A 52,312-nucleotide genomic window follows, 5' to 3' on the forward strand; every position below is an offset into this window, starting at 1 on the left:
AAGGTCGTCGGTTCAAATCCGGCCCCCGCAACCACTTTCCTTTAAGTGTTTATTTTCAAATACACTTTTCGATTGAAATCCGCTTTTCTCGATCATCATTTGAAAATGACACTTGCTCGAAAGTTGTACCGAGGCCGCCTAGCGGCAAACAGGGTCCAGTTGCATAAAGCCCCGATTTTTCGGGGTTTTTTGTTATTTGGCAACAGAATCACTGGGCTATTTAGCCCTTTTTTTATGTCTTGGGGGTGGGCTTGTCCACATTAGAGCAACAGTTAACAGAGATGCTTTCGGCACCGGTAGAAGCGTTGGGCTTTGAGCTTGTAGGCATCGAATTCATTCGTGCGCGCCAATCGACGCTCCGCATCTATATTGATAGTGATAACGGCATCAATGTTGATGATTGCGCTGATGTCAGCCACCAGGTCAGCGCTGTATTGGACGTCGAAGATCCAATCACGGTCGCTTACAACTTGGAAGTCTCCTCTCCTGGCCTTGATCGCCCGATGTTCACCGCAGAGCACTATACGCGTTTCCTCGGTGAAGAAGTCAGCCTGGTCCTGCGCATGGCGGTACAGAACCGTCGCAAGTGGCAGGGTATTATCAAGTCTGTCGAAGGCGAGATGATCACGGTTACTGTGGAAGGGAAAGATGAAGTGTTCGCGCTGAGCAACATCCAGAAAGCGAACCTGGTACCCCACTTTTAAAGTTTGGAAGAGGCAACTAGGATGAACAAAGAGATTCTGGCTGTTGTTGAAGCAGTTTCCAATGAAAAATCCCTTCCGCGCGAGAAGATTTTCGAAGCGCTGGAAACTGCATTAGCCACCGCAACCAAGAAAAAATACGAGCAGGAAATCGACGTGCGCGTCAGCATTGACCGCAGAACCGGCGATTTCGATACCTTCCGCCGTTGGGTCGCCGTAGACGAAGTGACGCAGCCAACGCGTGAAATCACGCTGGAAGCCGCTCAGTTTGAAGATCCGAGCATCGAGCTCGGCGGCTACGTCGAAGATCAGATCGAATCCGTGACCTTCGACCGCATCACCACCCAAACCGCCAAGCAGGTTATCGTGCAGAAAGTGCGCGAGGCCGAGCGTGCGATGGTGGTCGACGCTTTCCGTGAACACGAAGGTGAGATCGTCACCGGCGTGGTGAAGAAAGTGAACCGTGACAGCATCGCGCTGGATCTGGGCAACAACGCCGAAGCGGTGATTGGCCGTGAAGACATGCTGCCGCGCGAAAACTTCCGTCCGGGCGACCGCATTCGTGGCGTACTGTACGCCGTGCGTCCTGAAGCCCGCGGCGCGCAGCTGTTCGTCAGCCGTTCCAGCCCGGAAATGCTGAAAGAACTGTTCCGCATCGAAGTGCCGGAAATCGGCGAAGAAGTGATTGAAATTAAAGCGGCAGCCCGCGATCCTGGCTCCCGTGCGAAAATTGCAGTGAAAACCAACGACAAGCGCATCGACCCGGTCGGCGCCTGCGTAGGTATGCGCGGTGCGCGCGTTCAGGCCGTGTCGAGCGAGCTCGGCGGCGAACGCATCGACATCATTCTGTGGGATGATAACCCAGCGCAATTCGTCATCAACGCCATGGCGCCGGCCGACGTCGCGTCGATCGTGGTAGATGAAGATAACTGCACCATGGATATCGCCGTTGAAGCCAGCAACCTGGCACAGGCGATCGGCCGTAACGGCCAAAACGTGCGTTTGGCTTCCCAGTTGCTGAAACAACACCGCGGCGACGATCGTTGGGAACTGAACGTGATGACGGCGGACGACCTGCAGGCCAAGCACCAGGCCGAGGCTCATGCCGCTATTGATACCTTCACCAAGTATCTTGATATCGACGAAGATTTCGCCACCGTACTGGTTGAAGAAGGCTTCTCCACGCTGGAAGAGCTGGCCTACGTGCCGATCAAAGAGCTGTTGGAAATCGACGGTCTGGATGAAGATACGGTTGAAGCATTGCGCGAACGCGCCAAAGCTGCATTGACCACGCTGGCCCTGGCACAAGAAGAAAGCCTGGGCGACAACAAACCGGCCGACGATTTGCTCAACCTGCCGGGTCTTGAGCGCAGCATGGCCTTTAAACTGGCCGCGCGTGGGGTTTGTACGCTGGAAGATCTTGCCGAGCAGGGTGTTGACGATCTGGCTGATATTGAAGGGCTTAGCGACGAGCAAGCCGGCGAGCTGATCATGGCTGCGCGCAATATCTGTTGGTTTGGCGACAACGCGTAATAACTGTAGCAGGAAGGAACAGCATGACGACAGATGTAACCGTAAAATCGCTGGCAGCAGAGATTCAGACTCCGGTTGATCGCCTGGTACAGCAGTTTGCTGATGCAGGGATCAACAAGTCCGAGTCGGACTCTGTTACCCAGCAAGAAAAAGAAACATTGCTGGCGCACCTGAACCGTGAACACGGCAGCGCGCCGGGTAAACTCACTTTGCAGCGCAAAACGCGCAGCACCTTGAATATCCCGAGCACCGGCGGTAAAAGTAAATCGGTGCAAATTGAGGTCCGCAAGAAACGCACTTATGTAAATCGCGATACGCAGGAAGCCCAGTTGGCTGAAGCGGCAGAGCAGGCACAGCGTGAAGCGGAAGAGCAGGCACGGCGCGAAGCGGAAGAGCTCGCAAAACGCGAAGCGGAAGCGAAGCGCGCAGCCGAAGAGCAAGCCAAACGTGAGGCCGCGGAGATTGCTAAGCGTAATTCAGCGGAAAAAGAAAAAGTGACCAATCAACATACCGACGAAATGACCAAGCCAGCTCAGGCGGAAAAAGCACGCCGTGAAGCCGAAGCCGCTGAACTGAAACGCAAAGCGGAAGAGGAAGTGCGCCGCAAGGTTGAAGAGGAAGCCAAGCGCGTGGCGGAAGAAGCCCGTCGCATGGCCGAAGAGAACGGCGAGAAGTGGGCCCAGGCAGACGCGGCAAGCGCCGCGGTTGAAAGCGCCGACTATCACGTGACCACCTCTCAGCACGCCCGTGCCGCAGAAGATGAAAACGACGCCAAAGTTGAAGGCGATCGTCGCAGCCGCACCCGCGGCGGCAAAGCGACCAAGCAGAAGAAAGGCAACAAGCTGTCCGAATCCAAAGCGGATCGCGAAGAAGCGCGCGCCGTTACCCGTGGCGGTAAAGGCAAACGCAAGCCTAGCGCTCTGCAGCAGGGCTTCAACAAGCCGGCGCAGGTGGTTAACCGCGACGTGGTGATCGGCGAAACCATCACCGTGGCCGAGTTGGCCAACAAGATGGCGGTAAAAGGTTCTCAGGTCATCAAAGTGATGATGAAGCTGGGCGCCATGGCCACCATCAACCAGGTTATCGACCAGGAAACCGCGCAGCTGGTTGCCGAAGAGATGGGCCACAAAGTTATCCTGCGTCGTGAAAACGAGCTGGAAGAAGCGCTGATGAGTGACCGTGATACGGGCGCTGCGGCCGAGCCGCGCGCGCCGGTCGTGACCATCATGGGCCACGTTGACCACGGTAAAACCTCTCTGCTGGACTACATTCGCTCCACCAAAGTGGCGGCGGGCGAAGCCGGCGGCATTACCCAGCACATCGGTGCCTACCACGTAGAAACCGAGAACGGCATGATCACCTTCCTGGATACCCCGGGCCACGCCGCGTTTACCTCGATGCGTGCTCGCGGTGCTCAGGCGACTGACATCGTGGTTCTGGTGGTGGCGGCTGATGACGGCGTGATGCCACAGACCATCGAAGCTATCCAGCACGCGAAAGCGGCGCAGGTGCCGTTGGTGGTTGCGGTGAACAAAATCGACAAGCCGGAAGCCGATCCGGACCGCGTTAAGCAGGAACTGTCTCAGTACGGCGTGATGCCGGAAGAGTGGGGCGGCGAAGCGCAGTTCGTCCACGTGTCCGCGAAAGCCGGTACCGGTATCGACGAGCTGCTGCAGGCTATCCTGCTGCAGGCCGAAGTTCTGGAACTGAAAGCGGTACGCAGCGGCATGGCGAGCGGCGTGGTGATCGAGTCCTTCCTGGATAAAGGCCGTGGCCCGGTTGCCACCGTGCTGGTTCAGGAAGGTACGCTGAACAAGGGCGACATCGTCCTGTGTGGCTTCGAATACGGCCGTGTGCGTGCGATGCGCGACGAGCTGGGCCGTGAAGTGACCTCCGCCGGTCCGTCTATCCCTGTGGAAATCCTGGGTCTGTCCAGCGTGCCTGCAGCGGGTGACGAAGCGACCGTGGTGCGCGACGAGAAGAAAGCGCGTGAAGTGGCGCTGTACCGTCAGGGCAAGTTCCGCGAAGTCAAACTGGCGCGTCAGCAGAAGTCCAAGCTGGAAAACATGTTCGCCAACATGACCGACGGCGAAGTGTCCGAGCTGAACATCGTACTGAAATCCGACGTACAGGGTTCTTGCGAAGCGATCAGCGACTCGCTGCTGAAACTCTCCACCGACGAAGTGAAGGTGAAGATTGTCGGCTCCGGCGTAGGTGGGATCACCGAAACCGACGCGACGCTGGCTGCGGCTTCCAACGCCATCATCCTGGGCTTCAACGTGCGTGCCGACGCTTCTGCGCGCCGCGTAATCGAAGCGGAAAGCCTGGATCTGCGTTACTACTCCGTGATCTATAACCTGATCGACGAAGTGAAGCAGGCGATGAGCGGCATGCTGGCGCCGGAATACAAGCAGCAGATCATCGGCCTGGCCGAAGTGCGCGACGTGTTCAAATCGCCTAAGTTCGGCGCTATCGCCGGCTGTATGGTTACCGAAGGGACCATCAAGCGTCACAACCCAATCCGCGTACTGCGCGACAACGTGGTTATCTATGAAGGCGAGCTGGAATCCCTGCGCCGCTTCAAAGATGACGTTAACGAAGTCCGTAACGGCATGGAATGTGGTATCGGCGTTAAGAACTATAACGACGTGCGCGTCGGCGACATGATCGAAGTGTTCGAAATCATTGAGATCCAACGCACCATCGCTTAACGATTGCACATCTGCTTATATCTGTTTACGGGGGGCCTTTGTGCCCCCCGATTTGTCTGGAGAATCCAAAATGGCAAAAGAATTCAGCCGCGGTCAACGCGTGGCGCAAGAGATGCAGAAAGAGATTGCGATCATTCTGCAGCGTGAAGTGAAAGATCCGCGCGTCGGCATGGCGACCGTTTCCGGCGTGGAAGTCTCCCGTGACCTGGCGTATGCCAAGGTTTACGTCACCTTCCTGAACGTGCTGACCGAGAACCACGATCCGGATCTGGTCACCAACGGCATCAAAGCGTTGCAGGACGCTTCCGGCTATATCCGCACCCTGCTGGGCAAAGCGATGCGCCTGCGCGTGGTGCCGGAGCTGACCTTCGCCTACGACAACTCCCTGGTGGAAGGCATGCGTATGTCCAACCTGGTGACCAACGTGGTGAAGAACGACGCCGAGCGCCGTTCCGCCTCAGGCGATGACAAGGAGGATTAATGAGTCGCCCTCGTCGCCGCGGCCGTGATATCCACGGCGTGCTGTTGCTGGACAAGCCGCAAGGGTTGTCGTCCAACGATGCGCTGCAAAAAGTAAAACGCCTGTACAACGCCAACCGAGCGGGCCATACCGGCGCGCTCGATCCGTTGGCGACCGGCATGCTGCCTATCTGCCTGGGCGAAGCGACCAAGTTTTCGCAATACCTGCTCGATTCCGACAAGCGCTATCGGGTGATCGCCAAGCTGGGGCAGCGTACCGATACCTCCGACGCCGACGGTCAGATCGTGCAGGAACGCCCGGTGAACTTCACCCAGGCGCAGCTCGACGCGGCGCTGGACACCTTCCGCGGCGACATCCAGCAGGTGCCATCGATGTATTCGGCGCTGAAATACCAGGGCAAGAAACTCTACGAGTATGCGCGCCAGGGGATTGAAGTGCCGCGAGAAGCGCGCAGCATCACGGTGTACGAGCTGCAGTTTATCCGTTGGGAAGGGGATGAGCTGGAGCTGGAGATCCACTGCTCGAAAGGCACCTACATCCGCACCATCACCGACGATCTCGGCGAGCTGCTGGGTTGCGGCGCGCACGTGATTTATCTGCGCCGCCTGCAGGTGGCGACTTATCCGATCGCGCGCATGGTGACGCTGGAGCAGCTGAATGCTTTGCTGGCGCAGGCGCAGGAACAAGCGATCGCGCCCGGCGAGCTGCTCGATCCGCTGCTGATGCCGATGGACAGCCCGGTTGAGAACTATCCGGAAGTGAATTTGCTGCCGGTGGTGGCGGGTTACGTCAAGCAGGGGCAACCGGTGCAAGTGGCCGGCGCGCCGGCTTCCGGCCTGGTGCGCATCACCGAGGGTGAAGAGCGAAAATTCATCGGCGTTGGCGACATCGCCGAGGATGGTCGCGTGGCGCCGCGCCGCCTGGTGGTCGAGCATTTCGACTGACGGCGGGGCACTGCGTCGCCTTGCGATCGCACTGCGCTAAGAGTAGAATGGCGCAGCTTATGCATTGGGTTGCTGAATTAGAGATCGGCGCCTGTTTTTATTATCTATAATCTGGAGTATTACAATGTCTCTAAGTGTTGAAGCTAAAGCTCAAATCGTAGCTGATTTCGGTCGTGGTACTAACGACAGCGGTTCTACCGAAGTTCAGGTTGCCCTGCTGACTGCGCAGATCAACCATCTGCAAGGCCACTTCTCCGAGCACAAAAAAGATCACCACAGCCGTCGTGGTCTGCTGCGTATGGTTTCTCAGCGTCGTAAACTGCTGGACTACCTGAAGCGTAAAGATGTAGCACGTTACACCAGCCTGATCGAGCGTCTGGGTCTGCGTCGCTAATCTAGCAAGTTTCAGTGGAAAGGGGCCTATTTTGGCCCCTTTCTTCTAGGAAGCATAAGCAAATCAGGTTAATGTATTACTGATGTTTCCAAACAGGTTCTTCCGTTACAGAGGTTCGCGCGGCTAATGAGAGGCTTTATCTCCCGCCTGAGATAAGGATTGTCATTAGTCGCGAGGATGTAGTGAGAAGGCAAATCGAGTCACAGGCGTGTCGAGTCGTCAATGCGATTGCGCGCCGTTAATCAAGGATATAATTTTGCTGACACCGATCATTCGCAAATTCCAGTATGGCCAGCATACCGTCACCATCGAAACCGGTATGATGGCGCGTCAGGCCACCGCCGCCGTTATGGTGAGCATGGATGACACCGCCGTATTCGTTACCGTCGTTGGCCAGAAAAAAGCCAAGCCGGGCCAGAGCTTCTTCCCGCTGACCGTTAACTACCAAGAGCGTACCTACGCCGCCGGCCGCATCCCGGGCAGCTTCTTCCGTCGCGAAGGCCGTCCGAGCGAAGGCGAGACGCTGACTTCTCGTCTGATCGACCGTCCGATCCGTCCACTGTTCCCGGACAGCTTCCTGAACGAAGTTCAGGTGATTGCGACCGTGGTTTCCGTTAACCCGCAGGTGAACCCGGACATCGTTGCGATGATCGGTGCTTCCGCGGCCCTGAGCCTGTCCGGTATTCCGTTCAACGGCCCAATCGGTGCCGCGCGCGTAGGTTACATCAACGACCAGTACGTACTGAACCCAACGACTGACGAACTGAAAGAAAGCCGTCTGGATCTGGTGGTTGCCGGTACTGCAGGCGCGGTGCTGATGGTTGAATCCGAAGCGGACGTGCTGAGCGAAGACCAGATGCTGGGCGCCGTGGTGTTCGGCCATGACCAGCAGCAAGTGGTTATCGAAAACATCAACGCGCTGGTTGCCGAAGCGGGCAAACCGAAGTGGGATTGGCAGGCGCCTGCGGTCAACGAAGCGCTGCACGCGCGCGTGGCTGAACTGGCCGAAGCTCGCCTGGGCGACGCTTACCACATCACCGAAAAACAAGAGCGTTACGCTCAGGTTGACGCGATCAAAGACAGCGTTGTTGAAACCCTGCTGGCGCAGGACGAGACGCTGGACGCGGGCGAAATCCAGGACATCCTGGGCACCGTCGAGAAAAACGTGGTGCGCAGCCGCGTACTGCGTGGCGAGCCGCGTATCGACGGCCGTGAAAAAGACATGATCCGTGGTCTGGACGTGCGCACCGGCGTACTGCCGCGCACCCACGGTTCCGCGCTGTTCACCCGTGGCGAAACTCAGGCGCTGGTTACCGCGACCCTGGGCACCGCGCGCGACGCACAGAACCTGGACGAGCTGATGGGCGAGAAGACCGACAGCTTCCTGTTCCACTACAACTTCCCTCCGTACTCCGTAGGTGAAACCGGCATGGTCGGTTCTCCTAAGCGTCGTGAAATCGGTCACGGTCGCCTGGCGAAACGCGGCGTATTGGCTATGATGCCTAAACCGGAAGATTTCCCGTACACGGTTCGCGTGGTGTCTGAAATCACCGAATCCAACGGTTCTTCTTCCATGGCTTCCGTGTGCGGCGCGTCTCTGGCGCTGATGGACGCCGGTGTGCCAATCAAGGCTGCCGTTGCGGGCATCGCGATGGGCCTGGTGAAAGAAGCCGACAACTATGTGGTTCTGTCCGACATTCTGGGTGACGAAGATCACCTGGGCGACATGGACTTCAAAGTGGCCGGTAGCCGCGACGGTATCACCGCGCTGCAGATGGACATCAAAATCGAAGGCATCACCCGCGAAATCATGCAGGTGGCTCTGAACCAGGCCAAGGGCGCGCGTCTGCACATCCTGGGCGTGATGGAACAGGCTATCAGCACTCCGCGCGGCGATATCTCCGAATTCGCACCGCGCATTCATACTATCCGCATCAACCCGGATAAAATCAAAGACGTGATCGGTAAGGGCGGTTCCGTTATCCGCGCGCTGACCGAAGAGACTGGCACTACCATCGAAATCGAAGATGATGGTACAGTTAAAATCGCTGCGACCGACGGTGAGAAAGCGAAATTCGCTATCCGTCGCATCGAAGAGATCACGGCAGAGATCGAAGTTGGCCGTATCTATCAGGGTAAAGTGACCCGTATCGTTGATTTCGGCGCATTCGTCGCTATCGGCGGTGGTAAAGAAGGCCTGGTGCACATTTCTCAGATCGCCGACAAGCGCGTTGAGAAAGTGACCGACTATCTGCAGATGGGTCAGGAAGTGCCGGTTAAGGTACTGGAAGTTGACCGTCAGGGCCGCGTGCGTCTGAGCATCAAAGAAGCGATGGCGCCGGAAGCGGGTTCACCTGCGCCTGAAGCAGAATAACTGTATAGATAGTTTTACAGCTCCCCGCCACGGGGTTGGGAGCTGTTCGTATCGCGCGGGTAGGATGCCCGCGTTTTAGCAAACGGAGGACAGGACGTTCATCCAATGTTTGTCTTCGGGAGTGGGAAATGAAGCCTTTCTTGCGCTGGTGTTACGTTGCGACAGCACTCATGCTGGCAGGATGCAGCAACCATGATTGGCGTAAAGACGAAGTTTTGGCAATCCCGTTGCAGCCAACGTTGCAGCAGGAAGTGATCCTGGCGCGCATGGAACAAATTCTTGCCAGCCGGGCACTGACGGATGACGAACGCGCACAGCTTTTATATGAGCGCGGTGTGCTGTATGATAGCCTCGGGTTACGTGCATTAGCGCGCAATGATTTCTCGCAGGCGCTGGCGATACGTCCCGACATGCCGGAAGTTTTCAACTACCTGGGCATTTACTTAACGCAGGCAGGCAATTTTGATGCTGCCTATGAAGCGTTTGATTCTGTACTAGAGCTTGATCCAACTTACAATTACGCGCGTTTAAACCGGGGCATCGCACTGTATTATGGCGGCCGCTTCCCGTTGGCGCAGGATGATCTGCAGGCGTTTTATCAAGACGACCCAAACGATCCCTTCCGTTCGTTATGGCTGTATCTGGTGGAGAGAGAAATCGATCCCAAGAAGGCCGAGGTAGCGCTTCAGCAGCGCTATGACAAAGCGGACAGAGGGCAATGGGGATGGAATATTGTCGAATTCTACCTGGGCAAGATCAGCGAAAAAACGCTGATGGAACGCCTCAAGGCAGATGCAACGGATAACACTTCGCTCGCTGAGCATCTCAGTGAAACTGACTTCTATTTGGGTAAACACTACCTGAGTCTGGGGGACAAGGACACCGCTTCGGCGCTGTTCAAACTGACGGTGTCTAACAACGTTCACAACTTCGTTGAGCACCGCTATGCATTGTTGGAATTGGCGCTTTTGGGCCAAGAGCAAGACGACCTATCGGAATCGGACCAGCAATAGCTGACGAACACCTATCAGCCTGATGGACATTGGTTTTTAACCAAAGTTATCGCCTTCACGGGCGAGGGCTTTTTTGTTCGTTTTATAATCTAATTTGAGCCGGTTCACACTTTTCAATGAAAATGACTGAAAATTTTCTCGACGAGTTATGTAGACTGGCTGCCATTATTAATGAGGCACGTGTACATGACGACTGAGTTTGAAACCTCTTTTGCTGATCTGGGGCTGTCTGCTCCAATCATTTCCGCCCTGAACGATCTGGGCTATGAAAAACCATCTCCGATCCAGGCTGAGTGTATTCCTCACCTGTTGAACGGCCGCGACGTGCTGGGCATGGCGCAGACCGGTAGTGGTAAAACTGCAGCGTTCTCGCTGCCGCTGCTGCACAACCTGCAGGCAGACCTGAAAGCACCTCAGATCCTGGTGCTGGCGCCGACTCGCGAACTGGCGGTTCAGGTTGCCGAAGCGATGACCGATTTCTCCAAACACATGAACGGCGTCAACGTGGTAGCCCTGTACGGCGGCCAGCGTTACGACGTGCAGCTGCGCGCTCTGCGCCAGGGCCCGCAAATCGTTGTGGGTACCCCAGGCCGCCTGCTGGACCACCTGAAGCGCGGCACTCTGAACCTCTCCAACCTGAGCGGTCTGGTGCTGGATGAAGCCGACGAAATGCTGCGCATGGGCTTTATCGAAGACGTAGAAACCATCATGGCTGAGATCCCGGCTGAACATCAGACCGCGCTGTTCTCCGCCACCATGCCGGAAGCGATCCGTCGCATTACCCGCCGCTTCATGAAAGAGCCGCAGGAAGTGCGCATCCAATCCAGCGTGACCACCCGTCCGGACATCAGCCAGAGCTACTGGTCGGTCTACGGCATGCGTAAAAACGAAGCGCTGGTGCGTTTCCTGGAAGCCGAAGACTTTGACGCGGCGATCATCTTCGTCCGTACCAAGAACGCGACCCTGGAAGTGGCCGAAGCGCTGGAGCGCAGCGGTTACAGCAGCGCCGCGCTGAACGGCGACATGAACCAGGCGCTGCGTGAGCAGACTCTGGAGCGTCTGAAAGACGGTCGTCTGGATATCCTGATCGCGACCGACGTTGCGGCCCGTGGCCTGGACGTTGAGCGCATCAGCCTGGTTGTCAACTACGACATCCCGATGGACTCCGAGTCTTACGTTCACCGTATCGGCCGTACCGGTCGTGCGGGCCGCGCCGGCCGCGCGCTGCTGTTCGTGGAAAACCGCGAACGCCGCCTGCTGCGCAATATCGAACGCACCATGAAGCTGACCATCCCTGAAGTGGAACTGCCGAATGCAGAACTGCTGGGCGAGCGTCGTCTGGCCAAGTTCGCCGCGAAAGTTCAGCAGCAGCTGGAAAGCAGCGATCTGGACCTGTACCGCGCACTGCTGACCAAACTGCAGCCGGAAGAAGAGCTGGATATGGAAACCCTGGCCGCAGCGCTGCTAAAAATGGCTCAGGGCGAACGTCCGCTGATCCTGCCGCCGGATCCGGTCTTCAAACCGCGTCAGCGCCGCGAGTTCAACGACCGTGACGATCGTCGCGGTGACCGTGGCGACCGTCGTGACAGCCGTGACGGCGATCGTCCGCGTCGCGAACGTCGTGACGTTGGCGAAATGCAGCTGTACCGCATCGAAGTGGGCCGTGACGATGGCGTAGAAGTGCGTCACATCGTTGGCGCTATCGCTAACGAAGGCGACATCAGCAGCCGTTACATCGGTAACATCAAGCTGTTCGCTTCCCACTCCACCATCGAACTGCCAAAAGGCATGCCGGGCGAGATCCTGAATCACTTCACTCGCACTCGCATCCTGAACAAGCCGATGAACATGCAGCTGCTGGGCGATGCACAGCCGTTCGAACGTCGCGAGCGTCGTGACGGCGGCAACGGCGGCGAGCGTCGCGGCAACGGTCGTCCGTTCAACGGCGAACGTCGTGAAGGCGGCCCGCGTCGCTCCTTCGGCGAACGTCGTGAAGGCGGTAACGGCGGCGAGCGTCGCGGCGGCAACTACAACCGCGACGGCAAGCCGGCGCCACGCCGTGATGACGGCGCACCGGCGGCACCACGTCGTCGTTTCGGCGACGCGTAATCGCTGATTCGCCGTTCGCGGTGAAGCGCTCTGAAAAACCAGCCTGCGGGCTGGTTTTTTTATGCCTGAAAGTTGCCGTCAAACGCCCCTGAATGGCGTATCATTCATAAGGTTTTTTCTTACGGATGATATGCACGGGAGATGCCATGAGTTGGCAGCAGTTTAAATCTCAATACCTGGTGCGCTTTTGGGCGCCGCTGCCGGCGGTGATCGCCGCCGGGATCCTTTCTACCTACTACTTCGGCATGACCGGCACCTTCTGGGCGGTGACCGGCGAATTCACCCGCTGGGGCGGCCATGTGCTGCAGTGGTTCGGCCTGCACCCCGAGCAGTGGGGCTATTTCAAGGTTATCGGCCTGCAGGGCACGCCGCTGGAGCGCATCGACGGGCGCATGATCATCGGCATGTTCGCCGGCTGCATCGCCGCCGCGCTGTGGGCCAACAACATCAAACTGCGTCAGCCGCAGCACCGCATTCGCATCGTGCAGGCGCTGCTGGGCGGCATCATCGCCGGCTTCGGCGCGCGCCTGGCGATGGGCTGCAACCTGGCGGCATTCTTCACCGGCATTCCGCAGTTCTCGTTGCACGCCTGGTTCTTCGCGCTGGCGACTGCCGCCGGCTCCTACTTCGGCGCCAAATTCACGCTGCTGCCGATGTTCCGCATTCCGGTCAAATTGCAAAAGGTGAAGGCCGCCGCGCCGCTGACACAGAAGCCTGAGCAGGCGCGCCGCCGCTTCCGGCTGGGCATGGCCGTCTTCGGCCTGGCGGTGGCCTGGTCGCTGTGGACGCTGTTCGATGCGCCGAAGCTTGGCATCGCCATGCTGTTCGGCATCGGCTTTGGCCTGCTGATCGAACGCGCGCAGATCTGCTTCACCTCGGCGTTCCGCGATCTGTGGATCACCGGCCGCACCCACATGGCGAAAGCCATCATCATCGGCATGGCGGTGAGCGCCATCGGCATCTTCAGCTATGTGCAGCTCGGCGTGGCGCCGAAGATCATGTGGGCCGGCCCGAATGCGGTGCTGGGTGGTTTGCTGTTCGGCTTCGGCATCGTGCTGGCCGGCGGCTGCGAGACCGGTTGGATGTACCGTGCGGTGGAAGGGCAGGTGCACTACTGGTGGGTGGGGCTGGGCAACATCATCGGCGCTACGCTGCTGGCCTATTACTGGGACGAGCTGGCGCCGGCGCTGGCGACCGATTACGACAAGATCAACCTGCTCGATACCTTCGGCCCGATCGGCGGCCTGCTGGTGACTTACCTGCTGCTGGCGCTGGCCTTCGCCGCCATGCTGTGGTGGGAGAAACGCTTTTTCCGCGCCCGGCCTGAGGCGCAGGTGGTGAATTTGAGGAGCATGCCATGAAAGAGACGACGATAGTGCCGGACTACCGGCTGGACATGCTGGGCGAACCTTGCCCGTACCCGGCGGTGGCGACGCTGGAGGCGATGCCGCAGCTGAAGCCGGGGGAGATCCTGGAGGTGATCAGCGATTGCCCGCAGTCGATCAACAACATCCCGCTTGATGCGCGTAACCACGGCTACAAGGTGCTGGATATCCAGCAGGACGGGCCGACCATCCGCTATCTGATCCAGCGTTAACGCTAAGGCGGCGGGGTTCCCACCGCCTTTTCGCTTTTTAGCCCTTCACGATGTCGCCTTTCACCCCGGCGACGATCTCGAACGAACGCAGCCGCGCCTGATGATCGAAGATCTGGCCGTTGACCATGATCTCGTCGGCATCGGTTTCACGCAGCAGCGTTTGCAGCCCGTGACGCACCGTTTTTTCATCGCCGACGATCGACATCCGCAGCGCCTGTTCGACGCCGTACTGCTCGCCGGCGGTCCACAGCGCGTGGATGTTATCCACCGGCGGCGGCAGCGGGCCGGGCGAACCGCGGCGCAGATTGATGAATTGCTGCTGCATCGAGCTGAACAGGAAGCGCGCGTCGCTATCGCTGTCGGCGGCGATCACGTTGACGCACACCATGGCGTGCGGCTGCGCCAGCTGTTTGGAGGGTTTGAAGTTCTCGCGGTACAGCTGCAGCGCCTGGAACAGCATATCCGGAGCGAAGTGCGAAGCGAAGGCGAACGGCAGGCCGAGCTGCGCCGCCAGCTGGGCGCTGTAGAGGCTGGAGCCGAGCAGCCAGAGCGGCACATGCAGCCCCTGGCCCGGCACCGCCTGCACCGGCTGGCCGGGCTGCGCGTCGCAGAAGTAGTTTTGCAGTTCCTGCACGTCGCGCGGGAAGGTATCCACGTCGCCGGACAGGTGGCGACGCAGCGCCATCATGGTGCGTTGATCGGTGCCGGGCGCGCGGCCCAGCCCCAGATCGATGCGGCCGGGGTAGAGCGACTCCAGCGTGCCGAACTGCTCGGCGATCACCAGCGGCGCATGGTTCGGCAGCATCACGCCGCCGGAGCCGAGGCGAATGCTCTGGGTGCCGGCGGCCAGATAGCCCAGCAGCACCGAGGTGGCGGCGCTGCCGATGCCGGTCATATTGTGGTGCTCGGCCAGCCAGTAACGCTGGTAGCCCCAGCGTTCGGCGTGCTGCGCCAGATCCAGCGAACAGTGGAAAGCGTCGCGCGCCTTGGCCCCTTGCGGGATTGGCGATAAATCCAGTACCGAAAGCGGTACGGCAGTGTGTTCAGTCATGACATCGTCCATCAGAGAGTGGATCGCTTAAAGGGCGATTGCAGGAGTCTGCATACTAAAAGGCCGAAAAAAAGATGCTTTTTAGTGTTAAAAGCATAATCCAATTTATAGTTATAAAAGAGGAGATATGTGCTTGTGATATCCTCATGAGTGCAATGGTGTTTTTTGGAGCAATTTGAGACATGGAAATGATGATCCCCGCCCGCCGCTTACCGTTCCGGGAGCTGACATAATGAAAAAAAAGACGCTGTTTACCCTGTTGCTGATGTTGGCGGCGATCGCATTGGCGATCCTGTTCCGCGCGCACAATCAGGATCTGTTACTGCAGGGTGAAGTGGATGCCCCCGAAGTGATCGTCGCATCCAAGGCGAAAGGCCGAGTCGTTGAACGCCTGATCGAACGCGGCGACGACGTGAAAAGCGGCCAACTGATCATCCAACTCGACAGCCCCGAAATGATGGCGCAGCTGCGTTCCGCGCAGGCGACGCGCGACGAGGCCAAAGCGCAGCTCGAGCTGTCGCTGCACGGCACCCGTGAAGAGAGCATCCGCAACCTGCGCGCCAACCTGGCGCAGGCAGAGGCGCAGTACCGCAATGCGCAAAACGACTATAACCGTAACCTGAGCGTGGCCGGCAAGGGCTATATCTCGAAGTCCGAGCTGGACGCTTCGCGCCGGTCGCGCGACACCGCCTTCCAGCAGGTGCAGGCCGCCAAGGCCAACCTGGATGAAGGCATCAACGGCGACCGCGTCGAGCAGCGGCAGCAATATGCGGCGGCGCTGCGGGCGGCGGAAGAGAACCTGCTGCAGATCCAGGCGCAGAGCGACGATCTGCAGGTGAAAGCGCCGGTGGACGGTGAAGTGGGGCCGATCCCGGCCGAAGTGGGCGAATTGCTGAACGCCGGCAGCCCGCTGGTGACGTTGATCCGGGTGCCGGACGCCTACTTCGTGTTTAACCTGCGTGAAGACATCCTGGCCCACGTGCGCAAAGGCGACAAGGTCAAGCTGCGGGTGCCGGCGCTGAAGGACAAAATGATCGACACCGAGGTGCGCTACATCGCGCCGCTGGGGGATTACGCCACCAAACGCGCCACCCGCGCCACCGGCGACTTCGACCTGAAAACCTTCGAAGTGCGCCTGTATCCGTCACAGCCGGTGGACGGCCTGCGTCCGGGGATGAGCACCTTATGGCAATGGAAAGAGTAAGGGCCGGCTGGCGCTGCTTCAGTCACGCGTTCGACAAAGAGTGTCGCGTCGCCTTTCGCAGCCCGGTGGTGCACTGGCTGAGCTGGATCTTTCCGCTGATCCTGTTTGCGCTGATCAGCAGCAACTTCTCCGAAGGCACGCTGCTCGATCTGCCGGTCTCGGTGGTGGACAGCGATCACAGCCCGCTGTCCAAATCGCTGACGCGCCGGCTGGACGCCGGTTCGCACGCCCACGTCGAGGCTTACGGCGGCGGGCTGCCGGAGTCACTTAGCCGCCTGCGCAGCGCGCAGGATTACGCGCTGCTGTATATCCCGCCGGATCTTGAGGCCAACGCGCTGTCGGGCAAACAGCCGAGCGTGGTGATGTACTACAATGCGTTGTTCTACGGCGCCGGGCTGTACTCCACTCAGGACTTCGGCGGCCTGATGAACGAAATCAACGCCAGCACCCGCAGCATCATCGCCACCGAGATGGGTAAAACCCTGCCGCCGTTGGCGGACGTGACGCTCTCCTACGGCAGCCTGTTCAACGCCAGCGGCAGCTATATCTATTACCAGCAGTTCGCCGCCACCATCCACCTGCTGCAGCTGTTCGCGGTGACCTGCATGATCTATGTGCTGGCGCGCAGCAAGTCGCTGCTGCAGGCCAAGCCGTTCAGCCTGGCGCTGCTCGGCAAGCTGGCGCCGTACACGCTGTGTTTCACCACCCTGCTGATGGTCGAGATCGCGGCGCTGGTAGGCATCTTTGACGCCCGCGTCAGCGGCAACCCGCTGTTTATGCTGATGATTGGCCTGTTCTACGTGATGGCGGCGCAGAGTATCGGCTTGCTGCTGTACACCTTTACCGGCAGCACCATCACCGCCTACAGCCTGATCGGTATTTTGGTCAGTATCGCGATGACCTTCTCCGGCATGGCGGTGCCTGAGCTGTCGATGCCGCTGCCGGCGCGCATCATTTCCAACATCGAACCGCTGACCCACGCGCTGTACGCGATGTTCGACGTGTTCCTGCGGCAGGTGCACGCCAGCGCCATCTTCAGCGTGNGCTGGCGGTCTATCCGCTGGTGGCCGCGCTGCTGGTGCGCAATCGCCTGCCGGCGCGGCTGGCAAAAGAGGGGAACGCCGGATGAAGCTCTATTGGCAAACCTTCGTTAAGGTGCTGCTCGGCATGCTGGAGCGGCCGGTGTGGCTGATGCTGATCCTGTCGCTGTGCATCATGAGCCTGGTGTACGCCAACCGCACGGTGTGGGATCTGCCGGTGGGGGTGGTCGATCAGGATCACAGCACCGCCAGCCGCCAGCTGATCCGCCAACTGGACGCCACCTCCAAGATCGCGATTGAAACCTACGACAGCCTGGAACAGGCGCAGCGCGATCTCAGCTGGCGCAAGCTGTTTGCGGTGATCATCATGCCGGTGGATCTGGAGAAGAAGATCCTCAGCGGGCAGAACATCGTGGTGCCGGTCTACGGCGACGCCACCAACCGCCTGGCTAACGGCCAGATCCAACAAGACGTGGTGGCGGCCTACCAGCAGCTGCTGACGGAGTACAACAACGGGCTGCTGCTGCGCAGCGGCTTCAGCGAACGGCAGGCGCAGATACTGCTGACGCCGATACTGGGGCAAACGCTGGACGTGTTCAACCCCGGCATCAGCTTCGCGGCGATCATCTTCCCCGGCCTGCTGGTGATGCTGTTGCAGCACTCGCTGCTGATCGCCTGTATCCGCGTCAATATCGCCATGAAGAGCATGCCCGGCGGCAAGGCGCCCCTGGCGGCGCACCTCGGCGGGCTGACGGCGCTGCTGCCGATCTGGCTGTTCCTGTCGATCGTGCTGTTCGTGCTGTGGCCGTGGGTATTGGGCTATCGGCAGACGGCGAACATCGCCGAACTGCTGCTGCTGACCTTCCCGTTCCTGCTGGCGGTATTGGGGCTGGGCAAGCTGGTGACCGAGTGCCTGCGCAGCGTCGAGATGATCTACTTGACGCTGGCGTTCATCACGACGCCGGTATTCTACCTGTCCGGCACCATCTGGCCGCTGCAGTCGATGCCGGCCTGGGTGCGCGCCATCTCGTACAGCATTCCCTCCACCTGGGGCACCAAGGCGATCGCCGGCGTCAACCAGATGGGGCTGTCGCTGAATGAAGTGTGGGGCGATGTGATGATGATGCTGGTGCTCGGCGTGGTCTACACCCTGCTGGGCTTCGGCGTCGGTTTCTTGCGCAACAGCGTGGCGCTGCGCGGGATGTTCAGGAAGCGGCGGGCGTAGGAGATAAATAAAGGCGCCATTTTCGGCGCCTTTATTATTTCGTATTATTGATATGGTTAAGGTGATTTATTTAGTGGGATGTTCACTCTTATTTTAATTTGATTTCTTATTTTGACTTTGGTAATTGTAATTGTCGACCTGCTTAGGGAGTTAATGGTTGACGTTAATTTTATCTATAACGTGTTATTTAATGGATGGAATAATATGTCAACAATAAGAATGCTTACATTTGACGAGATGAAACTGATTGGCGGTTGTGGCGATGGAAATAACGGCGGCGATCGTGATAGGCCAAGCAGAGGTGCGCCAAACTCTTGTGCCAATCAGGTTGGAATGGGCATTATCATTGGCGCATTTACCGGTTTTTCCGGCGGCCCGCCTGGGATGGTCGGCATGGCCGTTGCCGGTGGCTTAATGGGGGCGGTCTCTTGCGCAGATAACAGCCCAGCCGGGAATAATAAGAATAACGGTGGTGCCTTGGGCGGGAATAAAAACGCCAATAGCGCTAATGGGCAATGTCGCTGGTAATGAGTCAATCGCTTTTAGAGTGTCAAAAATAGAGGGTGGGTTATGGTTAACGGGCGTCTTTTAAACCCGCTTTGTAATATGATGGCGCTAACGTTGAGTATGTTACTTATCTCGTTCTCCTCATTGAGTATTGTTTCATACGGAGAACATTTGGTAGATGCGGCCATCGCGGTTTTCACGTATTTTGGTATCAGAAGCTGCTGCCTGATGTGTGTAAGTTTATTCCATTGGTTCCACGGTAGAAATGATCGCATTAATCTTGATAAATAAACAGTGCCGGCAGCGTCCGCCGCCGGCGCTTACCTCGCTAAGACACCAACTCCAGTCCCGCCACGCGGCGCCAGTAACCGTTGCAGTCGGCGTGGTCGGTCAAAGTCAGCGGCTGCTCGCCATACTCGTTGGCGCGGAAGGCGTCGATTTGCGCCAGCGTCTCGGCGCCCTGCGGCGATAGCCGCACGATGTCCACCAGCCCTTGCATGCTCGGCAGCTCGTTGCCAAGGTTGTAGCAGTAGCCGCTCATGGTCTGGATGCCGTTGAGCACGAACACCTGCTGCTGTTCCTGGGAGCGCATCATGCGACCCTGCGGATACTTGATGCAGCAGGTTTCGCACTCGTCCTTGCCGCGGTTTTCCGAGCGTGCGGTGAAGCAGCGCGCCGAATAGGCCAGCGGCAGGTGGCCGTAGCTCAGCACCTCCACTTCGAAGTCGTGGCGGAAGCCCAGTTCGTCGCACTGCGTCAGCAGGTTGGCCAGCCAGTCGCGTGACAGCTCGACCGGCATGCACCAGCGCATCATGCCCTGGCGGCGCAGCAGGCGCAGGGTATAGGCGTTGTAGCAGTTCAGCGCATGGCCGGCGACGAACGGCAGACCGCGCTCCGCCGCCATGTTGACCGCGCCCAGGTCGTTGGCTTCAAACAGAAACTCGCCGTTCTCCACATAGCGTTTCAGCTCATTCAGTTCGGACGGCGCCTGCAGCAGTGCCAACGTGGAGATCACCACCTGCTTGCCGCTGCGGGCGATTTCACGCGCCAGCGCCAGCCAATCGCCGACCTTCATCTCGCGCCGCTTGGTGCAGACGCTCTCGCCGAGGTAAATGATGTCGGCGCTGCTCTCCGCCGCCTGTTGATAGAACGCCGCGATGTCGTTTTTCGGCCAGTAGTAGAGCACCGGCCCCAGTGCGTATTTCATGTTTCCTCCGGCTACTGCCATTTGCGGTGATAGGCGCCCAGCGTGGTTTGGGTGCCTTCGGACATCGCGCCCAGCGTCTCCATCCAGGCGGCGTCGGCGCGATAGGCGGCCGGATCGGCCTGACAACGATCTATCGCCTGGCGCCAGACGCGCGCCACCTGGCTGACGTAAGCCGGGCTGCGCTGGCGGCCTTCGATCTTCACCGAGGCGATGTTGGCGGCCAGCAGCGCCGGCAGCAGCTCCAGCGTATTGAGGCTGGTGGGCTCTTCCAGCGCGTGGTAGCGCACGTCGTCCACCAGATAGCGGCCCTTGCACAGCGTCGGGTAACCGGCGTTTTCATGGTCCTGGTAGCGGTCGATCAGCACGTCGTTCAGGCGCGACTCCATGCCCTGCGGGGTTTGCTGCCAGCGCACGAAACGCGCCGGCGAACAGGCGCCGACGGTGTTCGGCGACTCGCCGGTCAGGTAGGAGGAGAGGTAGCAGCGCCCCTCGGCCATGATGCACAGGCTGCCGAAAGCGAACACTTCCAGCGGCACCGGGCTGGTGCGCGCCAGCTGTTTCACCTGGTGCATCGACAGCACGCGCGGCAGCACCACCCGGCCGACCTCGAAGTTGCGTTGGTAGAAACGGATCGCTTCCTCGTTGGTGGCGGAAGCCTGCACCGAAACGTGTCGCTCCAACTGCGGGTAGCGTTGGGCGGCATATTCCAGCATCGCCAGATCCGCCAGAATCAGGGCGTCGGCGCCCAGTTGGGCCGCCATATCCACCGCGCGCTGCCAGCGGGCGTAGCCGTCGGGATGGGCGAAGGTGTTGATGGCGATATGCAGTTTGCGGCCGTGGCGATGCACGTAATCGACCGCTTCCTGCAGCTTTTTCTCGGTGAAGTTGAGGCCGGCGAAGTGGCGCGCGTTGGTATCGTCTTTCAGACCGATGTAAACGGCGTCGGCGCCGTTATCCACCGCGGCCTTCAGGGCCGGCAGGTTGCCGGCGGGACAAAGCAGCTCCATAGATTTATCCTGGCTTAGCCGTACGCCCGGCCGGGCGCACGCTGTCTTTAAAGGTTGCCGGCGGCGGTGTTCCGCCGGCAAACGCGAATCGGGGAGGCCATTTTAGGCAAAGGGGCGCACACAGGTTTTGATTTGGGGCAGCTTATGGCGTATTGATAAACATGGCGGTGAAATGCACTATTTGTTGATATAGACCGCTGAAGCCGCGCGCCAGTGTGGCAAAATAGCGGTAGTCCGTATTGAAAGGAGTGGATGACCGTGTTGGAACAACTACGAGCACGCCTTGTGCGCCAGGGGCCGTCGCTGCTGCGCATCCCGCTGAAATTCACGCCGTTCGCCCTGCAGCGCCAGTTGCTGCAACAGGTGCTGAGCTGGCAGTTCCGCCAGGCGTTGGCGGATGGCGAGCTGGAATTTCTCGAATCGCGCTGGTTGAAGATCGAAGTTCGCGATCTGGCGCTACACTGGTTTATGACGGTAGAAAACGACAAACTGGTGGTCAGCCAGCACGCCGAAGCGGACGTCAGCTTCAGCGGCGACGCCAACGATCTGATCCTGATCGCGGCGCGCAAGCAAGATCCGGATACGCTGTTCTTTCAGCGTCGGCTGCAGATTGAAGGGGATACCGAATTGGGCCTGTATGTGAAAAATTTGATGGACGCCATCGAGCTGGAAAGCATGCCTGCGCCGCTGCGCATGGGGCTGCTGCAGTTGGCTGATTTTGTCGAAGCAGGGCTGCAGGAGGGCACGGCGTCGGTTTCCCGTGTGGCGGTATCATGCTGATCCGCGTAGAGATCCCGGTAGACGCGGCGGGCATTGACGCCTTGCTGCGCCGCGCCTTTGGCCGCGACGACGAAGCCGATCTGGTGCAGCAGCTGCGTGAAGACGGCCTGCTGACGCTGGGCGTGGTCGCCACTGACGACGAAGGCGGGGTAGTGGGTTACGCCGCGTTCAGCCCGGTAGACGTGGCCGGCGAAGACCGCCAATGGGTGGCGCTGGCGCCGCTGGCGGTAGACGAAAGCCTGCGTCGCCAGGGGCTGGCTGAAAAGCTGGTGTACGAAGGCCTGGATTCGCTGAACGAATTCAGCTACGCCGCGGTGGTGGTGCTGGGCGATCCGGCCTACTACGGCCGCTTCGGCTTTAAACCGGCCGCCGCCTATGGCCTGCACTGCCGCTGGCCGGAGACGGAAAGCGCATTCCAGGTGTATCCGCTGGCGGAAGACGCCCTGAATGGCGTCAGCGGCGAAGTGGCTTTTTCGGCGCCGTTTAATCGCTTCTAGCGCCCGGCAACAAATACTCCAACGACAGCGGCGGGTGATTCACCAGCCGCTCTTTTTGTATTTTGCTCAGCTGTTTGACGCGGTATTCCAGCTTCAGCGCCGTTGAGCGATCCCCCACCGGGCAGTGAAACGCCAGCGTCAATTCCCCTTTGCCGCGCAGCGCCTTGGCGCCTTTGCCGGCCTGATGCTGCGCCAGGCGGCGCGCCACGTCGGTGGTGATGCCGGTATACAGCATGCCGCTCGGTAAACGCAGCATATAGAGATACCAGTGGGGCAAGTCCATCATTGGGGTCCTGTGCAAGGGTAGAGATGACATCAGGCCGCCATAGCTAAGCGCGGCATCTCTATTTTGTCACGATTTAACGATGGATTTCACCACTGGCGGAACGGTTTGTTTATTCCGTCTTGACGATAAGGGATTATTTTACACCCACGGTAAATTTGTTTTCTTCCCCTTTATGATGCTGAATTGTCCACTCGCCACTGACGCGGAATGAAGCCGCGGAAGCATAGGTGTCTTCCATAAACTGGAAATAAACGATTTTTCCGTCTTTGACCTGCGCTTTTATTGCGAAAGGAGAGGTGAACTGATGGCCTAACGCTACTGAGGTATAGGTGAATTGACCAAATACGGCCACGGTGCCTCCGTCGGCAAGAATGTCACCGATCGTGAAGTCGTTTATCTCCCAGTAAGTGCCGACATTTGAAAAGGTGTCGATGTAAACCTGTCGCCCTTGAGAAGTGCCCGCCCAGGGCTCGATCTGTTTGAGCTCTTTGTTTTCAAAGTTCAGGGAAGTATAAACCGCGTTTTCATCGATAAGACGCATGGCGGCATTGGTGACGTCTTCCTTTGCCGTGTTCATCAAGAATGCATAAACCACATCTTTTGGCAGTTGAGTCTCTTCTGCTTTCACAATGAGTTTTTCATTGTTTTTCATATAAACCTCGTCACGTGACTTCCGGGGTGAATAATTGGCCGTTTATTCCGATGATGAGCCGGTGATTGGTTGTAAATCAACGATGATCATAGCACCGCCGGAAAGCAGAGCAGATGATAGAAAGTGCTTAGGCGTTCGGGAAATAAAGTCCCTGTAAAACGGCATTGATTATCCTAACGCCATATTAAATAAAGGTTTTTATTCATGGCGAAGGCGCTGGCGCACATGGGGTGACGAAGCGAGAACGCTGTTTTAAATGGATTTATATAAGCGGTATCAATGATGTTTTGATGCTTTTTATTTATGAATGGCGGTAGTGAACAGGGATTATGCGTGGTGGCTTGGATTTACTGATAATAAAGCCCGAGAGCAAGAAAGAGAGTGAATCATTCCAGTCACTAGAGCGGCGTGGGCGACAGAGAGCGTCGGCTGGCCAGGGTTGTGATGAGGTGATATTGCGCCCCATCACAATCCTATCCCCGGCCGCCGGAGCCTTACCGCTTTACCCCTTTTTTCCCGCCAGCTCGAAGCGCGGCGAAACGATGCCGTACAGCGTCCAGCCGAGGAAGGTGGCGATGGCGCCCCACATCATCGCTTCTTCACCGGAGCTGTAGAGCGCATAGAAGCTGTACAGCGCGCCGATGCCGGCGATGATATTGGCGATGCGCGCCTTGTTGTCCGGCACCTTCGCCACTTTCTGAATAATCACCAGCGCCGCCATCGACAGGATGTAAGGGATGATGTTGGTCACCACCGCCAGGTTCACCAGCACGTTGAACTGCTTGTTCAGCGACGGGCTGATGGTCATCAGCGACAAACCGCTCTGGATGACGACGATGGTCAGCATGCCTTTAACTGGCGCGTCGGCCTTGCTCAGCTTGGAGAAGATTTTCGGGAAGAAGCCGCTGTCGGCGGAGGATTTGAACACCTGAGCGATGGTGAACTGCCAGCCGAGCAGCGAGCCGACGCAGGACATGACCATCAACGCCATGATGATCTTGCCGACCGTCGGGTTGAACATGTGGGAGAACGCCAGCCCGAACGGGGCGGTGGAGTTGGCCAGATCCATGTTCGGCACGATGCCGGCGATCACGTTGGTCGAAATGATATAGATCACCGCCGCGCTGAGGGTGCCGCCCAGTACGGCGATCGGCACGTTGCGCTCCGGATTTTCCACCACGTCGGTGTTGGCGCAAGCGGATTCCAGCCCCAGGAACGCCCACAGGGTCATTGAGATCGAGGCGCCGATGGCTTCGAAGGTCGGCACCTGATGCGGGTTCCAGGCGGCGACATAGGCGCTGCCGCTGAACCAGTACCAGCCGATGACCGAGATGCCCACCACCGGAATGATCACGCCCCAGACGGTGATGCCGCTGATTTTGCCGGTGATGCGCGCGCCGCCGAAGTTGGCGACGGTCGCCAGCCACAGCACGCCGATGGTGGCGATACAGATCCCGAGCGGGCTGAGCGTGGTGTCGAACAGCTCGGTGCCGTAGCCGACGGCGGAAATGGCGATGGCGATATTGGCGATCAGCAGCGAAACGCCGTAGGTGTAGTTCGCCATGAAGTTGCCTGATTTACCGAAGGCGTATTCGGCGTAGCCGCCCATGCCGCCGGATTTACGGCTGAACATGCCGCATTTGGCGAAGGCGTAGGCCAGCGCCATCGAGCCGACGGCGGTCACCAGCCAGGAAACGATCGAAATCGTGCCTACTTCGGCCAGCTTGGTCGGCAGCATAATTATGCCGGAACCCATCATATTCACGGCGGTCAGGATCGTTAATTGCACGACCCCCATTTTATTATTGGACTTACTCATGATCATTTTCTCTTTTAGGATGCGATCCGGGCGGCGAGAATAATCGCCGCCCCGTAAGGTGATTAATTTTTCATGACGTAGCCGTAAGCGCGGTTCCAGCCGTCCTCATCCTGTTGGATATAAACGCCCTGCAATTCCGGCGCGAACCCCGGCAATAAATTGATGCCTTCTTCCAGTGCCAGGAAATAACGCTGCGCGGCGCCGCCCCAAATTTCACCGGGAACCACGCACAGCACGCCAGGCGGGTAAGGCAGGGCGCCTTCGGCGGCGATGCGGCCCTCGGCCTTGGCCAGCGACACCAATTCCACATTGCCGCGCACGAACTCGGTATTGGCATCCTGCGGATTCATTACCACGCGCGGGAAATAACTTTTGCGGAACATCTCTTTTTGCAGTTTTTTAACGTCATAGCTGACGTAAAGATCGTGCATTTCCTGGCACAACTGGCGGATGGTGTAGTTTTTGTAGCGCTGCTGGTGGTTTTTATAGACCGCAGGCAGCACCTCGCTGAGCAGGGAGTTTTGCTCGATGTGCTTCTCGAAGCGGGCGATCAGGGCCACCAGGTGCTGCATCTTGGCGATGTCTTCCGCCGGCGTCAGCAGGAACAGGATCGAGTTGAGATCGCATTTTTCCGGCACGATGCCGTTTTCGCGCAGGTAGTTGGCCAGAATGGTCGCCGGGATGCCGAACTCGCTGTAGCTGCCGGTGGCGGTATCGATGCCCGGCGTGGTGAGCAGCAGCTTGCATGGATCGACGAAGTACTGCGACTCGGCATAGCCCTCAAAGGCGTGCCACTTCTCGCCGGGCACGAAGTTGAAGAAGCGCAGATCGTTGGCCATCGCCGCGGTGTCATAGGCCTGCCACGGCTTGCCGTCGATCTGATCCGGCACGAACGGTTTGATCATCGTGCAGGTATCCAGCAGCATTTTGCGCGCTTCGATGCCCACGCGCACGCACTCTTGCCACAGGCGCTGGCCGCTCTTGCCCTCGTGCATCTTGGCGTTGACGTCCAGCGCGGCGAACAGCGGATAGAACGGGCTGGTGGAGGCGTGCAGCATAAAGGCGTTGTTGAAGCGCTTGTGGTTGCAGTAGCGGCTCTGCCCCTTGATATGCTTGTCTTTTTTGTGGATCTGCGAGGTTTGCGAGAAGCCGGCCTGCTGTTTGTGCACTGACTGGGTGACGATGATGCCGGGATCGTTTTCGTTCAGCTCCAGCAGCAGCGGCGAGCAGTCTTTCATCATCGGAATGAACTGCTCATAGCCCACCCAGGCGGAGTCGAACAGGATGTAATCGCACAGGTGGCCAATCTTGTCGACCACCTGGCGGGCGTTGTAGATGGTGCCGTCGTAGGTGCCGAGCTGGATGATCGCCAGGCGGAACGGGCGGGCTTCGTTGGCGCGTTCCGGCGCCACTTCGCGGATCTGTTGGCGCAGGTAGCGTTCGTCGAAGCAGTGCGCGTCGATGCCGCCGATAAAGCCGAACGGGTTGCGCGCGGTTTCAAGATAAACCGGCGTGGCGCCGGCCTGGATCAACGCGCCGTGGTGGTTGGATTTATGGTTGTTGCGGTCGAACAGCACCAGATCGCCGCGCGTCAGCAGGGCATTGGTCGCCACCTTGTTCGAGGCCGAGGTGCCGTTGAGCACGAAGTAGGTCTTGTCGGCGTTGAACACCTTGGCGGCGTGCTGCTGCGCGGCGCAAGGCGCGCCTTCGTGGATCAACAGATCGCCCAGTTTGACGTCGGCGTTGCACATGTCGGAGCGGAAAAGCGTTTCGCCGTAGAAGTCGAAGAACTGGCGGCCCGCCGGATGTTTGCGGAAGAACTCGCCGCCCTGGTGGCCGGGGCAGGCGAAAGTGGCGTTGCCCATTTCTACGTATTGCGTCAGCGTGTTGAAGAACGGCGGCAGCAGTTCGCTCTCATATTTGGCGGCGGCGGCCTCCAGCTGTTTGCCGTAGAACTGGGTATTCTTGCCGCACAGTTCAAACACACCGTGCAGCGCCGGCAAGACGGCGTTATCCAGCTCTTCTTCGCAGCAGACGGCGACGAACAGCGGAATGTTCAGGCCGTGTTCTTCGATGCGCGCCACCATGCCTTGCGCGACGTCCTCCACCGACAGCACGATGGCGGCGACGTCATTGAAATCGCTGTGGTGCACATCGACGATGTCGCGTTCGGTTTCAAAGCAGCCGAGGGTTTGGGTGTTGGCGGCAATTTTTAATTTTTTCATTTTTCTCATTCTTCAGGCAAAGGCAGTCCGCCGGCAAATAATTCCATTTGCCGCTAACGCCTTCACGAAAATAAAGGTGTGCGAGAACCCAGTGATGCCAAAAGGCATTAACCGTGTTCACTGTTTTATTTAGCTTGGGTGCGCTTGGCCGAAATTAAAAATGAATTGCGTGTCCTTCCCGGTTAGCGAGAAAGAGATATTATCACCGGCGTGCGGAGAATAAGTAAAAACGCAATGACACTCTTATCAACGGCGTAAGAGCGAGGGGAGAGGGTTATCTGTAGTTGAAGAATGCGAAGCTAAAGCAGCTGCGATGAGCCATCATCATAATATGGGTTGTGCGCCTGATGTGCGCCATTTTTCGGTTATTGTTTTCCATTTTCTAATCCACCTTGCTGAGTGAAAAGATGGCGCTATTTTAACGCAAGGCGGGCTAAAAATCGTGATTAAAGTCACATAAATGCCGGTTTTGATAAATAACTATTCATAAGTTATGCAGTGAATTGCATAAACCGTGTTCAGGGAGTCAACTGGGTATGTAAATAAATTGCTAATCGATGCCGGACGTGTGCGCTAAATTTGCGTGTCGCCAGGATGAGAACAATAAAATCGCTCGATTAACCGGTTGCATAACGATCAAATAAATCCGTCTTGTATTTTTTATGTTATAAATCCGCTTCGGGCTTAAGTTAATAAAAATGCATTTATTGCGTTTTTATATTCAATTTTGTTTTTTGATGATTATCGTTATTTGTGACTCGCTTCAACAACGCAGGGTAAGATGAAGTGAGTGAACAGGGAGGCGAGTAACCTTGAATACCCCAGAACAACGGCAGCAGATTGCGGATTTCATCGGCAAGCAACACGTCTTGACGCTGTGCGCCGGCGACGGCCTCGACATGTGGTGCGCCAACTGTTTTTACGTGTTCGACGCCGCGACGATGGCGCTGTGGCTGATGACCGAACCGCACACCCGCCACGGCGGGCTGATGCTGAACAACGGCCGGGTGGTCGGCACCATCGCGCCGAAACCGAAAAGCATCGCGCTGATCCGCGGCGTGCAATACCGCGCCGAGGCGGTGCTGCTGAGCGGCGAAGAAGCCGAGGCGGCGCGCGCGCGTTACTGCAAGCGCTTCCCGATCGCCAGGGCGATGAAGGCCTCGGTATGGCGGTTGGATCTGCACGAGGTGAAGATGACCGACAACACCCTTGGTTTCGGCAAGAAGCTGCACTGGGCGCGGTCTATACTTTAAGTCGACGTATTGATTACAACGGGAGATCGCATGGCGCGAGCACTGTTAGTCGGCGCAACCGGGCTGGTGGGGCGCGAATTGTTGCAGCTGTTGCAAAGCGATCCGCAGATTACGGCCATTGTGGCGCCGACGCGCACGCCGCTGCCGCCGCACGGCAAGCTGACCAATCCGGTCGGCGATGCGCTGTTCGAACTGCTGAGCGGCCTGCAGCAGCCGGTCGATCTGGTGTTCTGCTGCCTGGGCACCACCCGCCGGGCGGCGGGCAGCGCCGATGCCTTCCGCTACGTCGATTACCAACTGGTGGTGGAGAGCGCGCTGACCGGCCGCCGGTTGGGGGCGCAGCACTGTCTGGTGGTGAGCGCGTTGGGCGCCAACGCGGATTCCACTTTCCTGTATAACCGCACCAAAGGCGAGATGGAGCAGGCGCTGCGCGAACAGCGCTGGCCGCGCCTGACGCTGGTGCGGCCTTCCATGCTGGTGGGGGATCGCCCGGCGCCGCGCCTGACGGAGCGCCTCACGCTGCCGCTGTTCAGGCTGTTGCCCGGCAAATGGCGGGCGGTCGCCGCCAAAGATGTGGCGCAAACGCTGCTGCAGCAGGCGTTCACGCCGGGCGAAGGGGTCAGGGTGCTGGAATCGGATCGGCTGCATTGCTACCGAGACTGACGCTGAGGTGATCGAACGCCAGCTCCAGGCCGGCGGGCAGTTCATTGTCCAGCAGCCACCGATCGAGATGATGGCTGATGTGCGTCAGCAGCGTGCGTTTGGGCTGCAGCAACCGCTGCGTCTCCTGCGCGCGGGTCAGGTCGTTGTGGTTGCGCGGCGCCTGCGGCTGAGGCGGCAGGCTGCAGTCGAGCACCAGCAGATCCAGCGCCACCTTCTGCAGATAGTCGGCGGTGGCCGGCGGCAGGCCGACGGTGTCGGTCAGGTAGGCCAGTGAAGCGCCCGCCGCCTGGATCAGGTAGCCGTGGGTCAGTTTGGAGTGTTGCAGCGGCAGCGGGGTGATGCGCATGCCGCCCAGCTCGACGGTGGCGAAGGGGGCCAACGGCGGCTGAAACGCCAGAATGCCGGGGTGTTTGAACAGGTCGTCGCAGCCCTGTTCATCCGGCGGACCATACACCGGAATGGAATTTCCGCACCCCCAACGCAAAGGAAATAACCCCTGAACGTGATCCATGTGGTAATGTGTCAGTAAAAAACGTTGAATTTGCCCCGCCGAAAATCGCCGCTCCAAAGCCGGCAATCCCGCATCCAATAAGGTCGTTTCCCCCTGATAGTTAAGCATGGCGCTGCACGCTCGCCGCCGAAATGCCGGCTCGCGCCGCGCCCGTTGGCAGACCGGGCAGTCGCAGCCGAACACCGGCACCTGCTGCGCGCCGCCGGTGCCGAGAAAGGTCAGTTGCATCGTTCCCCCTCCGTTAAAGGTACTTCTGCGCAAAGCGGTTGATGTCGCGAAAATCCGCCAGCCGCGCCTGCAGCGTAGCGTGATCCCAGTGCCACCACTGGCTGCGTTCGATACGCTCGATCAGCGCGTCGTCAAAGCGCATGCCGATCTTTTTGGCCGCCACGCCGGCAACGATGCTGTAAGGCTCCACGTCCTTGGTAACCACCGCCGCGCTGCCGATCACCGCGCCGTTGCCGACGCTGACGCCCGGCATCAGGATGGCGTTATGGCCGATCCACACGTCGTGGCCGACGGTGACGTGGTGCTCGCGCCGCCAGTCGAAGAACGCCGCGTCGTCTTCCCCCAGCCCGTATTCGGAAGCGCGGTAGGTGAAGTGATGCTGCGCGATGCGCTGGTAGGTCGGGTGGTTGCCGGGATTGATGCGCGCATAGGAGGCGATGGAGACGAACTTGCCGATAGTGGCGTAAAAGATCTGGTTGTGCCCGGCGGTGTAGGAGTAGTCCCCCATCTCCACCTCTTCCAGGATCGCATCGTCGGCCAGGTGCACATATTGGCCAAGCCGGGTGTGGTTAAGGGTCACGTTGTCGCCGATTTTCGGCTGGGCAAAGTCGTTCATGGCGTCGCATCCTGAGCTTGTCGGGTGGAGGTAGGCAGCAGCGCCAGCAGCGCCGCCAGGGTATCGTCGAGTGGGCCGTCGTTGTGCAGCACCCGGCAGCCGGCGGGCAGACTCTGCTGATATTCCGCCGCCCGCGCCAGCCGCTGCTCGATCTGTTCGGCGCTTTCCCGCCCCCGATCCTGCAGGCGCCGGCGCAGGATCGCGGCGTTGACCTGCAGGCATACCGGCAGCAGCTGCGCACCGTAGCGCTGCTGCGCCTGCGGCAGGTGGGCGCGCGAACCGTTGACCGCCACATCGATCCCCTGCAGCAGCCAAAGATCCACCTCGATCCCGAACGCGTAGCGCTGCTGGTGGGCCTGCCAGTCGAGCGCGAACAGCCCCTTGGCGCGGCGGCGCAGAAATTCGGGTTCGCTCAGCGCGATGTGATTCTCGCAGCCGGCGTCCGCCGGCCGGGTGATGTAACGGTGCGCCACCAGCGGCGCGCGGTCGGCGTCGGCCCGCAGCGCGGCCAGCAGGCTGTCCTTGCCTGCGCCGGAAGGCCCCATCAGATAGATGAGCCGCGCCATCAGAACACCTGCCTGCCCTGACGCCACACGTTCTGCACGTAAACGTGCTCGCCGTGCGGCCGCGCCAGCACCAGATCCGCCCGCAGCCCTTCGGCGAGGGTGCCGCGATCCTGCAGATCCAGCGCCCGCGCCGGGTTGCGGGTGATCATGCGCACCGCCTGGGGCAGATCGTAGGCGTTGCGCTCGTCCGCCGCGAGGCGAAACGCCGCGTCCAGCAGGCTGGCCGGGTAATAATCGGAAGAGAGAATATCCAGCACCCCCAGCGCCGCCAGGTGGTGCGCCGCCACGTTGCCGGAATGGGAGCCGCCGCGCACGATGTTCGGCGCGCCCATCAGCACCTGCAGGCCCTGCTGGTGCGAAGCGCGGGCGGCCGCCTCGGTGGTGGGGAACTCGGCGATGGCGCTGCCCAGCGCGCAGGATTCGGCCACGTGCGCGGCGGTGGCGTCGTCATGGCTGGCCAGCGAGATGCGGCGCGCGCGACAGTGGGCGGCGATCGCCTCGCGGTTCGGCGCGGCCCAGCGGGCGGACAGGGCGACCTGCTGCGCCTCGTACTCGCTCATCTGCTGATCGTTGAGGTGGTATTTGCCCTGATAATATTCGCGGTACTTTTCGCGCGAGGCGAACTGGCGCTGGCCCGGCGAGTGGTCCATCAGCGACACCAGCGACACGCCCGGCTTGTCCATCAGCTGTTCGAACAGCGGCAGCGTGCTCTCGTGCGGCAGCTCGCAGCGCAGGTGCAGCCGGTGCTCGGCGCGGTTCACCCCGGCGCGCTGGCTGTGGATCACCGCGTCGATCATCTTCTGCAGGTTTTCCAGCCGGTGGCCGCCGTCGCGCACGTCGCCGATCGCCACCGCGTCCAGCACCGTGGTGATGCCGTTGGCCACCATCAGCGCGTCGTGGCTGCTCATCGCCGAATGGGCCGGCCAGTCGACGTTCGGGCGCGGGGTAAAGAACTTGTCCAGGTTGTCGGTATGCAGCTCGATCAGCCCCGGCAGCAGCCAGCCGCCGTCGCCGTCCAGCGCCTGCGGCAGCCGGCTCGGGCCGTCGGCGAAGCTGCGGATCACGCCGTCCTGCATCTCCAGCGAGCCTTGCACCACCTGGTCATCCAGCACCAGCTTAACGTTATTGACGATCATCAGAGGGCCTCCAGCGCCTGCGGCGCCTGCATGTCATAAAGCCGGTCGGCGACCTGTCGGCGGACGCCTTCATCATGGAAAATGCCGACGATCGCCGCGCCGCGCGCCTTGGCGCGTTCGATAAGCTGCACCACCGCCGCGCTGTTGCGGCTGTCGAGTGAGGCGGTCGGTTCATCCAGCAACAGGATGGGATAATCGACGATAAAGCCGCGCGCGATGTTTACCCGCTGCTGCTCGCCGCCGGAGAAGGTGGACGGCGCCAGCGGCCACAGGCGCTGCGGCACGTTGAGCGCAGCGAGCAGCGCTTCGGCGCGGTCGCGGCACTCGGCGCGCTCGATGCCCTGTTCCAGCAGCGGCTGCATCACCACCTCCAGCGCGCTGATGCGCGGGATCACCCGCAGGAACTGGCTGACCCAGCCCAGCGTATGGCGGCGCACCGCCAGAATCTGGCGCGCGTCGGCGCTGACCATGTCCAGCCAGTCGCCCTGGTGGTTGATCCAGATATGGCCGCTGTCCGGCAGGTAGTTGGCGTACAGCGAGCGCAGCAGGGTGGATTTGCCGCTGCCGGAGTGGCCGTGCAGCACCACGCATTCGCCGCCGTGGACCGTCAGGTTGGCGTCGTGCAGCACCGGCAGCCGGGTGCCGTACTGCTGATGCAGCACAAAGGTTTTACTGAGATGTTCAACTCGGATTTGCATAGTCATCTGTTATCGCCTTGGGTTACGACAGCACCGAAGAAACCAGCAGCTGGGTGTAAGGATGGTGCGGATCGTCGAGCACCCGATCGGTCAGGCCGCTCTCCACCACTTCGCCCTGTTTCATCACCAGCAGGCGGTGGGCCAGCAGCCGCGCCACGCCGAGATCGTGGGTGACGATCACCGCCGCCAGCTGCATCTCCACCACCAGATTGCGCAGCAGATCGAGCAGGCGCGCCTGCACCGACACGTCCAGCCCGCCGGTCGGCTCATCCATAAACACCAGCTTGGGGTGGGTGACCAGATTGCGGGCGATCTGCAGCCGCTGCTGCATGCCGCCGGAGAAGGTGGTCGGCAGATCGTCGAGGCGCGACAACGGGATTTCGACGTCTTCCAGCCACTGGCCGGCCTGGCGGCGAATGTCGCCATAGTGGCGCTGGCCGATGGCCATCAGCCGCTCGCCGATGTTGCCGCCGGCGGAGACCTGCGGCCGCAGCCCGTCGAGCGGATGCTGGTGCACCACGCCCCAGTCGGTGCGCAGCAGGCGGCGGCGATCGCTCTCCGCCATGGCGTACAGGTCGTGCTCCTGGCCCGCCTGCGGGCGGTAAAGGATCTGCCCGCGCTGCGGCGCCAGCCGCGCCGAGATCGACTTCAGCAGCGTGGTTTTGCCGGAGCCGGATTCGCCGACGATGCCCAGCACTTCACCGGGGTAGATGTCGAACGACACGTCGCTGAAGCCCTTGCCGGGGGCGTACAGGTGGGTGAGCCGGTTCACCGACAGCAGCGGGGTGGTGCTCAAAGGGGTGGAAGTCATCAGTGCTGCGCCTCTTGCGAAGATTGCGCCAGCTGCTGCCGGCAGTAGTCGGTGTCCGAACAGACGAACATGCGGTTGCCCCGATCGTCGAGCACCACCTCGTCCAGGTAGCTGTGGCGCGAGCCGCACAGCGCGCAGGGTTCGTCCCACTGCTGCACGCTGAACGGATGGTCGTCGAAGTCCAGGCTCTCCACCTTGGTGAACGGCGGCAGGGCGTAGATGCGTTTCTCGCGCCCGGCGCCGAACAGCTGCAGCGCCGGCATCATGTGCATTTTCGGGTTGTCGAATTTCGGGATCGGCGACGGATCCATCACGTAGCGATCGTTGACCTTCACCGGGTAGGCATAGGTGGTGGCGATATGGCCGTAGCGCGCGATGTCTTCATACAGCTTCACCTGCATCACGCCGTACTCCTCCAGCGCGTGCATCTTGCGGGTCTCGGTTTCGCGCGGTTCGATAAAGCGCAGCGGCTCCGGGATCGGCACCTGATAGATCAGGATCTGGTCTTCGCGCAACGCCGTTTCCGGAATGCGGTGACGGGTCTGGATCAGCGAGGCCTCCGGCGTGCGTTCGGTGGTGGCCACCCCGGCGACGCGCTGGAAGAAGCGGCGGATCGATACCGCGTTGGTGGTGTCGTCGGCCCCCTGGTCGATCACCTTCAGCACGTCGGCGCGGCCGATGACGCTGGCGGTGAGCTGAATGCCGCCGGTGCCCCAGCCGTAGGGCATCGGCATCTCGCGGCCGCCGAACGGCACCTGATAGCCGGGGATCGCCACCGCCTTCAGGATGGCGCGGCGGATCATGCGCTTGGTCTGCTCGTCCAGATAACCGAGGTTATAGCCGGTCAATACTTCACTCATCGCGGGCCTCCTGACGCTCGCTGTATTCCTGCCGCAGCCGCTTGAGCAGTTCCAGTTCGGCCTGGAAGTCGACGTAGTGCGGCAGCTTGAGATGGGAGACGAAGCCGGCGGCCTCGACGTTGTCGGCGTGGGCCAGCACGAACTCTTCGTCCTGCGCCGGGCTGGCGACGCCTGCGCCGTAGTCCGAGCTCTGCAATGCGCGATCCACCAACGCCATCGCCATCGCCTTACGCTCGGCGCGGCCGAACACCAGCCCGTAACCGCGGGTGAAGTGCGGCGGGTGGTCCTTGGGATCGACGAACCCGTTGACCATTTCGCACTCGGTCAGCAGGATTTCGCCGATATCGATGGCGAAACCCAGCTCTTCAGGCACGATCTCCACAGAAACGTGGCCGGTGCGGATCTCGCCGGCGAACGGGTGGTTGCGGCCGTAGCCGCGCTGGGTGGCGTAGCCGAGCGCCAGCAGAAAACCTTCGTCGCCGCGCACCAGCTGCTGCAGGCGCGCCGAGCGCGAGCAGGGGTAAACCGGCGGGTTGCGGGTGATGTCGTCCGGCGTACTGCCGTCGTCCTGTTCCTCCCGCGCCAGCTGCTGGCGACACAGCAGATCGAACACGTGGCTGCAGTTGTCCGGCAGCGGTTCGTCGGCCTGCGGCCCGCGCGGCGCCTCGCCTTCCGCCAGCAGCGCGAAATCCAGCAGCCGGTGGGTGTAGTCATAGGTCGGCCCCAGCACCTGCCCGCCGGGCAAGTCCTTGTAAACCGCCGAGATGCGCCGCTCCAGCCGCATGCTTTCGCTGGCCAGCGGCTCGCTGACCGCCAGGCGCGGCAGGGTGGTGCGATAGGCGCGCAGCAGGAAGATTGCCTCCACCAGATCGCCGCTGGCCTGTTTGATGGCCAGCGCCGCCAGCTCGCGATCGTAGATGCCGCCTTCGGTCATCACCCTATCTACCGCCAGCCCCAGCTGCTGTTCGATTTGTTCCGCGCCGATCGCCGGCAGCGCCTCGTCGCCGCGCCGCAGCTGTTCCTGCAGCTGATGGGCGGCCTCAATGGCTTTTTCGCCCCCTTTTACCGCTACGTACATCAGCACACCTCCACGCGGGTGGTCCGCGGGATCGCCAGCAGGCGATCGCCGCAGGTCAGCAAAATATCCAGCCCCAGCGGGAAGCGCTGCGGACGGTTGACCAGATAATCCAGCAGCGCCGGCGGCAGGCGCGGCGCTATCAGGCGTTGCTTCTCGATGCCGGGGCCGGTCAGGCGCAGCGCGGCGCCATTCTCCAGCTCGGCGAGCTGCACGATGACCGTGGCGCCGCATTCCGGCGAGATTTCAGTGCCGTGTGGCAACGCCTGCAGATCGGCGGCCTGCACGTGCTCATCGAACAGGGCAAAACAGACCTCCTGCGCCGTGGCGGCCAGCGGCGCGCCGCTGTGAAAACGAATGTTTGTTAGCACTCGCTCACTTTTAAGCGCAGCGCACAGCTGCAGCGGCGTTTCCTGATCGGCCAGCGTCAGCAGCGTGGCGGTGCTGGCGGCGTTCAGCGGCGCCCAGGCCGGGCCGCCCGGCAGCGTCACCCGGTGGCCCGGTTCGCTCAAGGCTTTAAGAATCAAACGGAAAGCGTGCTGCGATTGGTCTATCGGTTGTTCAAAACCGGTCAATAAACTCATGGCTTAATCCCCTCGCACCAGCGTAAAGAAGTCCACCCGGCTGGCGGCGATCGCCCGGGCGCGCAGCTGGCGCTGTTCGTGCTGCAGCGCGGCCAGCGGCGCGATCAGCTGTTGTTGCAGGCGTTCGCCGTGTTCCGGCTGTTGCAGCAGCGCATCGGCCAGCGCGCACAGCTCGGCGTGCGCCTTGTCGCGCCCGGCGATATAGCTGTAGCCGTAGCCGCCGTTGTCCAGCTGCACCACCGCGCGGGTGACCGTCATGTCCCCCAGCACGAAGCGGCGGCCGGTGGCGCCCATGCGCCCCTGCAGCTGGGCCAGGCCGATCTCCGGCGCGCGGATGCTGCGGTAACCCGGGCTGAGGTTCAGCGCCTGCCAGTGGCTGCGCAGCTGCTCGGGCCGGCTGTGCGCCAGCACCGACATCCAGCGTTGTCTCGACTCTAAGGCGTGCATTCAGTGCTCCATCGTCAGTTCAATCATGTCGGCGCGGGCCAGGCTGACGGAGTATTCCGCCACGTCTTCGCCGCCGCTGCGGACGTTAAGGGTGCGCACGCACAGCAGCGGCGCGTGGGTGGCGATCTCCAGCAGCCGGCTCTCTTTGGCCTGCGCGCGGCGCGCGCTGATGCGCGTCTGGCGGCGGGTCAGCGGCTGCTGCAGGTGCTGTTCGATAAACTGGTGCAGCGAACCGCTGTGGAACTGCTGCAGCGCCGGCCACCAGTCCAGATCGGGCAGATAATGGTCGATCACGCTCATCGGCACGCCGTTGACCCGGCGCAGGGTGCGCAGGTGGATCACCATTTCGCCTTCTTCACGCGAGAGTGCGCTGGCGACATGCCCATTGCACGGGCGCAAGACAGCGAGTAAGCGCTCACTGGTGGGATGGCTGCCCTGTTCGAACAGGTTCTGGCTGAAGCGGGTATTGGCGTGCAGCGGGTAGTCGTAAGGCCGCATCAACACCAGAATGCCGACGCCGTGGCGGCGCTGCAGCCAGCCGCGCTCCACCAGCTGATCCACCGCGCGGCGCAGGGTGTGGCGATTGACCTGATAACGCTCGGCCAGCTGCTGTTCCGAAGGCAGGTAGTCGCCGCAGCGGTACTGCGTGCGCAGCTCCTGTTCCAGCTGCGCGGCGATCTGCTGATAGCGGGTGGGGTAAGTGGTCGGATGTCTAGATAACTCCATCATAATAAAAACCTCGTCATGCCGATGGCGGTGCGATGAAGGCGGAAGCGGTGCGTTTCATCGGGCGTCTACCCTGTGGTTTTCTCGTCGGCATCATGGTGACGGGCGCAGATGACAATCGCGTTACGCGTCGGTGGCGAACAGATGAACTATTTAGGACAGCGCGGGCGTGCACGGGCGGCGGCGGCGCGCTATGCTGGCGCCACTGTTGACTGACTCTGGCCGCTACCATGCCGCAATCTCTGAACGCCCCTGAACACGCCCCACGCGCCTGGCCGCTGTGGAAACCGATCCTGTTTCTGCTGGTGGTGGCGGTTGGCCTCTACTACGTCAAATGGCAGCCTTACTACGGCAAGGCCTTCGTGGCGGCGGACAGCCACTCGATCGGCAAATCTATCCTGGCCGACGGCGCCGCGAGCCCCTGGCTGGCGGCCTGGCAGTACGCGCTGGTCTACTTCACCGCGGTATGGAAGGCGGCGCTGCTCGGGGTGCTGTTAGGCTCGCTGGTGCAGGTGCTGATCCCGCGCGACTGGCTGGCGCGCACGCTCGGCCACCGGCGTTTTTCCGGTACCGTGCTGGGGGCGCTGATCGCGCTGCCGGGCATGATGTGCACCTGCTGCGCCGCACCGGTTGCCGCCGGCATGCGCCGCCAGTCGGTGTCCAGCGGCGCTGCGCTGGCCTTTTGGCTCGCTAACCCGGTACTGAACCCGGCGACGCTGGTGTTTATGGGATTTGTGCTCGGCTGGCCGTTTGCCGCCATCCGTCTGGTGGCGGGCGTGGTGATGGTGCTGGGCATAGCCTGGCTGGTGCAGCGCGTGGCCGCCAACGATCCGCAGCCCACCGCGCCGCAGCCTTTGGTGCTGACGGCGCAGAGCGATGAGCGGCCGTTCCTTGCCCGCTGGGGCAAAGCGCTGTGGGCGCTGTTTTGGTCGACCATCCCGATCTATGTGCTGGCGGTGCTGGCGCTGGGCGCGGCGCGGGTCTGGCTGTTCCCGCACGCTGACGGCGCCGTCGACAATAGCCTGCTGTGGATCATAGGCCTGGCGATCGTCGGCTGCCTGTTCGTTATCCCCACCGCGGCGGAAATCCCGATCGTGCAGACTATGATGCTGGCGGGCATGGGCGCCGGCCCGGCGCTGGCGCTGCTGATGACCCTGCCGGCGGTCAGCCTGCCTTCGCTGCTGATGCTCAACAAGGCCTTCTCCGCCCGGGCGCTGTGCCTGACGGCGGCGCTGGTGGCGCTGTGCGGCGTGCTGACCGGCGTGGTGGGTATGGGGTTGGTGTAACTGATTCGTGACTTGACGCTATCTCAATGGAGGAGATGGAAATGGAACAGCGGAATAAACCTGAAATGGACGTAGAGGCGATGTTCGTGGAGCAAGCGCTGCGTGAAAGGGTGGATGCCGCCCTTGAACGCTAAGAAACGGCACCGCGGTTTATATAAGCCATTCGGAGGCAGAAAAACGAATGGCTATATTCAAGGCGAAGATCCGGGAACGTTATCGAGGATGATGTTGAGCTGTGCTAGCTCACAGCTGGACTTACAGTGTCTAAGGTCGCTGTTGGTCGGCTTTGAGCGAAGAGCGGACGTTAAAGCCTCAATAACCGGATCCGCTTATTGACTTTTTAAATGCTATGTCTGCCGACACACGAATCGACAAAGCCTCGGCCAAAGCCTGTAAAACTATATTGCCCGCTTTTATAAGAAACCCTATCTAGATGCGAATTTACACTACATATTTCTTTTACTTTCTCTGATGAGAAAATTCTTTCATGCTCTTCCTTTGGGAAAGAAGTTCCTGATGTTGGAGTTAGCAGGCCCAACCGTTTTAAGTTGAAGAAATACATAACTGAGTTTTCGGGGTTATCGCAACCAGCATCTTCACAAATTAGATTTACTTCCGGTGTAGTTGATGTGATCGTTAAGTTACTATCCTCCGAATCTTGTTGGACTATATCAATCGTTGGTGCATGACCTTTTCTATGGTTTTCTTTATTAAACATAAACCGAAGGATCTTGGCTTCATCCGGTTGGAGTTGCTTGATTATTTCGATGTACGCTGGATGAGCAATCCTCGAAGTTTTCTTGTCCAAGCTTGCCGATATTAGATTTGAAAAAAGACGCTGTATTTCATCTTCATTTATTGCAAATTTTGCCTCATTCAGAGCCTGAAGAGCAACCCTTGGCCGATCGAATGAAATTTGCTTGGGCGGTAATAATGCCAGATTCTCAGCAGTCATCCGCAAGACGCTTGTCACCGCATGAACACTGTCTTCTACCAGGAAAACTCCCGAATTTACCATTCTGGCAATAGAGACTAATCCCTTTGATAATTCTTTAGCAAAAGGGCTCAGAGCATCTTCATAAACCGGAACAGCGAGCTTTTCGACTATCGCTTTCGCGCTCTCATCTATCATCTTGTCTCCATTGCATAATGCCTGATTTCACCTGTATTTGATACGCTGCCTTTGTTTGCTGCAGCTAAAATGGGCTGCATATCAAATGTCCCGCGCAACGATTCGTTGAGCACCACACACTATAACCCCAAGAATTTGAGACGTCTTGATCAGGAGGAGATTCTGCTGCAATCGATTCATTCATGTCTGCTATTGGCACAAAGCAGCCCATCAGATTAACTCCATAACGTAGCTCTTGCAGCTCAACTCAACGCAACCTATGCACCACCTGGTTGCTGCTGCCGCGCCAGATCAGCGCCGGGTCTTTCAAATCCTGCACGAACTTGCCGTCGATCAGCACGTTGATCCTGTCCACCACCTGCATTTGCTGCGTGTCCAGCTCCGCCAGCCGGTAGCCGGTCCACAGCCAGATATCCTTGCCGGGGCACTCGGCGCGTACCCGTTTCACCAGCATTAAGATGCTCGGCACGTTGGCCGGGTGCAGCGGATCGCCGCCGGAGAGCGACAGCCCCTGGCGCGGCACGCGCGTATCGTTCAGATCGGCGATGATGCGGTCTTCCAACTCCGGGGTAAACGGCTGGCCGGAGTTGAGCCGCCAGGTGCTTTTGTTGTAGCAGCCGGGGCACTGGTGCACGCAGCCGGCGACAAACAGCGTGCAGCGGGTGCCGGGGCCGTTGACGACGTCAATCGGGTAGTACTGGTGATAATTCATGTGAGGCCTGCCCATCAGGCTATTTTACTGGCCATTTTGCCTCCGGGCAGTGCTGCCAATCCTCACGTACTGCATGTACGCTCCGGTTGGTGCGCGCTGGCCGAAGGCAAACCGGCTGCGACAATCACGCCTGATGAACAGGCTTCTGCCTAGGCTGCGCGGCGTTTCTCAGCCGAGCTGCCCGTTGCCGAGGTGTTTCACCCGGCGTTTCACTTCTTCCTGCTTGCCGGCGTTGAACGGCCGGGCATCGGGGCTGCCGAGATAGCCGCACACCCGGCGGGTGACCGAGACCTTGGCCGAGTCGTGGTTGCCGCATTTCGGGCAGGTGAAGCCTTTGCTGGTGCAGGAGAATTCACCGGTGAAGCCGCATTCGTAGCACTCGTCGATCGGCGTGTTGGTGCCGTAGTAAGGCACCCGGGTGTAGCTGTAGTCCCAGACGTCTTCCAGCGCTTTCAGGTTGTGCTGCAGGTTCGGGTACTCGCCATAGCAGATGAAGCCGCCGCTGGCCAACGGCGGGTAGGGCGCTTCGAAGTCCAGCTTGTCGTACGGATTGACCTTCTTCTCCACGTCAAGGTGGAAGCTGTTGGTGTAATAGCCCTTATCGGTGACGCCCGGCACCACGCCGAAATCGGCGGTGTCCAGCCGGCAGAAGCGATCGCACAGGTTTTCGCTCGGCGTGCTGTAGAGGCTGAAGCCGTAGCCGGTCTCGTCTTTCCAGGCGTCGACGGCGGCGCGCAGCCGCGCGACGATCGCCACCGCTTTGGCGCGCAGCGCCTCGTCGTCATACACGTGGTTTTCGCCGCCGAACAGCGCGTTGATGGTCTCGTGCAGGCCGATATAGCCCAGCGAAATTGAAGCGCGGCCGTTCTTGAAGATATCGGCGATATTGTCGTCGGCCTTGAGCCGCACGCCGCAGGCGCCTTCCATGTACAAGATTGGCGCCACCCGCGCCTTGATGCCTTCCAGCCGGGCGATGCGCGTCATCAGGGCCTTTTTCGCCAGCTGTAGGCGCTGATCCAGCAGCGCCCAGAAGCGCGACTCGTCGCCCATCGCCTCCAGCGCGATGCGCGGCAGGTTGAGGCTGATGACGCCGATGTTGTTGCGGCCGTCGTGCACCAGCTCGCCGTCCTGCTCGTAGGTGCCGAGGAAGCTGCGGCAGCCCATCGGCGTTTTGAACGAGCCGGTGACCTTCACCACCTGATCGTAGTTGAGGATGTCCGGGTACATGCGCTTGCTGGCGCACTCCAGCGCCAGTTGCTTGATGTCGTAGTTCGGATCGCCGTACTGGTGGTTGAGGCCGTCGCGGATGGCGAACACCAGTTTGGGGAACACGGCGGTCTTGCGGTTTTTGCCCAGCCCGGCGATGCGGTTTTTCAGGATCGAGCGCTGGATCAGGCGCGATTCCCAGCTGGTGCCAAGGCCGAAGCCGAAGGTGACGAACGGCGTCTGGCCGTTGGCGGTGTGCAGGGTGTTGACCTCGTACTCCAGCGACTGGAAGGCGTCGTAACACTCTTTCTCGGTGCGCGCCATGGCATAGCCTTTGGCGTCCGGGATCTGCCATTCCTCCGCCACCTGCAGGTGTTTGCGGAAGCTCTCGTCGACGAACGGCGCCAGAATTTCATCGATGCGGTTGATGGTGGTGCCACCATAAATATGGCTGGCGACCTGGGCGATGATCTGCGCGGTCACGGCGGTGGCGGTGGAGATCGACTTCGGCGGCTCAATCTCGGCGTTGCCCATCTTGAAGCCGTTGGTCAGCATGCCTTTCAGATCGATCAGCATGCAGTTGAACATCGGGAAGAACGGCGAGTAGTCGAGATCGTGGTAGTGAATTTCGCCGCGTTCATGGGCCAGCACCACGTCGCGCGGCAGGATGTGCTGTTTGGCGTAGTGTTTGGCGACGATGCCCGCCAGCAGGTCGCGCTGGGTGGGGATCACCTTGCTGTCTTTATTGGCGTTCTCGTTCAGCAGCGCGCGGTTGCTCTGCTCGACCAGGCCGCGAATTTCCTGGTTCAGGCGGCCGCGCAGCTCGCGCGCCACGTCGCGATCGTGGCGGTATTCGATATAGGCGCGCGCCAGCTGTTTGTATTCGCCGGCCATCAGCTGGTTTTCCACCGCCTGCTGGATCTCGTGGATATCGACGCGCGGCTGCTGCTCCATGCGCTGAGCGACCACGCGGGCGACGGTGGCGCAGTAGTCGGCGTCGACCACGCCCACCGCCAGCGCGGCGCGCTCGATGGCCTGCGCGATGCGCGCTTCGTCAAAAGGTACCTGGCAACCGTCCCGCTTAATCACTACTGGTTTCACGTTGTACTCCTTGTTCCCCGAGGGAGCGTTGATACCCGCCTGGCGTGGCGAGCAACCGTCAAATTTCGCTTATCCACAGGGCAAAGCCGCAGCGCGCAAGGGCTGTGGCGGCGTGTGGATGATTTTGTGGATAACTACTATATATAGGTATTCATAATTCTTAATGCACTATATATAGATATTGACGCGATTCTTTTGATGTAGAACAAGGAAAACGGAAGAGCGTGCGCAAGCTGAACAGACGTCAATCGCCGGTTGGCCGATCGCGAAAATGTTCCAGCAGAAAATCGACCCAAACGCGCACCCGCGGCGGCAGATCCGCCGAAGCGTAATAGAGCCACAGCTGCACCGGGCGCGGCCAGCATTCCGCCAGCACCGGCCGCAGCGTGCCCTGCTCGAAGTGTTTCTCGACGTACCAGTGCGCTAGGTTGACGATGCCCAGCCCGGCCAGCGCTGCATCCAGCAACATCTCCGGGCGGCTGACCACCAGGCGGCCGTTCAGATCCAGCGCCAGCGTTTCGCCTTTATGGCGCAACTGCCATTTGACGTGGCGGCCGTTGCCCGGGTTACGGTGCAGCAGGCAGTCGTGCCGCAGCAGATCGTGCGGCGTTTGCGGTTCACCGCGCCGCGCCAGATAGTCGGGCGACGCCGCCAGCACCATATGCATCGGGTAGAGTGGGCGGGCCACCAGCCGACTGTCGGGATCGACCCGGCTGCCGATGCCGACGTCGAAACCTTCGCCCACCAGATTCACCACCCGGGCGTCCAGCGACAGATCGAGATCGATCTGCGGGTAGCGCGCCAGAAATTGCGGGATCAACGGCATCAGCATTTGGCGGCCGAAGCCGGGGATCATCGTGACGCGCACCACCCCGGCCGGCGCCTGGCGTTCACCGCCGGCGCTTTCCAGCGTCGCCGCCAACGCCTGCCACAGCGGCGCCACCTGCGCCAGCAGCGCTTTGCCCTCGTCAGTCAGCAGTACGTTGTGGGTGTTGCGCTGAAACAGCCGCAGCGCCAGCTTCTCTTCCAGCGCGCGGATGTTTTTGCTGACCGCCGCCGGCGTCACGCCCAGCTGGCGGGCGGCGGCGGAGAAATTTTGCGCCTGCGCGGCGGCGAGGAAGGCCGGCAACAGGCGATGCACGTCAAAGGGCAGCGACATCGTGGTTGATACTTTCGGTTGAAATTGAAGTGACCTCTAACAGCCTACACCCGAAGCGGCGGAAATGGAAAAATGCCCTCATCTTCTTATGACCGAGGAATCATTATGTCACGCATTTTAGTGTTAACCGCCCACCGCACCCCCGACGAGTCGCGCATTAATAAGGCGCTGATCGAGGCCGTACGCCCGCTGCCTAACGTTACCGTACATGAGCTGATCCGCGCGTACCCGGATTACCGCATCGACGTGGCGCGCGAACAGGCGCTGCTGCAGAGCCACGATGCGGTAGTGATGCTGTTCCCGTTTTACTGGTACAGCTCGCCGGCGATCCTCAGCGAATGGCAGGATGCGGTATTAACCTACGGTTTCGCCTACGGCAGCGAGGGCACTAAACTGCACGGCAAGCCGTTGCAGCTGGTGGTGAGCACCGGCGGTAACGCGCAGGCTTATACGGCGGAAGGGTACAACCGTTATCCGGTGCAGGATCTGCTGCTGCCGTTCCACGCCATGGCCAACCTGACCGGCATGGATTACCTGCCGCCGCATCTGGTGCAGGGCGTGTTCGACATGAGCGATGAACGCCTGGCGCAAGAGGCCGCCGGCGTGGTGGCGCTGCTGGGGAAATGGTAGGGCGCAGCGCTCGCCGCGCCCTGCGGGGTTAGTCTTCGAGTAGCCACCACACCGCTTCGAACGGCCGCAGCGTCAGCGCCTGCGGCTGATCCGCTGAGTCGCTGTAGTTGCTCATCAGCGGGCGCCACTGCGCGGAGGCTTCCACGCCTTCCGCCGCCCAGGCCAACGGTTCGCGGCTCAGGTTGGCCGCGACCAGCAGGCGCTGGCCGTTCCAGCTGCGCTGATAGCACCACAGCGCCGGGTGTTCCGGCGCCAGATCCTGATAGTCGCCGTGGGTCAGCAGCGGATACTGCTTGCGCAGGGTGATCAGCTGGCGGTAGGCGTAAAACACCGAGTCGAGATCGGCCAGCGCCGCCTCGGCGTTGATCTGCGGGTAGTTCTCGGCGCAGCCGATCCACGGCGTGCCGGTGGTGAAACCGGCGTGCGGCGCGGCGCTCCACTGCATCGGCGTGCGGCCGTTGTCGCGCGATTTGTCGGCCAGGATTGCCAGCAGTTCGGCATCGCTGCGGCCCTGAGCGCGCAGTTCAGCGTACATGTTCAGGCTTTCCACATCGCGATACTGTTCAATGGCGCGGAAGCCGGGGTTGGTCATCCCGATCTCTTCGCCTTGATAGATATAAGGCGTGCCCTGCATGCCGTGCAGCACCATCGCCAGCATTTTGGCGGCCGGCGCCCGCAGTACGCCTTCATCGCCGAAGCGCGACACGATGCGCGGCTGATCGTGGTTGCACCAGAACAGCGCGTTCCAGGCGCGGTTATGCATCCCTTGCTGCCAGTGGCGGAAGATCTGCTTCAGCTCCACGTAATCCGGCGCCGCCCGCGTCCATTTTTCGCCGCCGGCGTAGTCCACCTTCAGGTGGTGGAAGTTGAAGGTCATCGACAGCTCTTCGCCGCTCTGCGCCGCATAACGCTGGCAATGCTCGAGCGTGGTGGAGGACATCTCGCCCACCGTCATCAGGCCGCGCGGCTGAAACACTTCGCGGCTCATCTCCTGCAGGAACTCGTGAATGCGCGGGCCGTCGGTGTAGAAGCGGCGGCCGTCGCCCTGGCTGTCGGACGGGAAGTCCTGCTGCTTGGACACCAGGTTGATCACGTCGAGGCGCAGGCCGTCGACGCCTTTGTCCGCCCAGAACTGACACACTTTCTTCAACTCTTCGCGCACCGGCGGGTGTTCCCAGTTGAGATCCGCCTGCTCGGCGGCGAACAGGTGCAGGTAGTACTGGCCGCTGTCGGCGTGCCACTGCCAGGCGTTGCCGCCGAACTTGGAGCGCCAGTTGTTCGGCGGCGTATCGCCTTCGCCGTCGCGCCAGACGTAGAACTGACGATACGGGCTGTGGCGATCCTGCGCGGCCTTGAACCACGGATGCTCGGTCGAGGTGTGGTTGAACACCATGTCCATCACGATGCGGATGCCGCGCTGGTGGGCGGCGGCGACCAGCTGCTCGAAGTCCGCCATCGTGCCGTAAGCCGGATCGATGGCGCAGTAGTCCGCCACGTCATAGCCGTTGTCCACCTGCGGCGATACGTAGACCGGCGTCAGCCAGATGGCGTCGACGCCCAGCTCCTGCAGATAGTCCAGCCGCCGGGTCACGCCGGCCAAATCGCCGTAGCCGTTGCCGGTGCTGTCCTGAAAACTCTTCGGATAAATTTGGTAGATGACGCCGTTCTGCCACCAGGGGGTTGGGTTGCTCATAGTTCAATACCTTTGAATCGTGACAACGGGCCCGCGCGAGCAGGCCCCTACATTCATCTTGCGTCAATTAAACCGGCAGCTCGCCGCGGGCGGCCTTGCGTTTGTAGACCATGATGGTCAGCACCAGCGGGATGACGATCGCCACCAGAATCGCCAGCGAGTAAATCAGCCAGAACTGCGGTTTGATAGACAGGATGCCCGGCAGGCCGCCGACGCCGATGCCGTTGGCCATCACGCCGTCCAGGCCGCAGATAAGGCCCGCGATCGCGGAGCCGATCATCGCGCACAGCATCGGGAAGCGGTATTTGAGGTTGATGCCGTACATCGCCGGTTCGGTCACGCCGAGGTAGGCGGAGATCGCCGCCGGCACCGAGATTTCACGCTCGTTGGCCTTCCGGCTGATGATGATGATGCCGAGCACTGCCGAGGCCTGCGCGATGTTGGACAGCGCAATCAGCGGCCACACCGGGGTGCCGCCCATGCTCTGGATCATCTGCATGTCGATGGCCAGCGTGGTCTGGTGCACGCCGGTGATCACCAGCGGCGCATACAGGAAGCCGAACAGCGCGGCGCCCACCGGCGCGAAGCTGCCGGTCATCACCGCTTTCACCGCCCAGGCGACGCCGTCGCCGATCATGCGGCCGAACGGCCCGATCAGCGCGTGCGCCAGGAACACCGCCAGCAGCAGCGAAACCACCGGCACCACCACCAGATAGAGATAGTCGGGGACGATCTTTTTCAGCCGGGTTTCGATCCAGCCCAGCGCCATGCCCGCCAGGATCGACGGGATCACCTGCGCCTGATAACCCACTTTCTGGATCACGAACCAGCCGAAGTTCCACACTTCCGGCGTTTGCTGGCCGAGCAGGTAGGAGTTCATCAGCTGCGGCGACACCAGGGTGACGCCCAGCACGATGCCGAGCACCGGCGTGCCGCCCATCTTTTTCACCGTCGACCAGCAGATGGCCACCGGCAGGAACATGAAGATCGCTTCACCGAGCAGCCACAGGAAGTCGTAAACGGTTTTCCACGCCGGGTGCATCTGCGCCAGCGTTTGGCCGCCGGACATCGGGATGTCGCCGATCACGTTGCGGAAGCCGAGGATCAGACCGCCGCTGATCAGCGCCGGCAGCAGCGGGAAGAAGATTTCGGCGAAGTGGGAGATGGTGCGCTCAGACCAGGTCATGTTCTGGCGCGCGGCCACCTTGGCCTGTTCCTTGTCGGCCTCGTTGACGCCGGTGCTGGCGATCAGGGCCTGATAGTAGTCGCCGACGTCGGTGCCGATCACCACCTGGAACTGCCCGGCGTTGGTGAAGCACCCTTTGACCATCGGCAGCGCTTCGATCTCTTTCGGTTTCGCCTTGTTGGGATCGTTGAGGACGAAACGCAGCCGGGTAATGCAATGGCTGACGGTGGCGATGTTCTCGCGGCCGCCGACCAAAACAATCAGGCGATCAATATCCTGCTGTTTTACTTTGCTCATTATGGGATACCTGCAGAGGTGTTGACTGAGTAATGATCAAAGCTTAGCCACTCGGCTTTTTGAATGAAATGGGAACGTTCCCGGTTTGGGGCGAGGATCACAAAATGACAAAAAATGGTCAACTTCTAAGCAGGTCGTCAGGAAAGTTTGCTGGGCACCACCAGGCGGCGGATCCCCTGTTCGCCGCTGAGCTGCGCCAGCAGCTGCTGCGCCGCCAGCAGGCCGGCGCTGCCGTAGCCGAACTCCACCGACAGGGTGTCGGGGAACAGGAAGCTGAGCAGCGGGGTGTTGCCGATGGCGCACACTTGAATGGCGCGCGCCGGCTGCTGCTGCAGGTACTTGATCGCCCCCAGGGCGATGCTGTCGGAGGCGCAGATCAGCGCGCTGGTATGCGCATCGATCACTTCGGCGGCGTGCTGGAAACCGCTCTGGTAGCTCAGCTCGCCCAGCGTGGCGCGCGGCGTGAGCGTGAGGCGTTCACAGGCGTCGAGATAGGCCTGATAGCGGCGCTGGCCGGTGGTGGCGTCGCTGAGCTGCACCCCCAGATAGCCGATATGCCGATGCCCTTGTTGATACAGGCGATCCATCAACAGGTTCACCGCGCCGGCGTCGTCATAGCAGACGGACGAGAAGCCGTCATATTCGCGCACCATCACCACCATTTTTTCCTGCCACGGCTTGAGCATCGCCGCGGTCAGGCCGGTGAAGCCGAACAGGATCACGCCGTCGACGTTGCGCTGATGCAGTACGTGCAGATGCTCCTGCACCAGACGAGTTTCGAACTGGCTCTCCATCACGATCGGATCGAAGCCCTGCTGGTACAGCAACGGCAGCATGGTGCGCACCGCCTGGTTTTCCGACGGCGAATCGAGACGGGAAACGATGATGCCCACCACTTTGTCGCTCTGGCCGCGCATGGCGCGCGCCGACTTGGAGGGGGTAAACCCTTGCTGACGGATCACCGCTTCCACCCGTTCACGGGTTTGCGGGCTCACGCTGCCTTCATTGTTCAACACGCGTGAGACGGTGGATTTGCCTACGCCGCTCAGGCGTGCGATGTCCTTGATGGTCAGCCGGTTTTGCATGGTTTACTTTTCGTTGAAGTGGACAGGCGTAACATAATGGCCTGTAAAACAATGCCCGTCAGCATAGCTCATTTTCCTACGGGGATCTTGATGCAAAACGGGATTGTTGCACTGCGCTGAACGGCCGCTCCTGCCGCTCTGTTTTTCCCTTTACCGGAGGTTATTCCCCATATGGACCCCGACCCGACTGCTTTAGACACTCACTCGGTTCTCCGGTAAAACCTCTCCGCCTGGCGCTGCTGTTTTACCGGTGAAGTACATCACGGTAACCGGTAGCGCGCGCTTCGTCGTTCGCTCCTGCTGCTGAAAAAAAGAATAAGGATCTGCGTTGGCAGAGGCTTTTTGGCGCACCCGCCATCCGCCCGGCCGATGACGATCCCCGTTTACCCGCTGCCGTGAGGCACCGGGCGACGAGGTGCGAACCATGAAACTGAAAAAACTCCCCCGTCAGCTGCTGGGCCTGTTCGCCCGCGGCCTCCCGCGCCGTTTGGTGCGCCGCGACAGCCTGCTGGACAGCGTCGGCGGCGCTGCGCGCGATATGCCGGCCGGCCTGGCTCAGCAGCGGCTGGCATGCGCCGCCGCAGAGACGATGCAGCTGTTTGAGCGTTTCCACAGCCACCCGGAAGGCATTACCGCCCATGAGGCGGAGCAGGTGCGCCAGCGCTGCGGCGAGAACGTCATCGACGATCAGCAGAAAGAGGCCTGGTGGCAGCACCTGTGGCACTGCTACCGCAACCCGTTCAACCTGCTGCTGACCGCGCTCGGCATGATCTCTTACGCTACCGAGGATCTCACCGGCGCCTTGGTGATCGCGCTGATGGTGCTGATCTCCACGTTGCTGAACTTCATCCAGGAGGCGCGCTCCAACCGGGCGGCCGATGCGCTGAAGGCGATGGTGAGCAACACCGCCACGGTGATCCGCAGCGACGCGCTCACCGGCAAGAGCGAACACGTGGAGCTGCCGATCGCGCAGCTGGTGCCGGGCGATATCATCAAGCTGGCGGCCGGCGACATGATCCCGGCGGATCTGCGCGTGCTGTCGGCCAAGGATCTGTTCATCAGCCAGGCGGCGCTGACCGGCGAATCGCTGCCGGTGGAAAAATCCGCGGCGCCGCAGGCGCTGGCGGCCGATCCGCTCGACTGCCGGAACCTGTGCTTCATGGGCACCAACGTGGTCAGCGGCACCGCGCTGGCGATGGTGATCGGCACCGGCGGCGGCACCTACTTCGGCCAGTTGGCGCAGCGCGTCACCAGCCAGGATGAGCAGCCGAACGCCTTCCAGAGCGGCATCAGCAAGGTCAGTTGGCTGCTGATCCGCTTTATGCTGGTGATGACGCCGATCGTGTTGCTGATCAACGGCTACACCAAGGGCGACTGGTGGGAGGCGGCGCTGTTCGCGCTGTCGGTGGCGGTCGGGCTGACGCCGGAGATGCTGCCGATGATCGTCACCTCGACGCTGGCCAAAGGGGCGGTGAAACTGTCGCGCCAGAAGGTGATCGTCAAACGGCTGGACGCCATCCAGAACTTCGGCGCCATGGATATTCTGTGCACCGACAAGACCGGCACCCTGACCCAGGACAAGATCGTGCTGGAGCGCCATACCGATGCGTTCGGCGCCGGCAGCGAGCGGGTGCTGCGCTACGCCTGGCTGAACAGCTTCTACCAGACCGGGCTGAAAAACCTGCTCGACGTGGCGGTGCTGAGCTGCGCGGAGCAGAACCGGCAGCCGGAGGCGCTGCAAAACTACCGCAAGGTGGATGAGATCCCGTTCGACTTCGTGCGCCGCCGCATGTCGGTGGTGGTGGCCAAAGACAACGAGTATCACGAGCTGGTGTGCAAGGGCGCGCTGGAAGAGATGCTGGCGATTTGCAGCCACGTGCGCCACGAAGACGAGGTGATCCCGCTGAGCGAGGCGCTGCTGGCGAGGATCCGCCGCATCACCGACGATCTCAACCAGCAGGGGCTGCGGGTGGTAGCAGTGGCCAACAAGATCCTGCCGGCGCAAACCCATGAATACGGCGTGGCGGACGAGTCGGATCTGATCCTCGAAGGCTACGTCGCCTTCCTCGATCCGCCGAAGGAAAGCACCGCACCGGCGCTGGCGGCGCTGAAACAGAACGGCGTCACGGTGAAGATCCTCACCGGCGACAACGAGCTGGTGGCCGCCAAAGTGTGCCGTGACGTCGGGCTCGAGGCCGATCACCTGCTGCGCGGCAGCGAGATCGAGCAGATGGACGACGAGCAGCTGGCGCAGGCGGCGGCGCGCACCACGGTGTTCGCCAAGCTGACGCCGCTGCACAAAGAGCGCATCGTCAAACTGCTGCGCCGCCAGGGGCACGTGGTGGGCTTTATGGGCGACGGCATCAATGACGCGCCGGCGCTGCGCGCGGCCGACATCGGCATCTCCGTCGACTCGGCGGTGGACATCGCCAAGGAAGCGGCGGACATCATCCTGCTGGAAAAAAGCCTGATGGTGCTGGAGCAGGGGGTGATCGAAGGGCGCCGCACCTTCGCCAACATGCTGAAATACATCAAGATGACCGCCAGCTCCAACTTCGGTAACGTGTTCAGCGTGCTGATTGCCAGCGCCTTCCTGCCGTTTCTGCCGATGCTGCCGCTGCACCTGCTGATTCAGAACCTGATGTACGACATCTCGCAGATCGCCATCCCGTTCGATAACGTCGACGACGATCAAATCACTCAGCCGCAGCGCTGGAACTCCGCCGATCTGGGGCGGTTTATGGTGTTCTTCGGGCCGATCAGCTCGATCTTCGACGTGCTGACCTTCTGCCTGATGTGGTGGGTATTCAAGGCCAACACGCCGGAAATGCAGACGCTGTTCCAGTCCGGCTGGTTCGTGGAAGGGCTGCTGTCGCAGACGCTGATCGTGCACATGATCCGCACGCGCAAAATTCCGTTTATCCAGAGCCGCCCGTCCTGGCCGCTGTGCATCATGACGCTGGCGGTGATCGCCACCGGCATCGGCCTGGTGTTCTCGCCGTTGGCCGGCTTCCTGCAGCTGCAGGCGCTGCCGCTCGGCTACTTCCCGTGGCTGGTGCTGATCCTCGCCGGTTACATGGTGCTGACCCAGTGCGTGAAAGGCTGGTTCGTGCGCCGCTACGGCTGGCAATAACCCGTTCGCCCCCTCCGGCCGGGAGGGGGCAACTGTGATCCCGTCCGCTTTTTCACCGCAACGGTTGGACATCTGTTCTGTGCTGAGTCTTTATCTACAGCGTTGGCTGTTTTCCCCTGCGCCTTTCAAGCCACCGCGTTGTTGGCTGTACGCCCCCCCCC

Annotated in this window: 48 protein-coding genes and 1 pseudogene; 23 read left to right on the plus strand and 26 right to left on the minus strand. The window is 60.6% G+C overall.

The window, feature by feature from the left end; genetic code table 11:
- The first annotated feature begins 251 nt into the window (after positions 1–251).
- From rimP to yedF, 12 genes are all read left to right on the plus strand, one after another.
- Positions 252–704, plus strand: coding sequence for a ribosome maturation factor RimP (rimP, locus tag ADK28_RS16025; protein ID WP_028127574.1), 453 nt, complete (start codon positions 252–254; stop codon positions 702–704).
- 21 nt (positions 705–725) lie between these two features.
- Positions 726–2,234, plus strand: a complete 1,509-nt coding sequence (nusA, locus tag ADK28_RS16030) for a transcription termination factor NusA (protein WP_004933514.1) — start codon at positions 726–728, stop codon at positions 2,232–2,234.
- Positions 2,235–2,257: 23 nt separating this feature from the next.
- Positions 2,258–4,945, plus strand: coding sequence for a translation initiation factor IF-2 (gene infB, locus ADK28_RS16035; protein ID WP_004933511.1), 2,688 nt, complete (start codon positions 2,258–2,260; stop codon positions 4,943–4,945).
- Between the two features lie 70 nt (positions 4,946–5,015).
- Positions 5,016–5,426 carry a 30S ribosome-binding factor RbfA gene (gene rbfA / locus ADK28_RS16040; RefSeq protein WP_004933508.1) on the plus strand — a complete coding sequence of 137 codons (411 nt, stop codon included), beginning with the start codon at positions 5,016–5,018 and terminating at the stop codon, positions 5,424–5,426.
- Positions 5,426–6,370 carry a tRNA pseudouridine(55) synthase TruB gene (gene truB, locus ADK28_RS16045; protein ID WP_039567792.1) on the plus strand — a complete coding sequence of 315 codons (945 nt, stop codon included), beginning with the start codon at positions 5,426–5,428 and terminating at the stop codon, positions 6,368–6,370. Before rbfA ends, truB begins: the two co-directional genes overlap by 1 nt.
- A 124-nt stretch (positions 6,371–6,494) precedes the next feature.
- Positions 6,495–6,764: a 30S ribosomal protein S15 gene (gene rpsO, locus ADK28_RS16050; RefSeq protein ID WP_004933502.1), complete on the plus strand. Its 270-nt coding sequence runs from the start codon at positions 6,495–6,497 to the stop codon at positions 6,762–6,764.
- A 256-nt stretch (positions 6,765–7,020) separates the two neighbouring features.
- A complete protein-coding gene (pnp, locus tag ADK28_RS16055) occupies positions 7,021–9,138 on the plus strand; it encodes a polyribonucleotide nucleotidyltransferase (RefSeq protein ID WP_016929321.1) in 2,118 nt (705 codons plus the stop codon).
- 128 nt (positions 9,139–9,266) lie between these two features.
- Entirely contained in the window at positions 9,267–10,151 is an 885-nt protein-coding gene (gene nlpI, locus ADK28_RS16060) for a lipoprotein NlpI (protein WP_004933495.1), read from the plus strand.
- Between the two features lie 122 nt (positions 10,152–10,273).
- Positions 10,274–10,348: a protein YrbN gene (gene yrbN / locus ADK28_RS33535; RefSeq protein ID WP_223182019.1), complete on the plus strand. Its 75-nt coding sequence runs from the start codon at positions 10,274–10,276 to the stop codon at positions 10,346–10,348.
- A complete protein-coding gene (locus ADK28_RS16065) occupies positions 10,338–12,260 on the plus strand; it encodes a DEAD/DEAH family ATP-dependent RNA helicase (RefSeq protein WP_004933492.1) in 1,923 nt (640 codons plus the stop codon). The genes yrbN and ADK28_RS16065 overlap by 11 nt, the downstream gene beginning before the upstream one ends.
- Before the next feature lie 146 nt (positions 12,261–12,406).
- Positions 12,407–13,621, plus strand: coding sequence for a selenium metabolism membrane protein YedE/FdhT (gene yedE / locus ADK28_RS16070; protein ID WP_048796080.1), 1,215 nt, complete (start codon positions 12,407–12,409; stop codon positions 13,619–13,621).
- Positions 13,618–13,857 carry a sulfurtransferase-like selenium metabolism protein YedF gene (yedF, locus tag ADK28_RS16075; protein WP_004933486.1) on the plus strand — a complete coding sequence of 80 codons (240 nt, stop codon included), beginning with the start codon at positions 13,618–13,620 and terminating at the stop codon, positions 13,855–13,857. The genes yedE and yedF overlap by 4 nt, the downstream gene beginning before the upstream one ends.
- 37 nt (positions 13,858–13,894) lie before the next feature.
- Here yedF and ADK28_RS16080 read toward each other — a convergent pair whose 3' ends face one another.
- Complete coding sequence (locus ADK28_RS16080; RefSeq protein ID WP_048796098.1) at positions 13,895–14,908, minus strand: luciferase-like monooxygenase; 1,014 nt, start codon at positions 14,906–14,908, stop codon at positions 13,895–13,897.
- A gap of 232 nt (positions 14,909–15,140) precedes the next feature.
- Between ADK28_RS16080 and ADK28_RS16085 the strand changes: the two genes are divergently transcribed.
- The 4 genes and pseudogenes from ADK28_RS16085 (at position 15,141) to ADK28_RS31580 (ending at position 18,905) form a co-directional block, all read left to right on the plus strand.
- On the plus strand, positions 15,141–16,112 hold the full coding sequence (locus ADK28_RS16085; protein WP_048796081.1) for an HlyD family secretion protein: 972 nt from the start codon (positions 15,141–15,143) through the stop codon (positions 16,110–16,112).
- Positions 16,094–17,241 (plus strand): annotated as a pseudogene (locus ADK28_RS16090) (ABC transporter permease). The gene ADK28_RS16085 and the pseudogene ADK28_RS16090 overlap by 19 nt, the downstream one beginning before the upstream one ends.
- Positions 17,238–18,377 carry an ABC transporter permease gene (locus tag ADK28_RS16095; RefSeq protein WP_025305062.1) on the plus strand — a complete coding sequence of 380 codons (1,140 nt, stop codon included), beginning with the start codon at positions 17,238–17,240 and terminating at the stop codon, positions 18,375–18,377. The pseudogene ADK28_RS16090 and the gene ADK28_RS16095 overlap by 4 nt, the downstream one beginning before the upstream one ends.
- A 153-nt stretch (positions 18,378–18,530) precedes the next feature.
- Positions 18,531–18,905, plus strand: coding sequence for a hypothetical protein (locus tag ADK28_RS31580; protein WP_152929704.1), 375 nt, complete (start codon positions 18,531–18,533; stop codon positions 18,903–18,905).
- A gap of 307 nt (positions 18,906–19,212) precedes the next feature.
- On the opposite strand, the gene ADK28_RS16100 is transcribed toward ADK28_RS31580, so the two are convergent.
- Together ADK28_RS16100 and ubiU are read right to left on the minus strand one after the other, a co-directional pair.
- Entirely contained in the window at positions 19,213–20,091 is an 879-nt protein-coding gene (locus tag ADK28_RS16100) for a U32 family peptidase (protein WP_033638898.1), read from the minus strand.
- Positions 20,092–20,102: 11 nt separating this feature from the next.
- Positions 20,103–21,098, minus strand: coding sequence for a ubiquinone anaerobic biosynthesis protein UbiU (ubiU, locus tag ADK28_RS16105; protein ID WP_033638895.1), 996 nt, complete (start codon positions 21,096–21,098; stop codon positions 20,103–20,105).
- Between the two features lie 258 nt (positions 21,099–21,356).
- Here ubiU and ubiT point away from each other — a divergent pair, with 258 nt between their 5' ends.
- A complete protein-coding gene (ubiT, locus tag ADK28_RS16110) occupies positions 21,357–21,878 on the plus strand; it encodes a ubiquinone anaerobic biosynthesis accessory factor UbiT (protein ID WP_028127577.1) in 522 nt (173 codons plus the stop codon).
- Positions 21,872–22,375 (plus strand): GNAT family N-acetyltransferase, encoded by a 504-nt coding sequence (locus ADK28_RS16115; RefSeq protein WP_016929312.1) that lies wholly within the window; start codon positions 21,872–21,874, stop codon positions 22,373–22,375. Before ubiT ends, ADK28_RS16115 begins: the two co-directional genes overlap by 7 nt.
- Here the strand turns inward: ADK28_RS16115 and ADK28_RS16120 are convergent.
- From ADK28_RS16120 to speFL, 5 genes are all read right to left on the minus strand, one after another.
- Positions 22,362–22,658: a GIY-YIG nuclease family protein gene (locus tag ADK28_RS16120; RefSeq protein ID WP_033634297.1), complete on the minus strand. Its 297-nt coding sequence runs from the start codon at positions 22,656–22,658 to the stop codon at positions 22,362–22,364. The genes ADK28_RS16115 and ADK28_RS16120 overlap by 14 nt on opposite strands.
- Before the next feature lie 136 nt (positions 22,659–22,794).
- Positions 22,795–23,313 carry a nuclear transport factor 2 family protein gene (locus ADK28_RS16125; protein ID WP_004933453.1) on the minus strand — a complete coding sequence of 173 codons (519 nt, stop codon included), beginning with the start codon at positions 23,311–23,313 and terminating at the stop codon, positions 22,795–22,797.
- Between the two features lie 502 nt (positions 23,314–23,815).
- On the minus strand, positions 23,816–25,132 hold the full coding sequence (potE, locus tag ADK28_RS16130; RefSeq protein WP_025305085.1) for a putrescine-ornithine antiporter: 1,317 nt from the start codon (positions 25,130–25,132) through the stop codon (positions 23,816–23,818).
- A gap of 62 nt (positions 25,133–25,194) precedes the next feature.
- Positions 25,195–27,357 (minus strand): ornithine decarboxylase SpeF, encoded by a 2,163-nt coding sequence (speF, locus tag ADK28_RS16135; RefSeq protein WP_048796082.1) that lies wholly within the window; start codon positions 27,355–27,357, stop codon positions 25,195–25,197.
- 274 nt (positions 27,358–27,631) lie between these two features.
- Complete coding sequence (gene speFL, locus ADK28_RS30130; RefSeq protein WP_004933443.1) at positions 27,632–27,736, minus strand: leader peptide SpeFL; 105 nt, start codon at positions 27,734–27,736, stop codon at positions 27,632–27,634.
- A gap of 433 nt (positions 27,737–28,169) precedes the next feature.
- Here speFL and ADK28_RS16140 point away from each other — a divergent pair, with 433 nt between their 5' ends.
- Together ADK28_RS16140 and ADK28_RS16145 are read left to right on the plus strand one after the other, a co-directional pair.
- Complete coding sequence (locus tag ADK28_RS16140) at positions 28,170–28,610, plus strand: YhbP family protein (protein WP_015376428.1); 441 nt, start codon at positions 28,170–28,172, stop codon at positions 28,608–28,610.
- 30 nt (positions 28,611–28,640) lie between these two features.
- Positions 28,641–29,273 (plus strand): NAD(P)H-binding protein, encoded by a 633-nt coding sequence (locus ADK28_RS16145; RefSeq protein ID WP_033638891.1) that lies wholly within the window; start codon positions 28,641–28,643, stop codon positions 29,271–29,273.
- Here the strand turns inward: ADK28_RS16145 and phnP are convergent.
- Genes phnP through phnF form a run of 11 tightly spaced genes read right to left on the minus strand, consistent with a single transcriptional unit; the run spans position 29,230 to position 37,534 of the window.
- Complete coding sequence (gene phnP / locus ADK28_RS16150) at positions 29,230–30,012, minus strand: phosphonate metabolism protein PhnP (RefSeq protein WP_048796083.1); 783 nt, start codon at positions 30,010–30,012, stop codon at positions 29,230–29,232. The genes ADK28_RS16145 and phnP overlap by 44 nt on opposite strands.
- A gap of 13 nt (positions 30,013–30,025) precedes the next feature.
- On the minus strand, positions 30,026–30,628 hold the full coding sequence (locus tag ADK28_RS16155; RefSeq protein WP_048796084.1) for a DapH/DapD/GlmU-related protein: 603 nt from the start codon (positions 30,626–30,628) through the stop codon (positions 30,026–30,028).
- Positions 30,625–31,194 (minus strand): ribose 1,5-bisphosphokinase, encoded by a 570-nt coding sequence (phnN, locus tag ADK28_RS16160; protein WP_048796085.1) that lies wholly within the window; start codon positions 31,192–31,194, stop codon positions 30,625–30,627. Before phnN ends, ADK28_RS16155 begins: the two co-directional genes overlap by 4 nt.
- Positions 31,194–32,330: an alpha-D-ribose 1-methylphosphonate 5-triphosphate diphosphatase gene (phnM, locus tag ADK28_RS16165; protein ID WP_048796086.1), complete on the minus strand. Its 1,137-nt coding sequence runs from the start codon at positions 32,328–32,330 to the stop codon at positions 31,194–31,196. The genes phnN and phnM overlap by 1 nt, the downstream gene beginning before the upstream one ends.
- On the minus strand, positions 32,330–33,034 hold the full coding sequence (gene phnL, locus ADK28_RS16170) for a phosphonate C-P lyase system protein PhnL (RefSeq protein WP_048796087.1): 705 nt from the start codon (positions 33,032–33,034) through the stop codon (positions 32,330–32,332). The genes phnM and phnL overlap by 1 nt, the downstream gene beginning before the upstream one ends.
- A gap of 16 nt (positions 33,035–33,050) precedes the next feature.
- Positions 33,051–33,839, minus strand: a complete 789-nt coding sequence (gene phnK, locus ADK28_RS16175) for a phosphonate C-P lyase system protein PhnK (protein ID WP_033636845.1) — start codon at positions 33,837–33,839, stop codon at positions 33,051–33,053.
- Entirely contained in the window at positions 33,839–34,699 is an 861-nt protein-coding gene (locus ADK28_RS16180; protein ID WP_048796088.1) for an alpha-D-ribose 1-methylphosphonate 5-phosphate C-P-lyase PhnJ, read from the minus strand. The genes phnK and ADK28_RS16180 overlap by 1 nt, the downstream gene beginning before the upstream one ends.
- Entirely contained in the window at positions 34,692–35,777 is a 1,086-nt protein-coding gene (locus ADK28_RS16185; protein WP_048796089.1) for a carbon-phosphorus lyase complex subunit PhnI, read from the minus strand. The genes ADK28_RS16180 and ADK28_RS16185 overlap by 8 nt, the downstream gene beginning before the upstream one ends.
- On the minus strand, positions 35,777–36,358 hold the full coding sequence (gene phnH, locus ADK28_RS16190; RefSeq protein WP_048796090.1) for a phosphonate C-P lyase system protein PhnH: 582 nt from the start codon (positions 36,356–36,358) through the stop codon (positions 35,777–35,779). The genes ADK28_RS16185 and phnH overlap by 1 nt, the downstream gene beginning before the upstream one ends.
- Positions 36,359–36,361: 3 nt before the next feature.
- The gene (phnG, locus tag ADK28_RS16195) at positions 36,362–36,805 is read right to left on the minus strand and encodes a phosphonate C-P lyase system protein PhnG (protein ID WP_016929298.1); all 444 of its coding nucleotides are present in this window, start codon (positions 36,803–36,805) and stop codon (positions 36,362–36,364) included.
- Positions 36,806–37,534 (minus strand): phosphonate metabolism transcriptional regulator PhnF, encoded by a 729-nt coding sequence (phnF, locus tag ADK28_RS16200; protein WP_015376439.1) that lies wholly within the window; start codon positions 37,532–37,534, stop codon positions 36,806–36,808. It lies immediately after the preceding gene.
- A gap of 227 nt (positions 37,535–37,761) precedes the next feature.
- Between phnF and ADK28_RS16205 the strand changes: the two genes are divergently transcribed.
- Complete coding sequence (locus ADK28_RS16205; RefSeq protein ID WP_048796091.1) at positions 37,762–38,817, plus strand: permease; 1,056 nt, start codon at positions 37,762–37,764, stop codon at positions 38,815–38,817.
- 340 nt (positions 38,818–39,157) lie between these two features.
- Here ADK28_RS16205 and ADK28_RS16215 read toward each other — a convergent pair whose 3' ends face one another.
- The 4 genes from ADK28_RS16215 to ADK28_RS16230 form a co-directional block, all read right to left on the minus strand.
- Positions 39,158–39,949, minus strand: coding sequence for a DUF4393 domain-containing protein (locus ADK28_RS16215; protein ID WP_048796092.1), 792 nt, complete (start codon positions 39,947–39,949; stop codon positions 39,158–39,160).
- A gap of 247 nt (positions 39,950–40,196) precedes the next feature.
- Entirely contained in the window at positions 40,197–40,661 is a 465-nt protein-coding gene (gene nrdG, locus ADK28_RS16220) for an anaerobic ribonucleoside-triphosphate reductase-activating protein (RefSeq protein WP_048796093.1), read from the minus strand.
- Between the two features lie 168 nt (positions 40,662–40,829).
- Complete coding sequence (gene nrdD / locus ADK28_RS16225; protein WP_048325891.1) at positions 40,830–42,968, minus strand: anaerobic ribonucleoside-triphosphate reductase; 2,139 nt, start codon at positions 42,966–42,968, stop codon at positions 40,830–40,832.
- Positions 42,969–43,212: 244 nt separating this feature from the next.
- On the minus strand, positions 43,213–44,127 hold the full coding sequence (locus ADK28_RS16230; RefSeq protein WP_048796094.1) for a LysR family transcriptional regulator: 915 nt from the start codon (positions 44,125–44,127) through the stop codon (positions 43,213–43,215).
- A gap of 105 nt (positions 44,128–44,232) precedes the next feature.
- On the opposite strand from ADK28_RS16230, the gene ADK28_RS16235 reads away from it, so the two are divergent.
- A complete protein-coding gene (locus ADK28_RS16235; protein WP_048796095.1) occupies positions 44,233–44,757 on the plus strand; it encodes an NAD(P)H-dependent oxidoreductase in 525 nt (174 codons plus the stop codon).
- A gap of 28 nt (positions 44,758–44,785) precedes the next feature.
- On the opposite strand, the gene treC is transcribed toward ADK28_RS16235, so the two are convergent.
- From treC to treR, 3 genes are all read right to left on the minus strand, one after another.
- Positions 44,786–46,450, minus strand: coding sequence for an alpha,alpha-phosphotrehalase (gene treC, locus ADK28_RS16240; RefSeq protein WP_048796096.1), 1,665 nt, complete (start codon positions 46,448–46,450; stop codon positions 44,786–44,788).
- A 67-nt stretch (positions 46,451–46,517) separates the two neighbouring features.
- Positions 46,518–47,933 carry a PTS trehalose transporter subunit IIBC gene (gene treB, locus ADK28_RS16245; protein WP_033638875.1) on the minus strand — a complete coding sequence of 472 codons (1,416 nt, stop codon included), beginning with the start codon at positions 47,931–47,933 and terminating at the stop codon, positions 46,518–46,520.
- A gap of 137 nt (positions 47,934–48,070) precedes the next feature.
- Positions 48,071–49,018, minus strand: a complete 948-nt coding sequence (gene treR, locus ADK28_RS16250) for a trehalose operon repressor TreR (RefSeq protein ID WP_016929286.1) — start codon at positions 49,016–49,018, stop codon at positions 48,071–48,073.
- 424 nt (positions 49,019–49,442) lie between these two features.
- Between treR and mgtA the strand changes: the two genes are divergently transcribed.
- Entirely contained in the window at positions 49,443–52,151 is a 2,709-nt protein-coding gene (gene mgtA, locus ADK28_RS16255) for a magnesium-translocating P-type ATPase (RefSeq protein ID WP_048796097.1), read from the plus strand.
- Positions 52,152–52,312 lie beyond the last annotated feature (161 nt).

It is taken from the genome of Serratia sp. 506_PEND, from assembly GCF_001076875.1.
Classification (GTDB): domain Bacteria; phylum Pseudomonadota; class Gammaproteobacteria; order Enterobacterales; family Enterobacteriaceae; genus Serratia; species Serratia marcescens.

Bases quoted from the DNA above. Each gene is read 5' to 3' on its own strand.
- nusA (WP_004933514.1), top strand. From the start codon at position 726: ATGAACAAAGAGATTCTGGCTGTTGTTGAAGCAGTTTCCAATGAAAAA.
- infB (WP_004933511.1), top strand. From the start codon at position 2,258: ATGACGACAGATGTAACCGTAAAATCGCTGGCAGCAGAGATTCAGACT.
- rbfA (WP_004933508.1), top strand. From the start codon at position 5,016: ATGGCAAAAGAATTCAGCCGCGGTCAACGCGTGGCGCAAGAGATGCAG.
- truB (WP_039567792.1), top strand. From the start codon at position 5,426: ATGAGTCGCCCTCGTCGCCGCGGCCGTGATATCCACGGCGTGCTGTTG.
- rpsO (WP_004933502.1), top strand. From the start codon at position 6,495: ATGTCTCTAAGTGTTGAAGCTAAAGCTCAAATCGTAGCTGATTTCGGT.
- nlpI (WP_004933495.1), top strand. From the start codon at position 9,267: ATGAAGCCTTTCTTGCGCTGGTGTTACGTTGCGACAGCACTCATGCTG.
- ADK28_RS16065 (WP_004933492.1), top strand. From the start codon at position 10,338: ATGACGACTGAGTTTGAAACCTCTTTTGCTGATCTGGGGCTGTCTGCT.
- yedE (WP_048796080.1), top strand. From the start codon at position 12,407: ATGAGTTGGCAGCAGTTTAAATCTCAATACCTGGTGCGCTTTTGGGCG.
- yedF (WP_004933486.1), top strand. From the start codon at position 13,618: ATGAAAGAGACGACGATAGTGCCGGACTACCGGCTGGACATGCTGGGC.
- ADK28_RS16080 (WP_048796098.1), bottom strand. From the start codon at position 14,908: ATGACTGAACACACTGCCGTACCGCTTTCGGTACTGGATTTATCGCCA.
- ADK28_RS16085 (WP_048796081.1), top strand. From the start codon at position 15,141: ATGAAAAAAAAGACGCTGTTTACCCTGTTGCTGATGTTGGCGGCGATC.
- ADK28_RS16095 (WP_025305062.1), top strand. From the start codon at position 17,238: ATGAAGCTCTATTGGCAAACCTTCGTTAAGGTGCTGCTCGGCATGCTG.
- ADK28_RS31580 (WP_152929704.1), top strand. From the start codon at position 18,531: ATGGTTGACGTTAATTTTATCTATAACGTGTTATTTAATGGATGGAAT.
- ADK28_RS16100 (WP_033638898.1), bottom strand. From the start codon at position 20,091: ATGAAATACGCACTGGGGCCGGTGCTCTACTACTGGCCGAAAAACGAC.
- ubiU (WP_033638895.1), bottom strand. From the start codon at position 21,098: ATGGAGCTGCTTTGTCCCGCCGGCAACCTGCCGGCCCTGAAGGCCGCG.
- ADK28_RS16115 (WP_016929312.1), top strand. From the start codon at position 21,872: ATGCTGATCCGCGTAGAGATCCCGGTAGACGCGGCGGGCATTGACGCC.
- ADK28_RS16120 (WP_033634297.1), bottom strand. From the start codon at position 22,658: ATGGACTTGCCCCACTGGTATCTCTATATGCTGCGTTTACCGAGCGGC.
- ADK28_RS16125 (WP_004933453.1), bottom strand. From the start codon at position 23,313: ATGAAAAACAATGAAAAACTCATTGTGAAAGCAGAAGAGACTCAACTG.
- potE (WP_025305085.1), bottom strand. From the start codon at position 25,132: ATGAGTAAGTCCAATAATAAAATGGGGGTCGTGCAATTAACGATCCTG.
- speF (WP_048796082.1), bottom strand. From the start codon at position 27,357: ATGAAAAAATTAAAAATTGCCGCCAACACCCAAACCCTCGGCTGCTTT.
- speFL (WP_004933443.1), bottom strand. From the start codon at position 27,736: ATGGAAAACAATAACCGAAAAATGGCGCACATCAGGCGCACAACCCAT.
- ADK28_RS16145 (WP_033638891.1), top strand. From the start codon at position 28,641: ATGGCGCGAGCACTGTTAGTCGGCGCAACCGGGCTGGTGGGGCGCGAA.
- phnP (WP_048796083.1), bottom strand. From the start codon at position 30,012: ATGCAACTGACCTTTCTCGGCACCGGCGGCGCGCAGCAGGTGCCGGTG.
- ADK28_RS16155 (WP_048796084.1), bottom strand. From the start codon at position 30,628: ATGAACGACTTTGCCCAGCCGAAAATCGGCGACAACGTGACCCTTAAC.
- phnN (WP_048796085.1), bottom strand. From the start codon at position 31,194: ATGGCGCGGCTCATCTATCTGATGGGGCCTTCCGGCGCAGGCAAGGAC.
- phnM (WP_048796086.1), bottom strand. From the start codon at position 32,330: ATGATCGTCAATAACGTTAAGCTGGTGCTGGATGACCAGGTGGTGCAA.
- phnL (WP_048796087.1), bottom strand. From the start codon at position 33,034: ATGACTATGCAAATCCGAGTTGAACATCTCAGTAAAACCTTTGTGCTG.
- phnK (WP_033636845.1), bottom strand. From the start codon at position 33,839: ATGACTTCCACCCCTTTGAGCACCACCCCGCTGCTGTCGGTGAACCGG.
- ADK28_RS16180 (WP_048796088.1), bottom strand. From the start codon at position 34,699: ATGAGTGAAGTATTGACCGGCTATAACCTCGGTTATCTGGACGAGCAG.
- ADK28_RS16185 (WP_048796089.1), bottom strand. From the start codon at position 35,777: ATGTACGTAGCGGTAAAAGGGGGCGAAAAAGCCATTGAGGCCGCCCAT.
- phnH (WP_048796090.1), bottom strand. From the start codon at position 36,358: ATGAGTTTATTGACCGGTTTTGAACAACCGATAGACCAATCGCAGCAC.
- phnG (WP_016929298.1), bottom strand. From the start codon at position 36,805: ATGCACGCCTTAGAGTCGAGACAACGCTGGATGTCGGTGCTGGCGCAC.
- phnF (WP_015376439.1), bottom strand. From the start codon at position 37,534: ATGATGGAGTTATCTAGACATCCGACCACTTACCCCACCCGCTATCAG.
- ADK28_RS16205 (WP_048796091.1), top strand. From the start codon at position 37,762: ATGCCGCAATCTCTGAACGCCCCTGAACACGCCCCACGCGCCTGGCCG.
- ADK28_RS16215 (WP_048796092.1), bottom strand. From the start codon at position 39,949: ATGATAGATGAGAGCGCGAAAGCGATAGTCGAAAAGCTCGCTGTTCCG.
- nrdG (WP_048796093.1), bottom strand. From the start codon at position 40,661: ATGAATTATCACCAGTACTACCCGATTGACGTCGTCAACGGCCCCGGC.
- ADK28_RS16230 (WP_048796094.1), bottom strand. From the start codon at position 44,127: ATGTCGCTGCCCTTTGACGTGCATCGCCTGTTGCCGGCCTTCCTCGCC.
- ADK28_RS16235 (WP_048796095.1), top strand. From the start codon at position 44,233: ATGTCACGCATTTTAGTGTTAACCGCCCACCGCACCCCCGACGAGTCG.
- treC (WP_048796096.1), bottom strand. From the start codon at position 46,450: ATGAGCAACCCAACCCCCTGGTGGCAGAACGGCGTCATCTACCAAATT.
- treB (WP_033638875.1), bottom strand. From the start codon at position 47,933: ATGAGCAAAGTAAAACAGCAGGATATTGATCGCCTGATTGTTTTGGTC.
- treR (WP_016929286.1), bottom strand. From the start codon at position 49,018: ATGCAAAACCGGCTGACCATCAAGGACATCGCACGCCTGAGCGGCGTA.
- mgtA (WP_048796097.1), top strand. From the start codon at position 49,443: ATGAAACTGAAAAAACTCCCCCGTCAGCTGCTGGGCCTGTTCGCCCGC.